Origin of the sequence: Paraburkholderia podalyriae (genome assembly GCF_014397785.1) — a bacterium.
In the GTDB taxonomy this organism is placed as follows: domain Bacteria; phylum Pseudomonadota; class Gammaproteobacteria; order Burkholderiales; family Burkholderiaceae; genus Paraburkholderia; species Paraburkholderia podalyriae.
The window spans coordinates 57,672-113,624 of record NZ_VZQQ01000001.1 but is presented as its reverse complement, the minus strand read 5'-3'; the positions used below and the strand labels follow the sequence as shown (position 1 = coordinate 113,624).

Here is a 55,953-nt window from a genome sequence, read left to right as displayed (position 1 = left end):
GTAAAGTGCAAGCGAAAGCGGCGCGTGGTGACGCGCGGCGTCAGTCGCGTGAGCCGTTGCGTTTCTTGGCGCGCGGATGCGCGCTGTCGTAGACGTGGGCGAGGTGCTGGAAATCGAGGCCCGTATAAACCTGCGTCGCGGTGATGCTCGCGTGGCCGAGCAGTTCCTGCACGGCGCGCAGATCGCCGCTCGACTGCAGCACGTGCGTCGCGAACGAATGGCGCAGCACGTGCGGATGCACGTTGGCCGGAATGCCGGCCGCGAGCGCCGCGCGCTTCACGCGCTCGCGCACGACGTTCGGCGACAAGCGGTTGCCGCGCGTCGACAGGAACAGCGGATGCGGATCGTGGCGGACCATCCGTTCGCGCACCGGGAGCCATGCGTTCAGCGCAGCGACCGCCTTGCTGCCCACCGGCACGACGCGGCGCCGGTTGCCTTTGCCGAGCACCTCGACTTCGCCGGAATCGAGCTTCAGCCAGCCGGCCGAGCGATAGCCGTCGACGTCGGCGAAACGCACGTCGAGGCCGACCAGCTCGGCGAGGCGCAGGCCCGACGAGTAGAACAGCTCGAGTATCGCGTGATCGCGCAGAGCTTCGGGCGAGTCGGCGGGCGGGTTGTCCATCAGGCGCGCGGTGTCGTCGACAGAAAGCGCCTTCGGCAGCGTTTTCGCCTGCTTTGGCGCGCGCACCGCGGCGACCGGATTGGCCAGCAGCTCGACGTGGCCCGCGAGCCAGCGATAAAACGCGCGCCATGCCGATAGCCGATGGCCGATCGACCGCGCGGTGAGGCCGCCCGCATGCGCGCGCGCGACGGCGCCGCGAATGTCGACGGCGGTGAGACTTTCGAGCGATCGACCTTTGGCGAGCTGCTTGAGCTCCGCCAGCTCATGCGTGTAACCGCGCAGCGTGTGCGCCGACAGCCGCCGCTCATGCTCGAGATGCGACAGGTAGGCGGCGATCGGGTCGGCGGCGGTCACGGAGGCGGTGAGGTTGCGTGGCGAGGCTTAGCGCGGCAGCAGGCGGCTCAGCGCGGCGCTCGCGAGCGCGCCGATCTGCGTCAGGAAATCGGTGGCCATGCCTTCGTGGAAGCGTCGCGGGTCGGATGAGCCCATCACGAGCAGGCCGAACGTCGGCGCGTCTTCGCCACCTTCGGGGTCGCGCAGCGCGAGCAGCGCGATCGATTCGGTGGTTTGCACCGTCTCGCTCGACGCGGCGTCGCCGGTCGCGCTCGTTGCCGCGCTGGTCGCCGGGTTAGCCGCCCCGTTGGACGCGCCCGCCGCATGCGCGAGCCACTGCGCGGCCTCGAAGCCGGTGTTCGCGCCGCAGTATGGCGTGCTCAGGCTGCCCGCGAAAATCCGCACTTCCTCGCTCACGTGGCGCGCGAAGTCCGCTTGTGCATACGGCTCAGCGACGTCCCACACGCGCAGCGCCGCTTGCGGCACATCGAAGATGTCGCGCAGACCGCCGGCGATCGTGCGAGGCAGCGCGTGCGGATCGCGCCCGGCCATCACGCGGATGGTCCAGCGGTTGAATTTCGACGCGATGCTGTCGTTCTCGTGGCCGTAGCGCAGCAGCTCGGCGAGACGCCGTTCGAGATGCTTGTTCTTGTCGCGTAGCATCTCCATCTGCCGCTCCTGCAGCGACACGGCGGCTTTGCCGTGCGGGTTCGCGAGCCGGATCGTCGCGAGCGTTTCCGCGTGTTCGACGAAGAATTCGGGATTGGCGAGCAGGTATTCGGCGACTTCGCGATCGTTCATGGTTTCGGCTAGAGGACGACGGGACGACCGCCTCACGGCGGCGCGTCGGTCAATGAGTTAAACGGAGGGCGCCACGGCGGCCGGGCTGGACGGATTGCGATGCGACGAGTCTGGGGATGCGCTCGACGCTTCGTCGGCCAACTCGATCTCCCCTTCGAAGACGGTGGCGGCGGGGCCGGCCATCAGCAGCGGCGCGCCTGGCTGCGCGCTGTCCCACGTGATGGTCAGGTCGCCGCCGTGGGTGTGCACGAGCACCGGCGAATCCAGCAGCCCGCGCCGGATCCCGGCCGCGACCGCCGCGCACGCGCCGGTGCCGCACGCGAGCGTTTCGCCCGCGCCGCGTTCATACACGCGCAGTCTGATCTCGTTGCGGTTGACGATCTGCATGAAGCCCGCGTTGACCCGCTGCGGAAAGCGCGTGTGCCGCTCGATAGCCTGACCTTCGACGAGCACCGGGAACGCCTCGGCATCGTCGACGACCTGCACCGCGTGAGGATTGCCCATTGACACCACCGACATCCAGCGCGTCGTGCCGTTCACGTCGAGCGGCCAGGGCGTGTCCGCGCCTTCGCGGCGGCCTTGCAGGCCCTTGGTCGCAAAAGGGACGAGTTCGGGATCGAAAACGGGCGTGCCCATGTCGACGATCACTTCACCGTTGTCCTGCATCGTCAGCGTGATCGTGCCTTTCTGGACTTGCACGCGCACGCTGCGCTGGTCGGTGAGGCCGCGCTCGCGCACGAACTTGACGAAGCAGCGCGCGCCGTTGCCGCAGTGCTCGACCTCGCCGCCGTCGCAATTGAAGATGCGATATCTGAAATCGACGCCTTCGACGGTCGGCTTTTCGACCAGCAGCAACTGGTCGGCGCCGACGCCGAAATGGCGGTTCGCGAGCGCGCGAACCTGAGCCGTGGTCAGGTTGACCGGGTGGGTGTAGCCGTCGAGCACGACGAAGTCGTTGCCCGCGCCCTGCATTTTGGTGAATTTGAGCTTCACGTTTTCCGTGTATCCGTTGCTGCGTAGGGCTTCGCGCGTGCGGGCGAAGCCGAAAATCCGGCCTCACCGGCTCTCGGGCGAGTCACCCGTTCGAGCCGTGCTGGACCAATAGCAGATGATACACGTTGGCACATCCGAAACGGTATGGCGGGCAAGGGTCTCAGCGCCACCGTCAATACACGCCCGGCACCCCCGGCGGCCGCGTCTTGAACCGCTTGTGTACCCAGTAATACTGCTCGGGCATTAGCGGAATCTGCTGTTCGAGAAACTCATTCATGCGTCGTGCATCGATGTCATCGTCGCCGGTTGGATAGTTGTCCCACGGTTTGAAGACCTTGAGCCGGTAGCCCTTGTAATTCGGCAGCACTTCGCCGATGAACGGCACGACCTGTGCGTGCCCGACCTTCGCAAGACGGCCGACGGCAGTCAGCGTGCAGGTCGGCACGCCGAAGAACGGCACGAACGTCGAATTGCGCGCGCCGTAGTCCATGTCCGCGCCGAGCATCACCGGTTTGCGTTCACGCAGCCAGCGCAGCACGATGCGCGCGCTGTCGGCGCGGCTCGCCATGTCCGCGCCGAAACGCGCGCGCGCCGCTTTCGCGACTTGCTCGAACTGCTGGTTCGACATCGGCTGATAGAGCGAGCCGCACTGGCGCTTGAGCGAGTAGTTCAGAAAGATCGAACCGGCCTCGATGCCGACAAAATGAAAGCCGAGAAACAATGTGGGCGGCAGATTCGGGTCGGTCAGGTCGATCGCGCTGTCGAGCTGGATCAGCTTCTCGAGCTTCTTCGCCGAGCCGAACCACTGCACGCTGCGCTCGAGATAGCTGCGGATCGCGTGACGGAAGTGCTTCTGCGCGACGTCCTCGCGGCGCTCGTCGCTCCAGTCGGGGAAGCACAGCTTCAGATTCGTATGAACGATGCGCCTGCGGCGGCTCGGGATCTGGTAGAGCAACCAGCCGAGCCCGTCGCCGAGACGGGCGACGGATCCATACGGCAACAGCGCAAAGAGTTTGAGCAGCCCGATCGCGAGCTTCGCGCCGTAGCGGCTCAGCATGCAACCTCCACGTGGGCGGCGCTGCAGGGGGCGAAATGGTGGACAACGGAAAAATTGACGTGATGCCGCACGCGTTGAACTCTGTGACATTCAAGGGAAGTCGCTATAATAAGTGCTTCGCCGAGTTAATAGACAACTTGCGGGGCGAAGCCGGCGGGTGCTGTCCATGGTTTCCATGGTGATGCGTCCATCGGTCAGGTAATCCGCTAAAGCGTCGCCGCTTCAGACTCCCGAAGTCGGCTACGTGGAACGCAACCGTAACCACTAAATAGGAGTCTGCAACGTGGCAAACGACTATCTCTTCACTTCCGAATCCGTTTCCGAAGGCCATCCCGACAAGGTCGCGGACCAGATCTCGGACGCGATCCTCGACGCCATCCTCGCTCAAGACAAGTACTCGCGTGTCGCGGCCGAAACGCTGTGCAACACGGGTCTCGTCGTGCTGGCCGGTGAAATCACCACCACCGCGAACGTCGACTACATCCAGATCGCGCGCAACACGATCAAGCGCATCGGCTACGACAACACCGACTACGGCATCGACTACCGCGGCTGCGCGGTGCTCGTCGCCTATGACAAGCAGTCGCCGGACATCGCCCAGGGCGTGGACCGCGCGCACGACAACAACCTCGATCAAGGCGCGGGCGACCAGGGCCTGATGTTCGGTTACGCGTGCGAGGAAACGCCGGAACTGATGCCGCTGCCGATCCACCTGTCGCACCGTCTGGTCGAGCGTCAGGCAAATCTGCGCCGCGACGGTCGCCTTCCCTGGCTGCGTCCGGATGCGAAATCGCAGGTCACCGTGCGCTACGTCGACGGCAAGCCGCATTCGATCGACACCGTCGTGCTGTCCACCCAGCATTCGCCGGACATCGAGCTCGACACGCTGCGCGAAGCGGTGATCGAGGAAGTGATCAAGCCGACGCTGCCGGCCGAGCTGATCAAGGGTGACATCAAGTTCCTCGTCAACCCGACCGGTCGCTTCGTGATCGGCGGTCCGCAGGGCGATTGCGGTCTGACGGGCCGCAAGATCATCGTCGATACGTACGGCGGCGCGGCACCGCACGGCGGTGGCGCGTTCTCGGGCAAGGACCCGTCGAAGGTCGACCGCTCGGCGGCTTACGCTGGCCGTTACGTCGCCAAGAACGTCGTGGCCGCGGGTCTCGCGTCGCGCTGCCTGATCCAGGTGTCGTACGCGATCGGCGTCGCCCAGCCGACCTCGGTGATGGTCAACACGTTCGGCACGGGCCGCGTGTCCGATGCGACGATCACGGAACTCGTGCGTCAGCACTTCGACCTGCGTCCGAAGGGCATCATCCAGATGCTCGACCTGCTGCGCCCGGTCTACGAGAAGAGCGCCGCGTATGGTCACTTCGGCCGCGAAGAGCCGGAATTCACGTGGGAAGCCACCGACAAGGCGCTCGCACTCGCCGAAGCGGCAGGCACGGAGCCGGTCGCGGCGCTCGCCGAATAAGCGCGAGCTGATTGCTGCCTGATTGCAAAAAACCCCGCCGGCGTGAGCCGGGCGGGGTTTTTTCTTTGTCTGAAGGCGCAACGACGCGCGCTGCGCGCGCACCTTCGAGGGAGGCGGTGTGCGCGAGGACTTACGGTTCGCGAACTCGGCCGTGCGGTAAACCGCCAGCCGGCAGCAGTTCAGCGGCTTGGCCGCTCCCCGCGCAACTCACGTTCAGCGACTTCACCGGCTCGCGAACACAAACGCGAACCATCCGCTACTGCTCGTCGACAGCCGACGCGGCCGACGGCTCGTGGGCGTGCGCACCGCCGGCGCGCGTTTCGCGACCGCGAGGTGCAACGGTGTCGGTTTGCGCAGCAGCGTACGCAGCGACAGACGGCGCGTGCCGCTCTGCTGGCGCAGCGCCGAGAAGAACGTATGGAACCAGGTGCGGAAGCCTTCGACGGCCTTCGCGTCGCGCCACTGCTCGCCGAGCGCGCGAGTGCGCGCGGCATGGTGGCGCAGCGCTCGCATCATATGGCGGCGCGCGGGACGCGCCGCTTTCAGCGCGGCGCGGGTAAGACGGGTGCTCAAAAGAGTATGCATGGCTTCACAATTAGGCAATGTACCGCACGTCGGCGCGTGCACCGGATGGGCACGGACAAAAAGCACCATATGTGCCAATGACGGGGTTGCAATGAACGGCCTGAAAGCCGGCAGTTCGGCGCGGATCATGGCGCGGCGGATCGCGACGCGAAACACGGCGCACAACGCAGCGAACGTACAACGTGGAGAATCGTTGGGAATGGGCTCTCTCGGCCCGCGCCCTGAAGAAAAGTGCATCAGCGACGATCGACATGCGTGAAGGCTACAGGGGAATCGTGACGTCAGAAAGTCCGTTATTACCCTGCGAACTGGGTTTTCCCTCGGTCGCATCGTCGCGGATGCCATCCCGCGCGCTCCGCGAAACAACGCACCCCGATCGCGCCCGTTTTACAATCGAACATCAGTTAGTCGACAGTAACGGAGCACCATGTCACTCCATTCGAAGAAAGAGCAGATTCAAGCGTTGCGGGAGCAGGGTTTTGTCGTCGTGCCAGGACTCGTGTCGCCCGAGCGTTGCGACGAGTTTAAGCAAATCGCGCAGCAGCAGCTGCAGGAAACGGCGGCACCGATCGAATTCGAAGCGGATCTGCAGTATCCGGGCGCGCCGTCATCGAAGGATGCGCCGGGTGGACACACGGTGCGGCGTCTCCTCGACGCGTACGGTCGTCACCCGGCATTCGCGCAATGGGCGACCGCGCCGGAAATCCGCGGCTGGATGGAGCTGTATTTCGGCGAGGAGCCGCGACTGTCGCGCGCGCATCACAACTGCATGATGACCAAGCACCCCGCGTACGGCAGCCTGACCGGCTGGCATCGCGACGCGCGCTACTGGTCGTTCGAGCGCGACGATCTGGTGTCGGTGTGGCTCGCGGTCGGCCCTGAAACCGTCGATAACGGCGCGCTATGGTTCGTGCCGCAATCGCACAGCGCCGCCTTCACGTCCGAGCGTTTCGACGAAGCGAAATTTTTCCGCACGGATCTCTCGGAGAACGAGGCCGCGATCCGCACCGCGGTGTCGCCCGAGTTGAAGGCCGGCGACGTCGTGTTCTTCCATTGCAACACGCTGCACTCGGCCGGCAAGAATCTGAGCGACCAGGTGAAGTTCTCTCTGGTGTTCACCTATCACGGCGTCAGCAATGTGCCGCTGCCCGGCACGCGCTCGGCGGCGAAGCCCGAGATCGCGTTCTAGGTTCTTTCGTCGCGGGCCTCGCGCTAACGCTCAGCGCTTGCGCCCCGACAATGCGATTCCCGTCAGTCCGGCGAGCGTCGCCACCACACCCGCGACGATCAGCATGATCGCCTTGTTGCTCGGCGAACCGGTAAAGAAGCGCGACACGTCGCTGCTCACCGAATTGAACGCCTGCCCGCCGAAATACAGCAGCACGATACCGCCGACAATCAGCGCGATCGAAATCGCTTTCGTCATCTGCACCTCCCATCAACTTGACCGGCCAGAGTGTAGGTGAGCCGTGCGCGCTCGTCCATCCTGCATACTGGGTGCCTGCAAGCGCCGCGTCGTTTGGCTAACATAGCGGTCTGGCCGCACCGCAACGACACTACGACAATCCATCTCCCAAGCAGTACGCCTCTCACAACGCGCGAATCCTCACGCCCGCAATCGTCGGGCGATCTCATCGACAAGGACACTAGCAATGGCTTACGAAGCAGCTTCAGAACGCTATTCGGACATGCAATACCGCGTCTGCGGCAAATCGGGTCTCAAACTGCCGGCGCTGTCGCTAGGCCTATGGCACAACTTCGGCGACACCACGCCGATCTCGACGCAGCGCGACATCCTGCGCACCGCGTTCGACCTCGGCATCACCCACTTCGATCTGGCCAACAACTACGGGCCGCCGTATGGCAGCGCGGAAACCAATTTCGGCCGTCTGTTCAAGGACGATTTCAAACCGTATCGCGACGAACTGCTGATTTCGTCGAAGGCGGGCTGGGACATGTGGCCGGGTCCGTACGGACAGGGCGGCGGCTCGCGCAAGTACGTGCTGGCGAGTCTCGATCAGAGCCTGAAGCGCATGGGCCTCGATTACGTCGACATCTTTTATTCGCATCGCTTCGACGCGCACACGCCGCTCGAGGAAACCGCGGGCGCGCTCGCGAGCGCGGTGCAGCAGGGCAAGGCGCTGTATATCGGCATCTCGTCGTACTCGTCGGCGAAGACGCGCGAAATGACGAAGCTGCTCGCCGAATACAAGGTGCCGCTCCTGATCCACCAACCGTCGTACAACATGCTGAACCGCTGGATCGAACACGACCTGCTCGGTACGCTCGACGAACTCGGCGCGGGCGCGATCGCATTTACGCCGCTCGCGCAGGGGCTGTTGACCGGCAAGTACCTGAACGGCGTGCCGGCCGATGCGCGCGTCAACAAGCCGGGCGGCGGTTCGCTGAAAGACGAGCATCTGAACCCGCAGAACATCGAGCACGTGAGGAAGCTCAACGACATCGCGCAGCGGCGTGGTCAGAGTCTCGCGCAGATGGCGCTCGCGTGGGCGTTGCGCGATGCGCGAGTGACTTCGGTGCTGATCGGCGCGAGCCGCGCGGAGCAGGTGCGTGAGAACGTCGGCGCGCTGAAGAATCTCGCTTTCCCGGCCGACGAACTCGCCGAGATCGATCGTTATGCGACCGAAGGCGGGATCAACCTGTGGGAGAAGCCGTCGACGGATCAGGCGATCTGATCGCGTGACGGAGCGTCCGCGCAACAGGCGGACGGAAAAAGGCAAAACGAAGCCGCACGCGTCGCGTGCGGCTTTTCAATTGGTGCTTCGCCGCGCCGCTACACGAGCGCCGGCAGACCCTCGACCAGCGCCACCGCGCACATCACACCGATCAGCGCGCCCAGCACACGCAGCCCGTTATGTCGCAACTCGGTCTTGCAGGGCAGCGCGCCGACGAATAGCGCGCCCGCCAGCGCCATCGGAATGATCAGAATGAAATCGCCGATCGTAAAGTACGTCATTTTTTGTCTCCTCCCATGCAGGATGGTTGCTATGTCGTTCCAGCAGAGGCCGCGCCTTCAAATAATGCGGCGTCCGTGCGCCAATCGAGTATAGGAGACCGATGACGGAGCGCGACGCCGCGAGCTTGCGCGTCGGCGCTTATTCGCAAGCTGCTGAACCCCCGCGCCGCGGGCCGTGCGGCGGTTGGCGCGGCGCAACAAAACATGGCGAAATAGATGAAACGATCGCTTACGCACGCCTTTCGTTTTGCCGCCGATCCATGCGCAGCGGGTGATTGCGTGCGGCTCCCCGTCATTGAACCGCGCAGCGCGACAGACCCCTTTCGCTATTCGCGTCCGCGCAGGCGTGTCGCCGCGAACAGCCCGATCACGAGCAACGCAGCGACCAACCCGACGACCCCGTTCCAGCCATGAGCGGCCCACGCGTGGCCGCCATACGAGCCGACCAGGCTCGAGCCGATGTAGTACGCAAGCAGATACAGCGCCGCGGCTTGGCCTTTCGCGTCTTTTGCCAGACGCCCGACCCAGCCGCTCGCGACCGAGTGCCCGGCAAAGAATCCGAACGTCACGCATGCGATCCCGGTCGCAATGGCCGCGAGCGGATGCAGCATCGTCAGCGCGAGGCCGAACACCATCAACAGCAGGCTCGCGATCAGCACGCGCGCGCGGCCGAACGTGTCGGCCATGCGGCCGGACCACGGCGACGCGACCACGCCAGTCAGATAGACGATGAAAATCGCGCCGACCTCGGTCTGATTCAGCCGATACGGCGGCGCGAGCAGCCGGTAGCCGATGTAGTTGTACAGCGTGACGAAGCTGCCCATCAGCACGAAGCCGAGCAGGAACAGCAACGGCAGGCCCGGTCGGGTAAATTGCCGCAGCAGCAACGTGCGGTGATGCACGAAGCCGAGCCCGCGACGCGGCACGAAATGGCGCGACGGCGGCAGCAGCCCGCGGAATGCGAGCATCGACAGCAGGCCGAGCACGCCGATCGTGCCGATCGCGACACGCCACGAAAACAGATCCGCGACCACGCCGGTGATCACCCGCCCGGCCATGCCGCCGATCGCCGTGCCGCCCACGTAGAGGCCCATCGCGAGGCCGAGGCCGTCGGGATGCACTTCCTCGGCGAGATAAGCCATCGCGACGGCCGGCACGCCGCCGAGCGCGAGCCCTTCGAGCGTGCGCAACACGAGCAGCTGATGCCAGTGCGGCGCGACCGATACGCCGATCGTCAGCACCGCCGACACCGTCAGCGACAGCGTCATCAGCTTGTGCCGGCTCCAACCCTCGGAGACGAACCCGGCGACGAAGATCGCGAGCGCGAGCGCGGCGGTCGACAGCGACAGCGACAGACTGCTTTGTGCCGGTGTCACGTTGAACGCTTCGGAGAACGACGGCAGCAGCGGCTGCACGCAATAGAGCAACGAGAATGTCGCGTAGCCGGCGAACAGCAGCGCGACGCTCGCACGCCAGTACGCGCGCGAGCCGCGTTCGAGATAGGGGATGTCCGACACGGCGGTGATGGAAACGCTCAAAGTGTTAAGAATACGCTGAAAACCCGGCGCGTCACGCGCAGCAGCATGCCGCGCGCCCTTCTCGCGCTAGCCGCGAACCGCGCCTTCGCTGATCGGCGCCGGCGCGGAGCCCGAAGTCGACGTCGACGGATGCGAGAGCGCATCGCAGAAACATCGGCACGAACACGATACAGATCGCCAGCGTCGACACGAGCGTCGGAATCGCGATCTGACGCGCGCCGTCGTGAATCGCGTGCTCGAGCTAATGGCTGATGTTTTCGATGGCGACGGTCGCATCGTCGACAAGAATCCCGACCGCGAGCACGAGCCCGCCGAGCGTCATGATGTTGATCGTCTGGCCTAGCGCGGACAACGCGATGATCGACGTGATCATCGACAACGGAATCGATACCGCGATGATCAGCGTCGCGCGCCAGTTGCCGAGGGACAGCAGGAACAGCGGGTTCTTCAGGCCCGTCGGGCACGCGGCGATCAGCGCTTCACGCAATACGCCCTACACCGATGCGCGCACATCATCGTTTTGATGCGATCGACGATATCGAGCGTGAACGCGTTGCCGCTTTTTGCTGCGCGGCGCCCGGATCCGGCAGATCGTTCTGGCAATGCACGTTTTTGATGTCTCCCCCCGCAGGGTTTATGATGATCTTCATTACGGCGTCTGACGCCGAGATCATCGGCCATGCGCAACGTAATGGGGATAGCGCCAAACGACTGGTGAAAGCTTTTCGTGCGCGCTTCCCAAAGCCCCGCAATGCGGGAACAATGACTCGAACCTCTCATGCGCCACGCGCGCGGCAGATCAGGTGCGCACGCAACGCCAAGCGAAGCGGCGTTTTTATCATCACCTCGACCGGCGTGAAGTCATAAAGCCGGCTAAGGGAAGCGGGGAAATATCATGGAAGTCGGTTCCATCGTCCGATCGGTACATATCGCCGTGCCGCAAGGCGCGCGCGGAATCGTCATGCGCATCCTTGGCGACATGGCGATGGTGGCGTGGTACGCCGGCGAGCCCGGCGCATCGCCGCAGCTCAACACTGAACCCTTTTTCCTCGAAGATCTGATCGATACCGGCGACCTGATACGTCCGGCCGGCGCGCAGACGCATTGAGCGACAGGCCGACTGGTTGCTCATTCCCGTTGTTTGACACGCAAGTGCGGGCTGTAGCGATGCTGTGAGGTAAGGCCGACTCGCCAGCATCGTGCCGGTCGATGCGCGCGTCGATCCACTGCGCGCGTCGCCAATCAGTGCACGTTTCTAACGATGCAACCACGCATTGCGAGTCGTCGCCCTCGTCTTTACCCGCGGCGCGGCGCACAATGCGGGGCATGAACGACACCATTCCCGACAATTTCGATCCCGAGGCTGGCGCCGATGGCGCCGTGCCGTTTGCGCGGCTTACGCCGGAAACCGTGCTGGATGCGCTCGACGGCGTGCTCGCGACGACCGGCGTGCGCACCGACGGCCGCCTGCTGCCGCTCAACAGCTACGAAAACCGCGTGTATCAGGTCGGCGTCGAAGACGGTCCGCCCGTGGTCGCGAAGTTCTATCGTCCCGAGCGCTGGAGCGATGCCGCGATTCTCGAAGAGCACGCGTTCGTCGCCGAGCTTGCCGCGCGCGAGATTCCGGCCGTGCCCGCGCGCTTGCTCGACGGCCGCACACTGCATACGTTCGACGGTTTCCGCTTCTCGGTCTTCGAGCGGCGCGGCGGTCGCGCGCCGGATCTCGACCGGCGCGACACGCTCGAATGGCTGGGGCGTTTCATCGGACGCATTCATGCGATCGGGCAGACGCAGGACTACGCGGAACGTCCCACGCTTGACATCGACACGTTCGGCTACGAGCCGCGCGACTTCCTGCTCGCGCACCGTTTCGTGCCAGACGACGTGCGCACCGCGTGGGAAACCGTGATGAATCTCGCGCTCGAAGGCGTCGCGCGCGCGTTCGAGCGGGCCGGCGAGATTCGCACGCTTCGTGTGCACGGCGACTGTCATCCGAGCAACGTGCTGTGGACCGACGCGGGCCCGCATTTCGTCGATTTCGACGACAGCCGCATGGCTCCCGCGATTCAGGATCTGTGGCTGCTGCTGCCGGGCGAGCGCGCGGAGGCGTCGCGCGCGCTGGCCGATCTGCTCGCCGGTTACGAGGATTTCTGCGACTTCGAGCCGCGTGAGCTGTATCTGGTCGAAGCGCTGCGCACGTTGCGGCTGATTCACTATCAGGCATGGCTCGCGCGCCGCTGGAGCGACCCGGCGTTTCCGGCCGCGTTTCCGTGGTTCAACACGCAGCGCTACTGGGAGGAGCGCATCCTCGAGATGCGCGAGCAGATCGGCGCGATGCAGGAAGGGCCGCTGTGGCCGGTTTGACGTTCAAGGCGCCTGCGACGCCATATTCGACGACTCCACCAACGTCGATCTGACGATGACCTCCGCGCGCACGTCCCGCCCGATTGCTTCGATCGCGGGACGCATGCGCGTGAAGTCATCGGGCGTGCACACGTCGCTGTCGAAATGGGTGGCGCCGTCGCGCGTCATCGTGACCACGTTGCTGTGCGGATCGAACGCGTATTGCGACGTGAAATCGACGAAGCGGTCCTGGGTGCGCTGCGCCTCCGGCATGTCGAGCAGGCGGAAATTGGCGGGCAGCTCGATGCGCGCGTGTTCGTGGATCGCGAGGTTGTGGCACACGAACGGCTGCGTGCGCTTGCGTTCGCCGAGCCAGTAGCGCGTGTCGGCCTCGACGCCGCCGCCGAGGCTCGTCAGCGCCGGAATCGACGCCGTCATGCCGGTCACCACGAGACTTTCGAGCGTGCCTTTCATCGTCAGCGTGAGCGGGCCGTCGGCCGCGTTGAGGTCGCTCGTCGTCAGCGTCGCGGTGCCGCGCAGATTCGCGTTGCGCAGCTCGGCCTGGATCGATTCCTCGCGCTGCGCGGGCGTTTGCCTGCGCAGCCGCGCGCGGGCCTGCTCGGCGTGCGGTCCCGCATCCTGCAGCCGATACGTGAAGCTGGCCGAGCCATCCGGTTCGATCTTGATCGCGAGGTCGGTGCTGCGTGACATCTGCGCGGTGGCGGGAGTTTGCGCGAGCATGCCGTCGCCGATCAGCACGGTCGGACGGTCCATGTCGGACGATGGCAGAAAACCGAATTCGACGTTCGATGCGGTCGAATCCGCGTACATCTGCAAATCGGGCAGCCACGTGATCGCATGATTGATGACGCCGTAGCCGGGCACACTCGGCAGCGTGTAGATCGTGCCGCTGCTGATCAACGCCGGCTCGCTGCGCACGCCGACCGCGTCGAGCAGCGCGCCGTAGAGCGCGACATGGTCCTTGCAATCGCCATAGCGGTTCGCGAGGATCGCGCTGGTGCTGTGCGGCACGACGGAGCCGCGTCCGACGTAGATCGCGACATAGCGGATAGTGCGGCGAACCCAGTCGTACAGCGTTTTGGCTTTGTCGTGCGGTGTGCGATCGTGCGCGGTCAGCTGTTGCGCGAGCTGGGCGATCGCGGCGTCGTGGGTGCCCGGGTCCGCCGCGGAGCCGCGATAGGACGCGGCGAACGCGGCATAGCTCGCGAAGGTCGACACCATCAGCCGATCACCGTACGACACGTACGCGACCGAGCCGCGTTCGAGCCGCTCGAAATGCGCCTTGTCGTAGCGGAATTCGTAGCGCGTGCGGCCGTCGCGCGTCACCGGCGTGACCGCGCTGAAGCCGCGCGCGTCCGTGTACAGCGGCTTGTCGGCGGGCAGGTCGTAGATCACGCGGAAGTTGCGCGTCGGTGCGAGATCGGGCGGCGTGAAGTCGCTGAATTCGCCCGGCACGATCGGTTGACGCTGCGTCTTGCGGTACGTCAGATGCACGCGCGCGCCCGGTTCGACTGCGGGGAACACGATCACCTTCTCCTCGATGTCCTGGAACATTGGTGCGTCGAATGAGCGGGCTTCCTGCACGTCGCGGATCTGCTCTGCCGCTACGTCGTGACGCTTGCCGTCGACGGTGAGGGTATAGGCCTCGAGGATCTGCACGTCGGCCATGTCGCGGTTGAACCAGACGTACTGCTGCGCGACCCGCTCGACGCCGGCTTCGTTGTTGACGCGCAGCGTCATCGAATCGAGCTTCACATACGAGCCGTCCGCGTTGACGGTGAAGGTCTGCGTTTCACCTTCGTTGGTGTATGGGTCGTCCAGTCTGACCGGCGCGCTCGCGCTTGCGGCGTGAATGGCGGCCAGCCAGCAGGCGGAGGCTAGGACCACGACGGAGAGGCGCATGACGGGCGGTATCCGGACGACGACGTTGACGGCATCGCCCGCTAGCGTCGTTTCCCGCCGGGCGGATGTCAAGCGGCTGGCGCGCATTGAGAAGCGCTCCCCGGATTGCCGGATGGGTTTGCGCGGCGCGCCGGCGCCAGGCTACGCGCTGCAAGCGGCGCCACCCGACGCCGCAATTTCCCGCGCAGCCTTCGCGCCTTCGACCTGCAATAGCGTCGGCAGCGACACGCCATTTTTCGCCGCCGTCACCTCGGCCAGAATCGACACCGCGATTTCAGGCGGCGTCCTGCTGCCGATATAGATGCCGACAGGTCCATGCAAACGGGCCAGTTCGGCTTCGTTCAGATCGAACTCCTTCAAGCGCTCGCGCCGCGCCTGATTGTTCCGGCGCGAGCCGAGCGCGCCGACATAGAACGCCGGCGTCTTCAAGGCTTCCATCAGCGCGAGATCGTCGAGCTTCGGATCGTGCGTCAGCGCGATGACCGCGCAGCGCTCGTCGAGCTTCATGTCGATCACGGTGTCGTCCGGCATCGTGCGGACGATCTTCGTGCCGGGCACATCCCATTCCTCTGTATATTCCTCACGCGGATCGCAGACCGTCACCTGATAATCGAGCCCCACCGCGATATGGCACAGGTAGCGCGACAACTGCCCGGCGCCGATCACCAGCATCCGGTAGCGCGGACCGTGGATCGTCAACAGACGCTCATCGTCGAAATGCACGCCGTCGGTCGCCTCCGCGTTGTCGAGCCGTGCTTCGCCCGTCGTCATGTCGAGTTCGCGCGCGACGAGCCGGCCAGTTTCGACCGCGTGACACAGCTCGGCGATGCCGCTTTGCCGCGTCAACGGTTCGAGCACGAGCTGGATCGTACCGCCGCACGGCAACCCGAAGCGATGCGCTTCCTCGGCGGTGATGCCGTACTTCACCGCTTCCGGGTGCGTCTGCTCGATACCCCGTTGCCGTACGCGATCGATCAGATCGTCCTCGATGCAGCCGCCCGACACCGAGCCCACCACGAGGCCGTCATCGCGCACCGCGAGCATCGCGCCCTCGGGACGCGGCGACGAGCCCCACGTCTTCACGACCGTCACGAGGAGCGCGCGATGTCCGTCCTCCAGCCAGCGGGCGCTGGTTTTCAGAACTTCGAGATCCACGCTTTCCATGATTTCTTCCCTTTCTTTGCTTCGCCGCCGGACTCTGCGTCCGCGGCCTCGTTCGATTCTGTTTGCGTAGACGCGGACGCGGCTTCGGCTTCGGCTGCGGCTGCGGTTTCGGCCGAGGCGTCGCCGTCCGCCGCTTGATCGACGCTATTGTCGCCCGAGAGCTGGGCGCTCAAGCGCCTGAAAAATTCCCCGGCAATCTTGCGCGCCGCACCGTCGACGAGCCGCGAGCCGATCTGCGCGAGCTTGCCGCCGACCAGCGCGTTGGCGGTATAGGAGAGCTTCGTCGCGGCGTCGCCGTCGGCTTCGAGCGTGACCTGCGTATTGCCCTTGGCAAAACCCGCGGCGCCGCCCTGGCCTTCGAACACGATCGTGTAGGTGTTGGGCGCGTCGATATCGGTCAGTTGCATACGCCCCTTGAAGCGTGCCTTGACCGGTCCGACCGCCGCGCTCAGCGTGACCAGGTACGCGTTTTCGCCGTCGGGGTCGATGCTTTCGCAACCGGGGATGCAGGCGCGCAGAATCTCGGTGTCGTTCAACGCGTCCCACGTTTGCTGCTGCGCGACCGGCAGCGTATGAATTTCGCTCAATTCCATGAGGTTGCTCCTGCGAGTGTCGTCGCGGTGATGGTGCGGCGAGGCGCGCGCGTCAGCTGCGCGAGATCTCGGCCGAACGCTGCGAGACTGTCTAGATTATGAACCGGACGGTGCGCGTCGACATACGGCAGGATCGCCTGCACGCCGCGCGCTTTCGGAGTGAAGCCGCTGAACCGCAGCAGCGGGTTGAGCCACACGATGCGATGCGCGAAGCGTGCGAGCCGCGCCATTTCGGTTTCGAGCACGTCGATCGCTTCGTGATCGAGACCGTCGGTGACGAGCAGCACCGTCGCACGACCGGTGAGCACGCGACGCGCCCAGCGTCGGTTGAACTCGGCGAGCGCCGCGCCGATGCGCGTGCCGCCCGACCAGTCGGCCACCTGATCGCTGAGCGTCGCGATCGCGACGTCCGGGTCGCGTTCGCGCAGTGCGCGCGTCGCGTTCGTGAGCCGCGTGCCGAACAGAAACACCTGCAGACGTTCGCGCGACTGCAACAACGCGTGGCAAAAGTAGAGCACCGCGCGCGAGTAGTTGCTCATCGAGCCGGAAATGTCGAGCAGCAGCACGAGCGGCGGCTTGCGCTCCACCCTCGCGCGATACTTCCACACGGTCCAGTCGCCACCGGCGCGCACCGCATGCCGCGCGCTCGCGCGCAAGTCCGCATGCGTGCCGTGCGATGCCGCCTTCAGGCGCCGCGTCGATTCGGTTGCGAGCGGCAGCCGCTGGCCGCGAATCAGATGCCGCAGCGTGCGCCATTCGTCGGCGCTCAGTGTATCGAAATCGCGATGACGTAGCCGCTCCTCCGCGCTGAACGTCAGTTGCGCGTGCAGCTCGTGCTGCTCGGTTTCCTGCGGCGTATTCAGATGCGGCGACGCCGGCATGCGCACCGCGAGCGCATCGGCGAGACGGTTGTTGCGCTTCGGCGGTGGCAGCCCGTCGCGCACTTTCGGCAGCATGAGCGCACGCAGCTTGCCTTCCCAATCGGGGTCGCGCCAGAACAGATCGAATGCGGCATCGAAGAGCTCGCGTTCGTCGGGCGCGGTGACGAGCAGCGCGGCAAGCGCGGCGCGCACATCGTCGCGGCGGCCGAGGTCGATCCACTGCAACGCGGCGAGCGCGTCGACTGCCTGCGCGGGCGACATCGGCAGGCCAGCGCCGCGCAGCACGCGCACGAAATGAACGACGTTGCGCGCGAGCACGGGCGCAGCGTGTCGGTTCGTGTCGTCGTGCGTGCCTGAGCCGGTTTCGTTCGTCACGTCAACGAACCTCACACGGACAGACACTGCGCGATCTGCGCGGCATCCACGCGCGCCAGATCGTCCTGATACTTGAGCAGCACGCCGAGCGTGTTCCGCACCGATTGCGGATCGAGTTCCGTGACCGACAACGCTTCGAGCGCGCGGCACCAGTCGATCGTCTCGGCGATGCCGGGCGCCTTGAACAGATCCATGCCGCGCAGCCGATGCACGAAGTCGACCGCGCGCCGCTGCAATTGCGCCGACGTATGCGGCGCGCGGGCGGCGACGATCTCCAGTTCGCGCTCGCGGTCCGGATAGCCGATCCATTGATACAGACAGCGGCGCTTCAACGCGTCATGCACTTCGCGCGTGCGGTTCGACGTCATGATGACGAGCGGCGGCTGCGTCGCATGCACGGTGCCGTATTCGGGAATCGATACCTGAAAGTCGGACAGGAGTTCGAGCAGGAACGCCTCGAACGGTTCGTCGGCGCGGTCGATTTCGTCGATCAGTAGCACGCGCCGCGCGCCGGGATGGTTTTCGTCGGGCATCAGCGCCTGCAGAAGCGGACGCTTCAGCAGGAATTCGCCACGATATAGCGTGTCGTTGTCGGGGCGCTCGCCGCTCGCTTCGGCAAGCCGCAGCGCCATGATCTGGCGCGGGTAGTCCCATTCGTAAAGCGCGCTCGCGGTGTCGAGGCCTTCATAGCATTGCAGGCGCAACAGCGTGGTGCCGAGCATGCCCGCCGCCGCTTTCGCGAGCTCGGTTTTGCCGACGCCCGGCTCGCCTTCGACGAACAGCGGCCGCTCCATGCGTAGCGCGAGATACAGCGCGGTCGCGAGCTCGCGGCTCGCGAAATAGCGTTGGGCGGCGAGTTGGGCGAGGGTGTCGTCGATCGAAGCCGGTTGCATGGTGCTCCTGAATCTGCGCGACAGGCCGTGGCGAAAGCGTAGCGCGAGTGAAGAACGGATCGGACGCGAGGCTGACGTCAAACGCTCGCGCCGGCTCGCGAAGTGAGCGAAGCCGGCTTGCGCGCGCCGTGGTGTGCGCGCGGCAAGCCGGGCGGCTCAGCGCGAATCGCTAGGCATTTGCCTTCGTGACCGCGCGCGCGGCCAGCACTGGAATCAGATGCGCGCGATACGCGGCGCTCGCGTGCATGTCGTCGTTCAGCTGGTCGGGCGACACGCTGACCGCGCGTGCCGCGTCGGGGGTGAAGTTCGCCGACAGCGCGCTTTCGAGCTCGGGAACGCGAAATACCGATGACGCCGCCCCCGTTACCGCGACGCGCACGCCGCTCGCGACCTTCGCGACGAACACGCCGACCAGCGCAAAGTGCGAAGCCGGATTGCGGAATTTCTCGTACGCGGCGCGCTCGGGCACTGGAAACTCGACGGCGACGATCAGTTCGTCGGGCGCGAGCGCGGTCTCGTACATGCCGACGAAGAAATCGGCCGAAGGGATGCGCCGCCGGTCCGTGACGATCGTCGCATCGAGGCCCATCGCCGCGGCCGGGTAGCACGCGGCCGGGTCGTTGTTCGCGAGCGAGCCGCCGATCGTGCCGAGCGCGCGCACCTGGCGATCGCCGATATTCGCGGCCAGCTCCGCGAGCACGGGCAACACGCGTCGCACTTGCGCGTGCTCGGCGACGTCCGCGTGACAGACGGCCGCGCCGATCGTCACCGTGTTGGCGTCGACGGTGACGGTCTTGAGCGCAGGAATGCGCGTCACGTCGATCAGTTGCGACGGCTGCGCGAGACGCAGGCGCATCGTCGGCAGAAGGCTCTGGCCGCCGGCAAGGAACTTCGCTTCGCTGTCGGCGGTGAGGGCTGCGGCGGCCGCTTGCGGATCCGTCGCGCGTTGATACTCGAATGAATACATGTCGAATGCTCCGCTCAGGATCGTTGGGTCAGACTTGCTTCGCCGCTTGAATCGCGGACCACACGCGATGCGGCGTGGCCGGCATCTGCAGAGCGGTCACACCGAGCGGCGCGAGCGCGTCGATGATCGCGTTGATCACGGCCGGCGGCGAGCCGATCGCGCCCGCTTCGCCGCAGCCTTTGACGCCGAGCGGATTGTGCGTGCACGGCGTACCCTTCGAAGTCTCCACCGTGAAGTCGGGCAGGTCGGACGCATACGGCATCGCGTAGTCCATGTACGAGCCGGACAGCAGCTGGCCGCTGTCGTTGTCGTACACGCAGCGTTCGAGCATCGCCTGGCCGATGCCTTGCGCGAGCCCGCCATGCACCTGGCCTTCGACGATCATCGGATTGATCACGTTGCCGAAATCGTCGACCGCGGTGAACTGCTGGATGCGGGAGACGCCGGTGTCCGGATCGACCTCGATCTCGCAGATATACGCACCCGACGGATACGTGAAGTTGGTCGGATCGTAAAAGGCGCTTTCCTCGAGCCCCGGTTCGAGCACGTCGAGCGGATAGTTGTGCGGCACGTACGCCGCGAGCGAGATTTCCGCGAACGCCTTCGTGCGGTCGGTGCCTGTGACGCGGAACACGCCGTTCTTGAACTCGATGTCTTCAGCCGACGCTTCGAGCAGATGCGCGGCGATCTTCTTCGCCTTTGCTTCGATCTTGTCGAGAGCCTTCGAGATGGCCGAGCCGCCGACCGCGATCGAACGCGAACCATACGTGCCCATGCCGAACGCGATGCGGCCGGTGTCGCCGTGCACGATCTCGACGCTTTCGAGCGGAATGCCGAGGCGATCCGCGACCACCTGCGCGAAGGTCGTCTCATGGCCCTGGCCGTGGCTATGCGAGCCCGTGAACACGGTGACCGAACCGGTCGGGTGCACGCGAATCTGGCCGACTTCGAACAGGCCCGCGCGCGCGCCGAGCGCGCCCGCGATGTTCGACGGCGCGAGACCGCATGCCTCGATGTAGCACGAGTAGCCGAGGCCGCGTCGCTTGCCGTTCTTTTCGGATTCCTGCCGGCGTGCGGCGAAGCCCTCGACGTCGGCGAGCGTGAGCGCGCGCGACAGGATCGCGTTGTAGTCGCCGGTGTCGTAGGTGAGGCCGACCGGCGTCGCGTACGGGAATTGCGTGATGAAATTGCGGCGGCGGATTTCCGCGGGGTCTAGTTTCATCTCGCGCGCCGCGGCTTCGACCAGACGCTCGACGACGAACGTCGCTTCCGGCCGGCCCGCGCCGCGATACGCATCGACGGGAACGGTGTTGGTGAAGACCGCCTTCACTTCCGCGTAGATCGCGGGCGTTGCGTATTGCCCGGCGAGCAGCGTCGCGTACAGGATCGTCGGCACGCTCGACGCGAACGTCGACAGATACGCGCCCATGTTCGCGATTGTATGCACGCGCATGGCGAGGAACTTGCCGTCGGCGTCCAGCGCAAGCTCGGCTTTGGTCACGTGATCGCGGCCGTGCGCGTCGGAGAGGAAGGCCTCGGAGCGCTCGGCGGTCCATTTGACCGGCCGGCCGATCTTCTTCGATGCCCACGTGAGCGCGACGTCTTCCGCGTATAGAAAGATCTTCGAGCCGAAGCCGCCACCGACGTCCGGCGCAATCACGCGCAGCTTCGATTCCGGCAGCGACAGCACGAACGCGGCCATCAGCAGCCGCTCGACGTGCGGATTCTGATTGGCGACATACAGCGTGTAGCTGTCGTCCTGCGCCGAATAGTTCGCGTTGACCGCGCGCGGTTCGATCGCGTTCGGCACGAGGCGGTTGTTGACGATGTCGAGCGTGGTCACGTGCGCGGCTTTCGCGAACGCGGCATCGGTCGCGGCCTTGTCGCCGTGGCCCCAGTTGTAGCAGACGTTGTCGGGCACTTCGTCGTGCACCGCCGCTTGACCTGGGTCGGCCGCATGCGCGGTATCGACGACGGCCGGCAGCACGTCGTAGTCGACGTCGATCAACTCGGCCGCATCTTTCGCGGCCTTGATCGAGTCGGCGATCACGAGCGCGACCTGATCGCCCACGTGCCGCGCTTTCGTATGCGCGATCACCGGATGCGGCGGCTCGTTCATCGGCTTGCCATCAGTGCTGTGGATCAGCCAGCCGCACGGCAGTCCGCCGACGTTGTCGGCGGCGAGATCCGCGCCGGTGAAGATCGCGACCACGCCCGGCGACTGTTTGGCCGCGCTCGTGTCGATGCTTCTGATCTTCGCGTGCGCGTGCGGCGAGCGCAGGAACACGGCGTAGGTTTGCTGCGGCAGCACGATGTCGTCGGTGTACTGGCCTTTGCCGGTCAGGAAGCGATAGTCTTCCTTGCGTTCGACGGCGGCGCCGATCAGGCTCGGGGTATCGGGTGCGTTCATCGTCGGCTCCTCAGGCGGCGGTGGCGCCGGCGGCATTCGCGCCGGCAGATGCGTTCGATGCGGCGGACTTCATACCCGCGGCGCCTTCGAGCACGGCCTTGACGATGTTGTGATAGCCCGTACAGCGGCACAGATTGCCGTCGAGCTGCTCGCGCACGTCGTCGCCGGTCAGATCGGGTTGACGCTGCACCAACGACACCGCGCTCATCACCATGCCAGGCGTGCAGAAGCCGCATTGCAGACCGTGGCAGTGCTTGAACGCGGCCTGCATCGGATGCAGCGCGCCGTTGTGCGCGAGCCCTTCGATGGTCGTGACTTCGGCGCCGTCGGCTTGCGCGGCGAGGATGTTGCAGGACTTGATCGCGCGGCCGTTCAGATGCACGGTGCAGGCGCCGCATTGCGCCGTATCGCAGCCGACGTGGGTGCCGGTCAGACGGAGTTGGTCGCGCAGGAACTGGACAAGCAAGGTGCCAGGGTCGACTGAGGCGCTCACGGGCGCGCCATTGACCGTCAGACTGATGCTGATCGCCATGAAGCTGTCTCCTTAATTGATCGGAGCGGGCGCTTCGGCGTATCGATCCCCGCCTCGGCGCAGACCACGATCCCATGCAAGATAGTTGCTGTGGGTGAGACCGGACCTGTGATTGATGTTGCCCCTGCTTTGCTTCGACTGCGTGCTGACTGCGATTCGCGAGGTCCGACGAGGGTGCTGCGGGTCTTATAGGTCTGCCGAAAAGTAAAGCACAAATCGCGTGAGCGCGCTATGAGGGGAAGTGTGTCCGGCGCGCGCGAACGCACGAAGACAAAACTCGCGGCCACGCAATGGGCCGCCGCAACGACATGCGCCCCGTCTGCAGAGCATGACGGGGCGCATCGATAGATCAGCGGAAAGCGAGGCCGTGCTCGCGAGCATTCAGCGCGTTGGCGTGGCCTCGTCGAAACGGCGCATTACTTTGCCAGTTTCGAGTGACGGCGCGAGTAGCCGAAATAGACGACCATGCCGATCAGCAGCCAGATCACGAACGCGGCCCACGTGATGCCTTGCAGGTTCAGCATCAGGAACAGGCACGATGCGACCGCGAGCACCGGCACGACTGGCACGCCCGGGCAACGGAACGCGCGCGGCAGCTCGGGGTGCGTCTTGCGCAGCACGAGCACCGCGATCGACACCATCGAGAACGCCGCGAGCGTGCCGATATTGATCAGTTCAGCCAACACATTGAGCGGCACCAGCGCGCCGATCAGGCCGAAGAAGAGACCGACGAGCCACGTCGTGAAAAACGGCGTCGCGAAACGCGGATGGACTTTCGACAGCTTCGCGGGCAGCAGGCCGTCGCGCGACATCGCGAAGATCACGCGCGTCTGACCATAGGCCATCACGAGAATCACGGTCAGCATGCCGAGTACGGCGCCGAGATCGATGAAGCCCGCGACCCAGTTCTGCCCCGCGAGCTGCAGCGCGTACGACACCGGATGCGAAATGCCCATGAACTTCTCCGACGGCACGATGCCGGTGACGACAGCGGCCACTGCCACATACAGCACCCCGCACACGCCGAGCGACGCGATGATGCCGATCGGCAGATCGCGCTTCGGGTTTTTCACTTCTTCCGCCGCCGACGACACCGAGTCGAAGCCGATGAACGCGAAGAACATCACCGCGGCGGCGCCGAACACGCCGCTCCAGCCGTGAGGCATGAACGGGTGCCAGTTGGCCGGCGTGACGTGAAACACGCCGACGACGATCACGAGCAGCACGACGACCACCTTGATCGCGACCATGATGTTGTTGATCCGCGCGGACTCGCGCACGCCGAGCGACAGCAGCATGGTGATGGCCATCATGACCAGGAAGGCGGGCAGGTTGAACAGCGTTTCGTGTCCCGGGATGGCGCCGGGGGCCGCGCTCAGCGCCATCGGCAGCGACACGCCGAAGCCCGACAGCAGCGACTGCAGATACCCGGACCAGCCGACCGACACCGCCGAGGTCGCGAGCCCGTACTCGAGCATCAGGTCCCAGCCGATGATCCACGCGGCCAGCTCGCCGAGCGTCGCGTACGAGTACGTGTAGATCGAACCGGCGACCGGAATCGTCGACGCGAATTCGGCGTAAGCGAGCGCGGCGAAGCCGCAGGCGATCGCCGCGATCACGAACGAGATCATCAACGCGGGGCCGGCCTGCACGGCGCCCGTGCCGGTCAGCACGAAGATACCGGTGCCGATGATGGCGCCGACGCCGAGGAAGGTCAGGTCGAGCGCGCCGAGCGCCTTTTTCAGGTCGGCGGTCTGAGCGCTCGCCGCGAGCATGTGCTCGACGCTCTTTTTGCGAAACAGGGACATTGGCGTGGGTCTCCAGTGGTGCACGCGTGTTGCGCGCCGAATGTCGGGAAAACCCGCAATTCTAGCGGATGCGTGCCACCGGGCTGGTTCGCGGCGGCGCTTCGCGGGCCAAGGCGATGGCCGGAAACTCCCGCCCGGACGGGGCTTCCTGGTGGTCTTGCGGTGCCGGGGGCGGTGCGGAAGTCAAGCTTTTACCGGATGAGCGACAAACGGGGACGGACTCTCTCCGTTCGCGTGCGCCACGGTTCGAGGTTTGCTGGCCTAGCCCGCCATCGCGGGATTCAGATCGACGAGGCGGTTGCTCATCACATAAAACGTCAGCTCGGCGTTGTTGCGCAGCTTCATCTTGTCGAGCAGCCGCGTGCGGTACACGCTGACCGTCTTCACCGACAGCGACAGCGCGGCCGCGATATCGGTGAGCCGTTTGCCCGACGCGAGCATGCACAGCGTCTGGTATTCGCGATCGGACAGCTTTTCGTGCGGCAACTGCTCGCCGTCGAACGACACATAGTCGGCGAGCGCCTCGGCCATCTCGGGGCTGACGTACTTGCGGCCAGCGGCGACCTGCTGGATCGCGCCGATCATCTGCGCGGCGTCGACCGTCTTCGACAGATAGCCGGACGCGCCGGCTTTCAGCGCGCGCACCGCGTACTGGTCCTCGCGGAACATCGAGAACATCAGCACCGCCGCACGCGGCGCCTTGCGCTTCAGGCGCTTGAGCACCTCGACACCATTCATGTCGGGCAGCGAGATGTCGAGCAGCACGACGTCGAAGTTCTGATGGACGACCGAATCGAGCGCTTCGGAGCCGTTTTGCGCCTCGGCGACCTCGCGCGCGACGCCGCGATCGAGCAGCAACTGGCGAACGCCCTGGCGGACCACCGCGTGATCTTCGACGATCAGGATGCGCAGGCTCATGGTCGCGGGCTCACGATTGCAGTGCGCGCCGGGCGGCGCGCGGCGCGGCGGTGGCCGCCAGCAGCGCATGCCACGTAAAGCGAGCCTGGATCAGCGTGCCGCGCCAGGCGGTGGCGCCTTGGCTGCCACTGCCGCTGGCCTCGACAGCACCAACGCTCGCGCGCCTGGCGCTGACTCGCAGCGTGCCTTCGAATGCGACGCAGCGCGCGTGCATGCCGGCGAGGCCGAAATGGCCGCCTGATTTTTTCTGGCCACCGCGTTCGCGCGTGCCGCGCGGCAGGCCGATGCCATCGTCGCCGATCAATAGTGTGAGATGACGCGCGCCCGTTTCGATGCGTACGTCGGCGCACGTCGCGCGTGCGTGCTTGGCGACGTTATTCAGCGCTTCCTGCGCAACGCGGAATACGGCGAGCGCCGCGTCGGCGGGCAGGCGCGCGAGCCGCGCGTCGTCGCTGCATGTGACGGTGGTGCGCAAGCCGGTGCGCGCGGAGAAGTCGCGCACCCAGCACTTCAGCGCGCCCGCGACGCCCGTCTCGAACGACGGCGCGTGCAGTTGCGCGACGGCCTCGCGGCTCGCCGCGCACACGGCGTCGAGCGAACGGTTCGCGAGCGCGAGCGCCGCCGCGCATTGCGACGGCGCGTCGGCGGGCAGCCAGGTTTCGATGCCGGCGAGCGCGAAGCGCGTCGCGGTCAGCTCGGCGCCGACGCCGTCGTGCAACTCGCGCGCGACGTGACGGCGCACGCTCTCCTGCGCGTCGACCAGCTCGGCCGACAGCTCGCGCACCCGCGCGCGCAGCCGCTCGATCTCGCGTGCGGCGTGCAACGGCATGTCGAAGCCATCACGCTGCGCTGACGAGGCCAGCGCAGCGTTGAACGGGACGGCAGTCGACGTATCCATGAATTTCCCTCTCAGGAAGCGGAGCGGAAAGCGAAGCGGGCGCACACAGGCGGCACGAAAACCTGCGAATCACGAGGTTTTGCGCCTCGCCGTCGAGCGCGCGGGGCGACGGGCGAAAACACGATGGCCCAAGGTAACGAAATTTACATTCAGTAACAAGTCCGCTTGATGACGATTGATGCACTGATTCGTCTGATCTCGCCGCGCGATCATATCTCAAAAAGACAAAAAAAGCAGTTGCACCAAGGGTTAGCGCAGGATGCTCAGAGATTACATGATATTTACATCAGATCGTTCTGTCAGAAGAATCCTGACAGCGGGAGTCCTGTAACCGGCTCCGATTTGTAACGAAGCAACAAAAAAGGAGCCCGGAGGCTCCTTTTTGGAATTCGCGGCGTGAGGGCCGCGAAGCGGGAATGCCGGCTTAGCCGACGAAGGCCTTTTCGACCACGTAATGACCCGGCTCGTTGTTGCTGCCTTCCTTGAAACCCGCGTCTTCGAGCAGCTTGCGCGTGTCGCGCAGCATGTGCGGGCTGCCGCACAGCATGACCCGGTCGTCCTCGAGCGAGAAACCCGGCACGCCGAGGTCGGCGAACAGCTTTTCGGTTTCGATCAACTCGGTGATGCGGCCACGGTTCTGGAACGCTTCGCGCGTGACGGTCGGGTAGTACAGCAGCTTTTCCTGCACCAACTCGCCGAGGTGTTCATGCGCCGGCAGGTGGTCGGTGATGTATTCCTTGTACGCGAGTTCGTCGACGAAGCGGCAGGTGTGCGTGAGGACCACACGCTCGTAGCGGTCGTAGACCTCCGGATCCTTGATGATCGACATGAACGGCGCGAGACCCGTGCCAGTGGACAGCAGCCACAGCGTCTTGCCCGGCAGCAGGTTGTCGGCCACCAGCGTGCCCACCGGCTTCTTGCCGATCAGCACTTCGTCGCCGACCTTCAGGTGCTGCAGACGCGACGTGAGCGGGCCGTCCTGCACCTTGATGCTCAGGAATTCGAGATGCTCTTCGTAGTTCGCACTGGCGAGGCTGTATGCGCGCAGCAGCGGCTTGCCCTCGACCTGCAGGCCCACCATCGTGAACTGGCCGTTTTCGAAGCGGAACGACGGATCGCGCGTGCAGGTGAAGCTGAAAAGCGTATCGGTCCAGTGATGGACGCTCAGGACGGTTTGTGAATTCAGGTTGCTCATGGCTTCTTGGATAGTGCGAAAACAAAGGCGGCCAGTCGTCTGAGCCGGCCGGCACGGCAAGGGCGATGCTGCGGTGATCCGTGGTCGGGACTTCCGCGCAATCCGCTATTTTAGCGTGTCCGCCGGAGCGGGGCCGCAGCGCGGCGGTCGAGCCTGGTCAAGCGGGTCGCCGGACCGGCAGCGGCGGCACCGGCTTGCTGGCGCCGCGCAGTACGTTGGCGTGAGTGCGGCCGTGTTTCAGCGGGGTACGGCGATTCGGCGAACGCCGCGCAGAGTGGCTGCCATTGACTGTCCGGCAGGCGCGAAAGCGACGCGCCGCGCGGGCAACAATTTCAGGATGATACCGAAAGGCGGCGTGCGCTGCAGCATTGACCCTGCAGAGAAAACTGGCAAATGGGGCGCAACCTGGCCGGCGCCATTGGGATAGTTCGCGTGCGACATTGGTTCGACATCGTTCACACCGCGCGATTTTTTTGGGAATACGCCAGACGTTGCCTCGTTTACGCAGGACGCGAGTCGCGCGAAACCAGGCAGTGCGGTGGCTGCGCGACTCGTCCTGGCGGCTACGGCCGCCCATGCGAGTAGGGGGTGTCAAATGGAAGCTTCTCGTGCGATATCTGCATTCGGTTCATACACTGGCGTCGACGGGTTGGTGATACGGGCACGCGCATCGCGCTGCGTGCGTCGTGCGGTGTGTCGAGCCGGTCTGCTGGCTTTATCGTTGGGGACTGTCGGGGCCGAGGCTCAGGAGGCGATTCTGCCGCCGCAGTCGGTAACCTCATCGACCGTTCCCGCCAACGGCGATGTCAATCCGTACGGCATGGCGTTCGTGCCGACCGGCGTGCCGTCCTGGAGCACGCTCAAACCGGGCGATGTGGTGGTGTCGAATTTCAATGCGAAGTTGAATCTGCAGGGAACCGGTACGACGATCGTCAAGCTCGTGTCCAATAGCGATCCGGTGACTTTCTTCCAGGGACACAATCTCGGTCTCACGACGGCGCTCGCCGTGCTAAGAAGCGGCTTCGTGCTAGTGGGCAATGTGCCAACCACGGATGGCAAGCACGTCGTCGCGCCGGGCTCGTTGCTCGTCATCAACCCTCAGGGCGGGCTCGTCAAGGAGCTGAAAGATCCCAACCTGCTGGACGGCCCCTGGGATCTCACCGTGATCGACGGGGGGCGATTCGTCCGGGTCTTCGTCTCGGATGTGTTGAACGGAAAGGTCGCGCGGATCGATCTTGCCATCGGCGAGGATGGCGTTCAGATGCTGCCTGGTTCGACCATCATCGCGTCAGGCTATGTGCACCGCACCGATCCGGCGGCGCTCGTGGTCGGCCCGACAGGGTTGGCTTACGACCCATCGCATGACGTGCTTTACGTCGCCTCGACCGGTGACAACGCGGTGTTCGCCATTTACGGCGCTGCGGCCGCGAAACACGACGGCGGCATCGGCCGGATGATTTACCAGGACAACAAGCACCTCCACGGTCCACTTGCGCTGGCGCTCGCACCCAACGGGCATCTCGTTACCGCGAACGGCGACGCGGTCAACCCCGACCCGGAACATCCCAGCGAACTCGTCGAGTTCACCGTTGACGGCCAATTCGTCGCCCAAATGTCAGTCGACGCTGCGCCGGGCTCCGCATTTGGCCTCGCTTTCGGCCTCGATAGCAAGCGTCGCTTGCAGTTCACCGCGGTAGACGACAACACGAATACGGCGACAGTCTGGACGTTGCGCGAAGACAGTCAATAAGCGAAAACAGGACGAAGATCGGGAACGCCGTGACGCTCGCTGCGACGCGTCACGGTTTTCGCTCGCGAGCGTGCGGCGGGCTGTCTTTCCAACCGACGTATGCCGATTACGATGCGCGCCGACGCGCCGTTCGACCACATGGTCGTGTTCGCGCCGGCCAACGATCCGCAGCTCTGCGTGGAGCCGGTCACGAATACGACGGATTGCTTCAGCGCGGTCGGTCTGCGGGAGCAGGCCGGTGGTTGCGTGTTGCAGCCGGGGGAACAGATCGAAGCGGCGTCGAGCTGGACGCCGCATCGACAGTGACGGCGTAGTTAGCGTGAGAGCGCGCACGCACCTTGCGCTGGGGACAGCGCACGAACAGAAGCAGAAGCGCTCATTCCACCCGCAACTTCGCCATGTACGGCAAATGATCGGACAGCCACGCGGTCTCCTGGGTCGGCTGAATCCACTCGACGGGCTGCATGCCGCGCACGAACATCTTGTCGAGCGACAGCGCCGGCGAGAACGCCGGAAACGTGCGCGCCGGTTCGCCGAGCAGCGTCGCGACTTCCTGCAAGCCGTGCTCGCGAAAGAGCGGCACCGAGTCGTTGCGCCAATCGTTGAAATCGCCGGCTAGCACCAGCGGACCGTCGGGCGCTTCCTTCGCGATCCAGTGCGCGATCCAGTTCATCTGCCGCAACCGCGCCGGGCGCGTCAGCGCAAGATGCGCGCACAGCAGCGTGACGAGCCGTCCGCCGAACGTCGCACGCGCGACCAGCAGGCCGCGCTTTTCGAAGCGATGCGCGGAGATGTCCCAGCGGCCGCCGAGATCGAGCGGATGCGGCGACAGGATCGCGTTGCCGTGCCGCCACGACGGCTTGAACACGTTCGGGCCGAGCGCGACTTCGAGCTCGAGCGAGCGCGCGATCTCGGTCGCCTGACAATGCCACACGTCGGTCAGCGGATCATCGATCGGCGCGCCGAAACTGCTCGCCAATACCGGGGCCGGCATGCGCCGCGCCATTGCTTCCTGCAGAAAGTACGCGTCCGCGTGGGTCGATTGAACCCAGCGCTGCATTGCCTGCCAGGCCTGAAAGCCGAGCGGCGTGCGGCCCTTGTGCAGGTTCCAGCTCACCGCGACGAAATCGTTTGGTGCGAGGTTCTCGCGGATCAATTCTTCTGGGTTTCGCATGCCGCGGTATCCCCGTGTTCTGTTTGAGCGCGTCGGTAGGGCGCGTTGTTCCTGCTAGTTCGGATTGCTGCTGCCGGTCGCGGCGCCATTGCCGCTGATACCGCCAGTCGTGCCGTTGCTGTTCGCACCGTTGCTCACCACGGTCGCATGCACGCGGTACACGAGGTTCGGATTGTGATCGACGATCGTCCAGTTCGCCCATTGATCGGGCGGCACGACGAGACCCGGGTGGCTCGCGCTCACCTGGCGCGGCTGCGGCGGCAGCTTGCAGCCGATGTCGGTGCGCCGCGCGTTGTCGTCCTCGAGCGTTTCCTGCGTGTCGATGGAAAACATCACGCCCTCGGAATCGACGCGCAGTGGCGACACCGTGATCGTGCGCGACAGATCGATGCTGCCGGCCGGCTGGTCCTTGCAGCCGACGTCGTGTTGCACGACCTGGTGATGGGTATCCGTGCGCGTCTGGCCGACGGTGGTGGTGGCGTCGAACGAATCGATCTGCTGACCATCTTTCACTACCTGCAACTGCCATTGCACGACCTGCTGCGCTGGCCGTTGTTGCGCGTGGGCGAGCAACGAAGCGCCAAGCAGCATGGCCACGATACTGGTTTTCCACATGGAAGGATCTCCGCTTACGCGTCGGTTGCGTGGTTGCCCCGGCGTAACAATTAGAGAGCCATCTTACCCCCGATGGCCGCAACGATTTCTGACACGGTCAGCGCGCGCCGGTTCAGCAACAATACATTCCAGAAAAGGACGGGAATGCCAGCGGTTGTTAGCAGCAGAGCCGCACGACTGCTGGCTTGCACGCGTTGACGTCCTCGCTACACTGGACTCGAACCGGTGCCCACAAGGCGCCGCCGCAGGTCAGCCAGACGGGGTGAGCGATGACGACAGCAATGGTCAAACAGGAAATCGCGGTGGCCTCGTTCAGCCGGGTGTATGACCTCGACGAGGTCGAAACCGCGCTGAACGGTCTCGGCGAGGGCGCCAACGACGCGTTGCGCGCGACTTACGAAAAGATGCTGAAAACCGGCAATCTGCGCTTCTGCGTGAAGCCGAACCGGATGCCGTCGATCGACGATCTGATCGACGCGCTGCCCAATTTTTCAGCACCGCTCGACGACATCCGCAAGCAGGTCGCCCTTTGCCTCGAAACCGAGGACCGACTCGAGTTGATGCCGATCCTGCTGCTCGGCGAGCCCGGCATCGGCAAGACGCATTTCGCGAAGCAGTTGGCGCGCCTGCTCGGCACCGCGTACCAATACGTCGCGATGAGTTCGCTGACGGCGGGCTGGATTCTGTCGGGCGCGTCGTCGCAATGGAAGAACGCGAAACCGGGCAAGGTGTTCGATGCGCTGGTGAACGGCAGCTACGCGAACCCGGTGATCGCCGTCGACGAAATCGACAAGGCGAGCGGCGATTCGCAATACGATCCGCTCGGCGCGCTCTATTCGCTGCTCGAACACGACACCGCCGAGAGCTTCATCGACGAGTTCGCCGAGATTCCGATCAACGCGGGCAACGTGATCTGGATCGCGACCGCCAACGACGAATGCGCGATCCCCGAGCCGATCCTCAACCGCATGAACGTCTACGAGATCCCGCCGCCGGACCACGCAGGCGCGCGTCGCATCGCGCAGTGTATCTACGATGAGATTCGCGGCGCGCACAACTGGGGTCTGCGCTTTCCCGAGACGCTCGGCGATGCGACGCTCGATGCGCTCAAGCGTGCGTCGCCGCGCCAGATGCGCCGCGCGATCCTGAACGGTTTCGGCGCGGCACGCATCGCGGGACGCGACCGGATCGAACCGGCCGACATCCGCGTCGATTACGGAAATCGGCGAAAAGCGATCGGTTTCTAAGGTTTTTGGCCATTTTTTTGCGTCAAACCCCGCTTTTCTGCGATTTAGACGGTTCGGATCGGCAATTCGTATCGTGCGTACGGTGAATGCCGGGGCAATTGTTTCTGTTTTCGGCAGGGGATCGCGAAATCGAGCGAGCTTGCATCGCCATCGCCTGGCCGGCGCGAACGACTGTTTGTCACCTCCGCCTGTACCGGGTCGTACAATCTTCCTTCCATCGGCTGAACGAGGCAGCGCGCGGCGCAATGGGCCGCGTCAACGGATATGGATCAGATCGAATGTGTAGTGATCGGCGCCGGCGTGATCGGCCTCGCGACGGCGCGGGCACTGGCGGCGCGCGGGCGCGAGGTGATCGTGCTGGAGGCCGCCGACGCGATCGGCGTGGGCACGAGTTCACGCAACAGCGAAGTGATCCACGCGGGCATCTATTATCCGCGCGGATCGCTGAAGGCCGCGCTGTGCGTGCGCGGTCGCGAAATGCTGTATGACTACTGCGCCGAGCGCAACGTGCCGCATTCGCGCTGCGGCAAACTGCTTGTCGCGACGTCGCGCAATCAGATTCCGCAGCTCGAAAGCATCATGACCAAAGGACGCGACAACGGCGTGCTCGACCTGATGCGCGTCACCGGCGATCAGGCGCAGGCGCTCGAACCGGCGCTCGAATGCGTGGAGGCGGTGTTTTCGCCGCAGACCGGGATCGTCGATAGTCATCAGTACATGCTCGCGCTTCAAGGCGATGCCGAGCGCGACGGCGCCGTGTGCGCATTCCATGCACCGGTCGAGGCGATCGAGGCGCGCAACGGCCGCTTCGCCGTCACAGTCGGCGGCGCGGCGCCGAGCACGATCAGCGCCGCCTGCGTGATCAACAGCGCCGGTCTGCATGCGAACGCGCTCGCGCGCAAGATTCGCGGACTCGACGCCCGCCACGTGCCGCCGCTTTACTTCGCGCGCGGCAATTACTTCAGCATCTCAGGACGCGCGCCGTTTAGCCGCCTGATCTATCCGATGCCGAACGAAGCCGGCCTCGGCGTGCATCTGACGATCGATCTGGGCGGTCAGGCGCGCTTCGGTCCCGACGTCGAGTGGGTCGACACGATCAATTACGACGTCGATCCGCGTCGCGCGGAGTCGTTTTATGCGGCGATTCGCGCGTACTGGCCGGCGTTGCCGGATGACGCATTGCAGCCCGCGTACGCCGGCATTCGTCCGAAGCTGTCGGGTCCCGGCGAGCCCGCCGCGGACTTCGTGATTCAGGGGCCGGCCGCGCATGGCGTGCGCGGGCTCGTCAATCTGTTTGGCATCGAGTCGCCGGGGCTGACGGCATCGCTTGCGATCGCGCAGCGGGTCTGCGAACTGGCCGGGCGCGCGTGAGGTCGCGGTTGCATCGTGCCAATGCGCTTATCTCTACCATTTCGATGCTCACGGGGGACGGCTTCGTTGCTATGCTTGGCGAACGCTGTCGTCAGAACGGCGTTGATTTCAATATAAATGGAGTGAGTCCCCATGAGATCGTCCCGTCGTACGTTTTTGATCACCAGCATCGGTGTGGCATCGACGTTCGCGCTGTCGCGCCAGGCGTTCGCCGACGCGCCGAAACTCTCCGAAACCGATCCGACCGCGCAGGCGCTTGGCTACAAGTCGGACGCGAGCAAGGTCGATAAGGCGAAATTCGCCAAATACACGCCTGGCGAGCAATGCAGCAACTGCAGCTTCTTTCAGGGCAAGGCGGGCGACGCCTACGGCCCCTGCCCGATGTTCGCGGGCAAGCAGGTCGCGGCCGCGGGGTGGTGCAGCGCCTATAACAAGAAGGCCTGATCAAACCTGCCTGAGTCGTGCTGGCAGGCTCTCCGCGGGATGCGCGGTGACATCGCGGCGCATCCCGTGACGGCGCGCATCGTGGCGTTCTGCGCCGCATGCGGCGCACGTCGCGAAGCGCAAGCCGGGCTGGATTTTCAACACTTCATTGCAGCGGGCCGCTGGATTGTTAGCGCCGCGCATTCATCAACGGTGGACGCTTGTTGAACCACGGCCGTGCCGCCTCGAGTTGCGCGGCGAGTCTGAATAGCGTCGCCTCGCCGCCGCTACGCGCCGCAAACTGCACGCCGATCGGCAGCCCGCGCGCGTTCCAGTACAAGGGCACCGACATCGCTGGCTGGCCGCTCAGGTTGAACAGCTCCGTGCAGCCGGCCCACGCGAACGCCTTATTCGACGCTTCGAACAGCAATTTCTTCATCAACGGTTCTAGCGGCATCGTCGTCACCGCGCGCATTTGCATGCGCTCGACGGAGCTCGGCCGCATCTCGCCGATCTTGATCGGCGCGGACGCGAGGGTCGCGCACAACAGCACGTCGTAGCGGTTCAGCAGATCGGTCAGACGTTCGGTGATGCGGCGCTGTTCGTCGAGTGCGGCCGGTAAGCCCTGCTCGCCGATCTTGCGGCCGACATGCGCCATCGCCCACGTCGAAATCTCGAACTCGCTGCGTGTGGGCTTGTGGCCGGTGATGCGTTCCGCGTTCAGCACGAGGTCTTCGGCGGTCACCGACCACAGCGTCAGGAACGCGTGACGGACCGCCGCGAAATCGACGCCGAGCGACACCGGCTCCAGACGATGGCCGAGCGAGCTCGCGAGTTGCGCGGCGTCGTCGAGCGCGGCGCGCGCATCGGCCGATAGCGAGGGCGCGAGCATCGGCTCGGTCACGTATGCGATGTTCAGCGGCTTGCACGGCTCGCGCGTCGCGCCGAGAAAGGTGCCGGGCGCGCCGGCTGGCCGCTCGGCGTTGCCGGCCAGCAGATCGAGCAGCAACGCGCTGTCGCGCACGCTGCGCGACACGGCGTGATCGATGCCGAGCTCACCGGCGCCGGGTGGCGCCGCGCGCGGCACACGACCGCGCGAGGGCTTCAGACCGAACAGTCCGCAGCACGATGCCGGAATGCGGATCGAGCCGCCGCCATCCGATGCATGCGCGAGCGGCACGATGCCCGCCGCGACTGCCGCCGCCGCACCGCCGCTCGATCCGCCCGGCGTGTGATCGAGGTTCCACGGATTGCGGCACGCGCCAAATAGTTCGGGCTCCGTATAAGGCATCTGGCCGAGTTCGGACGTGCTGGTCTTCGCGAAGATATTCAGACCCGCCGCTTTCGCGAGCGCGACGACCGGCGCGTCCTGCGTCGGAATGAAGTGGCGGTAGTGGCGGCTGCCCATCGCCATGCGCAGTCCCGCAACGGGAGCGCCGAGATCCTTGATCAGGAAGGGCACGCCGGTGAGCGCCGCATGGGCGGCGGAGCCGTCCGTTCCGTTCACGCCGTTGACGGTATTCGCGCGATTCGCGTCGTCGCGCGACGCGCGCTGGCGTGCCGCATCGTAGTCCTTCAGAACGACCGCGTTGATCGCGGGATTGACGGCCTCGGTGCGCGAGATCGCGACGTCGATCAGTTCGCGCGCGCTGACCTGGCGCGTGCGCACGAGTTCGGCCAGGCCGATGGCGTCATGAGCGAGATAGTCGGATTGCACGTCGGTTGAGCCCTCGCGGTCGGTTGGCATGCTGCGTCGAACTCGTGGTGCGATCACATGAGCAACGCGGCGGGTCCGGCTGGGTGCCGGACCCGCGAATTACATCCGCTCGCCGAGGAACGTCAGCGTACGGCCATGCGCCAACGCGGACGCGCGCTGGTTGTACGACGCACGCTCCGAGCAGTTGAAGCCGTGTTCCGCGTTCGGGTAGATGTTGAACTGCACGTCGGCGCGACCCGCGAAGCGCTCCTGAATCTGGCCGATGTCCGACGGCGGGATATGCGCGTCGAGCTCGCCGTAATGGAACTGCATCGGTACCTTGACGTTCGCGGCTTGGTCGAGATGATTGTGGATGCCGCCGCCGTAATAGGCGACAGCGGCGTCGACCGAACCGGCCGCCGCGGTCAGGTAGGCGAGACGGCCGCCGAAGCAGTAGCCGATCGCCGCGATCTTGCCGGTGACTTCCGGCAGCGCGCGCAAGGCGGCCGCGGCGGCGCCGATGTCGGCGACCGCGTCGTCGAGCCTGGTCTTCTGCATCAGCTCGATGCCCTTTTCGCGATCCTTGCCGTCATACGTCAATTCGACGCGCGGCTGCACGCGCCAGAACACGTCCGGGGCGAGCGCGACATAGCCGTCCTGCGCGTACTGGTCCGCGACCGAGCGGATATGGCTGTTCACGCCGAAGATTTCCTGAATGATGATGACGGCCGGTCCCTTGCCGCCCTTCGGCAGCGCGAGGTAGCCGCCGAAACTGTCGTTGCCGGCGGGGATGTCGATCCATCGGGAAGTCGTGCTCATGCTGTTCTCCATTGACTTGCGCGAACCCCGCGCGAGGTCGGTGTGTACGAAACGCCCAAGGCCGCCAGGCCCTGCAACGGGCGGTTAGTTTGCCATCAAAAGAAACGGCTTGCAGCGAGGCGGGACGGGGCCTCGCGGTTGATGCGGCGCGGTTCGATTCCCGTAAGGCGATTGAAACGATCTCGACGATTCATTTCTCCGTGATGGGCGTATGGATACAGTCAGCGTGTGATGATTCGCGCATGTCGGCGCATCTCGCGACCACGTTGGCGAGCGCATCGCGTCCCGCGTTTGCACGCGGCCGGCCACCGTGCGGAGCGCCGCGTTCAAGCGTTGATTGCCGGGCCGATTTAAACTCGATTCAGAAGTTTTTGGCGTACTCACAATCCTGTGCGGTACGCCACCTTTTCGAGTTGAAAAACCCTTCGAATCACACGGGACATAAGTCGGAAAAAGGCTGAATCCGCGTCTGCGGAGATACTTCCTGATTAGCGGAAACCCGCATGGGACGGGGCTTTGCGGCCCGATCCGCCAAGCCGCGAGTGGCTCGCGCGGAAACTGCGCTATTAGTGTTGTTCCCACTTTCTCAAAAAATTCCCCCAAATTAATTTGATGGCCTACACTTGCGCGCAAGTACGGTTTGCCAACTGCCACAAACAGTCCGGTAAACGTACTGGCCAAGTGCATGAACGATGCAACCGGCGTGGTCGTCCACGGGACTGAGCGACACGTGTAGGGGAAGCGGGGCACAGGGCGATTACGTTGTTTTGACCGAAACTGGAGACTCACATGAACATCAAAATTCAAAAGCTGTTGCCGATCAGCGCTGCGGCGTTGCTGTTCGCGACGTTGGCAACATCGGCCGCGGCCGACACGGTCGTCAAGATCGGTCACGTCGCGCCGTTGACTGGCGGTATCGCTCACCTGGGTAAGGACAACGAAAACGGCGCGCGCCTCGCCGTCGAGGAAATCAACGCGAAGGGTCTCACGATCGGCGGCGAGAAGGTCACGCTGCAACTCGACGCGCAGGACGACGCGGCCGACCCCCGCACGGCTACGCAGGTTGCGCAGAAGCTCGTCGACGACAAGGTCGTCGCCGTGGTCGGCCACCTGAACTCGGGCACCTCGATCCCGGCATCGAAGATTTATAGCGATGCGGGCATCGTGCAGATCTCGCCGTCGGCAACGAATCCGGCCTACACGCAGCAGGGCTTCAAGACGACCTATCGCGTGGTCGCGACCGACGCGCAGCAAGGCCCGGCACTCGCGAACTACGCGGCGAAGGGTATGAAGGTGAAGAGCGTCGCGATCGTCGACGATTCGACCGCTTACGGCCAGGGTCTCGCGAACGAGTTCGAGAAGACGGCGAAGGCGCTCGGTCTGAAGGTCGTATCGCATGACGCGACGAACGACAAGGCCGTCGACTTCCGCGCGATTCTGACGAAGATCAAGGGCGAAAACCCTGACGCGATCATGTACGGCGGCATGGACGCAACCGGCGGCCCGTTCGCGAAGCAGGCGAAGCAGCTCGGCCTGCGCGCGAAGGTGCTGGCAGGCGACGGCGTGTGTACCGACAAGCTGTCGGATCTGGCCGGCGACGCAACCGACAACATCGTCTGCTCGGAAGCCGGCATGGCGCTCGAAAAGATGGCGGGCGGCAAGGCGTTCGAAACGAAGTACGAGAAGCGTTTCGGTCAGCCGATCCAGATCTACGCGCCGTTCACGTATGACGCGGTGTACATCGTCGTCGACGCAATGAAGCGCGCTAACTCGACCGATCCGGCCAAGATCCTGGCAGCGATGCCGACGACCGACTACAAGGGCGTGATCGGCGAAACGACGTTCGATTCGAAGGGCGACCTGCAGCACGGCGTGATCTCGCTGTACAGCTACAAGCAAGGCAAGAAGACGCTGCTCGACGTCGTGAAGATGTAAATTCGTTGTGGTCGAAGGCGGCGTGGCGCCGTACTTCGATTTGCCGCTAAAGAGGCACGTAGGCCGTGAGGCTTGCGTGCCTTTTCTTTTGGGCGTTGCGTTTGCGTCAGATCTTCAAACGCCGCAGCACCCTCGGTCCGACGAGCGCGATCATCGCGGCGCAGACGGCGACGACAGACAGTCCGATCGTCAGATTGGTCACCTGCGCTACCGCGCCGATGATTACTGGACCGAGCAGCAACCCGAAGTAGGCGAGCCCCGCGACGTGCGCGAGCCCCTCGGCCGCGTGAATGCCCTTCACGCTCGCCGCCGCCGCGAACAGCACCGGCATCATGTTCGCGAGGCCCAGGCCGATCAGCGCGAAGCCGGCGAGCGCGGCCACCGGATTCGGCAGCAGCAGCGCATCGACCATCCCCGCGCAGGCCAGCGCGGCGCTGATCATCACGAGCTGCGGCGCGCCGAAGCGGGCGCGCACCGCGTCGCCGGCAAAACGCGCGGCCGCCATGCCGCCCGAAAACGCCGCGTAGGCGGCACTCGAGAGCGCGGGCGTCGCCAGCACGACATCGCGCATATAAACAGTGGCCCAGTCGTACATCGCACCTTCGGCGATCAGCGCGACCAGTGCCATCGTGCCGAGCGCCCACAGCGCCGGTGAGCGCCAGCGGCTCGCGCGCGGCGTCGCGGCATCGGGATGCTCGGCATGCGGCACGTGCGGCAGCACCGACGGGCACGCGAGCATCAGCACGAGCGCGCTGACCGCCGCGGCGAGCGCGAGATGCAGCGCCGGCGCCATGCCGCGCGACAGCAGCGCTCCGCCGACCGCCGCGCCGAACATGCCGCCAAGGCTGAACATCCCGTGCAGCGACGACATGATCGGCTTGCCGAGGGCCTTTTGGACGGCGCTCGCTTCGGCGTTCATCGCGACGTCGAGCGTGGCCATGCCCGCGCCGAAGACGGCCAGTACGACCAGCAGGATCCAGTACGCCGGCACGACGAGAATCAGCGCGGCACAGGCGGCCATCGCGAGGCCGCCACTCAGGCAGGCGCGGCGGGTGCCGACCCGCGCGATCCACGACGCATTGGTCACCATCGCGCCGATCGATCCGCCCGCCACCGCGAACAACGCGAACGACAGCATCGCCGGATTCAGATGAAAGCGGTCGCGCACGGTCGGCACGTGCACGCCCCACGACGCGTACATCATGCCGGCGATGAAGAACAGCGCCATCGTGGCGATGCGTGCGCGTTGCCGTGCAGTGACGGACAGATTGCGATGCGCGGCGGGCAGAACGGCGAATTCGGAGGCTTGGTGATCGGGCACGGAGGTCTCGAGGCGGAGTGCGCGAGAAAGCGCATTGAAAGCGGATCTTCGATTCTATCGAAGCGTGGAGGCTTATGCTTGGAGCCGCGGGCTCCGGCGCATACGATCGAATGGATGCGGCTGCGACCAGGCAGCGTTGCCGAACGCATGCGTCGGGGCGGCGGCGTTGGCTTTTGCACTGCCGCGTGCGGCGGCCGTTCTGCCACTCACGACTCATCGCTAATCACCGAGGAACGCTCAGTTGAACATTCCCGCTCACGCTCCGCTTCATCTGCTGCACACGGCCGCGGTCGGCACGCTCGCCACGCACGCGCGCCGGCCCGAGGGCTTTCCGTATCCGTCGGTGTTGCCATTCGCGCCGGACGCGCGGCATCGTCCGACGATCCTTGTCAGCCGGCTCGCGGAGCACACGCACAACCTGCAAGCCGATCCGCGCGCCGGCTTTCTGGCCGTCGACGCGCCCGACGGCGACGTGCTGGGTGGCCAGCGCGTCACGCTGCTCGGCCGCTTCGAGCCGGTCGATTCGAGTCCGGACCTGGTGCGGCGCTATCTGCGCTATCACCCGGACGCGGAGCGCTACCTGGTGCTGGGCGATTTCACCTTCTGGATCATGAATCTGGAGCGGCTGCGCTACATCGGCGGCTTTGGCGCGATGGGCTGGCTCGACGGCGCCGAACTCGATCGATTGCCGCCGCTTGCAGCCAGCGAGGAGGACGCGCTGATCGCGGAGTTCGGTCGCCGGCTAAGTGGCGCGGGGGGCGTCGAATTGCTGGGCGTCGACCGCTACGGCGCTGATCTGAAACGCAACGGCGCGCGCCACCGTTTCGCATTCGATGGCGCGCGGTCCGATACCGGGACATTGCACGCCGCGCTCGAAGTCTGCATCGAGCGGCATACGAATTAAGCATTTATCGTTTATCGGGAAACGCGCATGGGCCAGTCGCAATGCGCGGGCTCCTGTCTCAATAGTGCGCTTATCGTGGACGAAGCTTTCATGCGGTGAAATGTTTGTTGAGCAATAGACGTCCGAAGTCTCATTTTCTGATAGTTAAATCGTATAAATATGCATGCAGATGGATTTTTTTCAGCTACATGCGAATCAGCTAATTGGAAGGCCGCAGCCCCGACACAGAAGCAGCTCTGGAAATTTTTTGAAACGAATTTAAACTAAATTTTCCCCGGTGCTTTTCCAAGCTTTCTATTTTGTGTTAATCTCGCCATCAAATTCCGAGGCATGAAACCTTCAAAGGCAAGTCGGCATAAGACTGGCGTTCATTTTATCCATACCACAAGGGAACCTATGTCTTCTTACAAGGAACTGCTCGCGCAGCGCGAGAAGCTCGAAAAGCAGATTGAAGAAGCGAAGTCGCGCGAATACGCGGAAGTCTTGAATGAAATCAAGCAGAAAATGGCGGACTACGGCATTTCGCTGAGCGAACTCGGCGGCGGTCGTGCATCGAAGGGCGCTAAGGCGAGCCGCCCGCGCGCAGGCGTCGCGCCTAAATACCGCGACCCGGAAAGCGGCAGCACGTGGTCCGGGCGCGGCAAGCCGCCGCGGTGGATCGCGGGTCTTGATCGCGAAAAGTTTCTGATCCAGAAGTAATGACCATCCGGCGGGTGGTAAGCGTTGCCTGCGCGTAATACGAATACGGGCAATCCGCCGCGTTTATAGCCTGCTGCAGAATCTCAAAAAACCGCGCACCGTTCAGGGCGCGGTTTTTGTCATTTGCGACGCCGGGTTTTTGTCGCAAGCACTCAGATAGCTGGAACGCGAATGCTTTTCGTTTAGATAAGCGACTGATTTAAAACGTTTTTTTGCGCCTCACCTGCGCGTTCGATTCGCGGCGGCTACAATAGCATCAATCGACCTTTCCGCCATTTCAGCATGCAGTCCGCCTCGATCGCCCAAACCACAGAGAAGCAGCGCGTTGCGCGCAAAAGTACCCTTGCGAGTATTGCGCTCAATACCGTGTTGATGACGCTGCAAATCGTCATCGGCACGATCGCGCACTCACAGGCGTTAGTTGCCGATGGTGTCCATTCCCTTGCGGATCTTATTTCCGATTTCGTCGTGCTGATTGCCAATCGGCATAGCGGGGCAAAGCCCGACGCGGATCACAATTACGGGCATAGCCGTTACGAGACGGTGGTGTCGTTATTTCTCGGCGCGCTGCTGATCTCGGTCGGCGTCGGCATGTTGTGGCGCGCCGGTACGCGGCTCGCCGATCTGCAAAATATTCCGGCCGTGCACCTAAGCGCGCTCGCGGTCGCGGCGCTCGTGCTCGTTTGCAAGGAAGCGCTGTTTCGCTACATGCTGCGCGAGGCGAAGCGTGTGCGTTCCGCGATGCTGATCGCGAACGCATGGCACGCGCGCTCGGACGCGGCGTCTTCGTTGGTGGTGGGGATCGGCGTGATCGGCAGTCTCGCCGGCTTGCGACTGCTCGACCCGATCGCGGCGGCCATCGTCGGCTTCATGGTCGCGCGCATGGGCTGGACCTTCGGCTGGGACGCGCTGCAGGACCTGTCGGATCGCGCGCTGGACGAAGCCGCCGCCGCCGACATGCGCGCGCTGCTGATGTCCACCCCCGGCGTGCGTGACGTGCACGAAATGCGTACGCGCAAGATGGGCGATTTCGCGCTCGTCGACGCCCACATCCTGGTCGATCCGATGATCTCTGTGTCGGAAGGGCATTACATCGCGGAGTCGGCGCGTCTGCGCGTGCTCCGCGACAAGCGCGTGCTCGACGCGCTGATCCACGTCGATCCGGAAAACGATGCGCTCGCGCATCCACCCGTCGATCTGCCGCCGCGCGAGCGGGTGACCGCCGAAGTCGACGCGGCGCTGGCGGCAGGCGGCTTGCGGGCCGCAGCGGTGAATCTGCATTACCTGAGCACCGGGCTCGACGTGGAGGTGGTGTTGCCGGCGGCGGCATCCGGTGAAGGGGGGGCTGCGGGCGGCGCCGAGGCCGCGCGTCTGCTGGAAAGCGAGGCGCAGTCGCTCGGCCGCGTCGATCTGGCGGCGCTCAAGCGTCGTCTCGGCGCGCGCAAGCTCGACGTGCTGCTGCAACGGGATATTTCGGCCGCGCAAGGCGGTTCGGCGGCGGATCCCGCGACCGGCGTCGCGCGCCCCGGTCGGTCGACCGCCACGGAGCCTCACAGCGCCGCCTGAGTTCGATGAGTTTCGGACACCCGACGTCGCGAACCTCCATGCAGGCCGCGGCGGCAGCACCCGTCACAACGGCAACTGCGTATCGAACTTGATTTCGCGCAGCACCACACTCGTGCGCACCTGCGCGACGGCTGGAATCTTGAAAATGCGTTCATGCAGGAAGCTGTCATACGCCTTGATATCCGGCGCGACGATCTTCAGGATGTAATCGGATTCACCGGTCGTGCTGTAGCACTCGGTCACTTCGGGACAGGTGGCGATTTCCCGCTCGAACTGCTCGACGCCGCCTTCGGTGTGACGCGTCAGATGGATATGCGCGAGGGCGCACACGTGCAAGCCGAGCTTTTCGCGATCGAGCAGCGCCGTGTAGCGCTGGATCACCCCCGACTGTTCCATGTCCTTGATGCGCCGCCAGCACGGCGTGCTCGACAACCCGACCTGGTCGGAAATTTCCTGCACGGAACGGCGTGCGTCGAGCTGCAGCAGGCGCAGGATCTTCTGTGAGAACGTATCGAGTGTCAACTGCGCCTCCGTTAGCGTCGCCGTATCAACGCATGGTAGAGGGCGCGAAAACGAAACGCAATGTAAAACGGCTCCCGCGAGCGAGATTGCCTAATTTACCGGGTCGGGAGCGGCGTTTTGCCCTGAGCCGTCCCCATCATCCTTGCCGTCGGCCGGCAGCTCGGGCTGACGCGCGCGCAAGTCCTTCAGCATGTTGCAAAAGAGGGCGCCCTGCTCGATCGCGTCGTCGAGCGCGACGTGCGTATGCGGATGATCGTCGAACCAGTGCTTCGGAAAGCGCGGCTTGATGTTCTTGCGGTACGGCAGGCCGGTCATCGCGAACGCGAGCGTCTTGATGTCGAGCGCCGACCACGAGAACGGGCAGCGGTCGACGAAGCGCATCATGTACCAGAACATGTAGGTGAAATCGAAGCCGGCCGGCATCGCGACGAACACCGGCTTGCCCGGCAGCGCCTCGACCCATTCGACATAGGCGGTCATTGCGGCTTCGGGCTTCTGCAAGTCCTGGCGGCAGGCCGCCCACGCTTGCGGCTGGGTCTTCCACCACGCCGCCTGCACCGGATGCGGCGCCGCGCCTTCGAGTAGTTCGAGATTCGCCGAGAACGTCGCGATCAGCTGCTTGTCTTCGGTGTATGCGGCGGATGCAAAGCTCAGCATCGAATGCGGGCCGGGGATCGGGCCATCCGCTTCGACGTCGGTACTCACATAGATTTCGCTGCTCATGCGCCCACTCCGTCTGCGACGTAGGGATTCGTGCGGCGCTCGGCGCCGAACGTCGAGGTCGGGCCGTGGCCCGGCACGAACGTGACGTCGTCGCCGAGCGGCCAGAGCTTGTCGCGGATCGAGCGGATCAGGTCCGCATGGTTGCCGCGCGGGAAATCCGTGCGGCCGATCGAGCCGGCGAACAGCACGTCGCCAACCAGCGCAAGCCGGTGCGCGCGGCTGAAGAAAACCACGTGGCCCGGTGTGTGACCGGGGCAGTGGTAGACCTCGAAGGTTTCGTCGCCGAATTGCGCGGTATCGCCGTCTTGTAGCCAGCGGTCCGGCTCGAAGGCGTCGGCGGCCGGGAAGCCGAAGCGCGTGCTCTGGTCCGGCAGCTTGTCGAGCCAGAAGCGTTCGTCCGGATGCGGACCTTCGATCGGCACGCCGTAGTGGGTGGCGAGTGTCTTCGCGCCGGCGCAATGATCGATATGGCCGTGAGTCAACAAGACCTTCTCGACGGTCACGTTCTGCCGTGCGATCTCGCGCTGGATCATGTCGAGGTCGCCGCCCGGATCGACGACGGCCGCGCGCCCGGTGGCCTCGCAAACGAGCAGCGAGCAGTTCTGCTGGAACGGCGTGACGGGGATCAGGGTGACTTTCATGGCTGGACGACACGCTGGGAAAACGTTGATTGTACCGGGCCTCGCGACCGTCTCCGCCGGCCGTGCGACGGGGTCGGCTCACAGCCCGTCTCAGTCTTTTCGTATGCCCATTTTTGCGATAAATGTGAAGATTGGTCAAGTTTTTGAGCAGCTTGCCATCCTAAAAAAAAGTTTTGGGTATAATGGACTCCAAGCACTAGGAATTGTGCTGCCACAAGGCGATGCGTTCCCACAAAAAGGGAATGCCGCTCGCCGTTCAAGTAAGGGCTGTCGGAATGCCGACGGCCATCCAGTATCGATGCGTTCGATGCACACGTCTTGCCCAGCCAGGCGCCGCGCGCCTGCTACGGATTAACCTCCGGGACGCTGGGTGGGGCCTACGCCGCCGTTCCTGCGCGCTGAGTTGCGCGCGCAAGAACGTGTCATTGCCACGTTCAGTTGGCGGCATGTGGGGTCTGGTCAGGCTGCCGGGGACAGGTTGCGCCAGACGTGAAAATTAACCGTGCGGTAGCGGCTGAGTGAGCCGTATCCGGGCTTTGACGTACTGCGCTTTTTCGCGCGGCGCGTTGTCGTCCCTGCCGCCGGAGCCGCAAGCAACATATCCAGCAGTTTTGCGGGTGACGCGGCTCGACAATGTGATTGCACGTCTTATGAAAACTCGGCTAACCCGTGGTCTAGGGACTCTTTTTGCCTTTTTTGTACTGGCCGGCTGTGCCACGCCTCCGGGCGCGCGCGATACGTCCGCGAACGACACGCCGCAAAGTACAAAGAACACGCACCTGAGCTCTTTCGGACCGCAATCGTTCGGTAGCGCGCCGGCCTCGAGCCCGAGCGCGTCGAACGCGCCCGCGTCGCCGCTGGCTGACGCGCAGCCGCTTACCGACGACGGCGTCGACGTCGCGGACTTCCATCAGATCGGACGCGCGTCGTGGTACGGACGCTTCTTTCACGGCCGCCGCACCGCCAATGGCGAGCGTTACGACATGCATGCCCTGACCGCCGCGCATCGCACGCTGCCGCTCGGCTCGTACGTGCGCGTGACCAATCCGGCCAATTCGCGCTCGGTGATCGTACGGATCAACGACCGCGGCCCGTACGCCCGCGGCCGCGTGATCGACCTGTCGATGGCGGCCGCCGCCATGCTCGACATGCGCCACACCGGCACCGCGCGGGTCAAGATCGAAGGGCTCACGCAGCAGGAGGCGCGCGCCGAGCTGAACGAGACGCTCGCGTCGAACTCGGATTCGAACAAGTGATGTGACGTTACGTGGCGGCGATGCCGCGTAGGCTGAACCAACTGTCTGCAGAAAATCGGAGGGCCGCGACATGCGGCCCTTTTCTATTGCCGTCAGCCTTTTATCCGCCGGGCTCGACCCTCACGTTTCAGGCTTGTCTTCCTTCAGTGCCAGCGCGCGCGCATACAACACGTTGCGCGATGCGCCCGTGAGCGCCGCCGCGACCTTAGCCGCGCTGCTCACCGTCAATTCTTCCAGCAGGATGCCGAGCAGCGCGTCGTGATCTTGCTCGTCGGCCGCTTCGGGCGCCGCGCCTTCGACCACCAGCACGAATTCGCCACGCTGCCGGTTCGCGTCGGCAGCGAGCCACGTTGGCCCTTCGGCCAGGGTGCCCTGATGCAGCGCTTCGTGTAACTTCGTCAGTTCCCGCGCGATCAGCAGACGGCGGATGCCGCCAAACGCATCGGCGAGCGCCTGCACGGTCTCGACGATTCGGTGCGGCGCCTCGTAGAACACCATCGCGTGAGGATGTTGCGCGAGCGCCTGCAAAGCGGCGGCGCGCGCCTTCGGTTTCGGCGGAAGGAAGCCGAGGAACGAGAAAGTCGCGACCCAGTCGCCGGTCGCGCTGAGCGCGGTTGCGAGCGCGCTCGCACCGGGCAGCGGGACCACCACGAAGCCGGCCTCGCGCACGGCATCGACGAGCTTGGCGCCGGGGTCCGAGATACCCGGCGTACCCGCGTCGGACACGTAGGCCACGCGCTCGCCGGCCCGCAGATACTCGACCACGCGCTGCGCCGCGGCGCGCTCGTTGTGTTGATGCACGGCGACGAGCGGCTTCGAGATGCCGTAGCGCGCGAGCAGCTGACCGGTGTTGCGGGTGTCCTCGGCGGCGATGCGGTCCGCAAGTCCGAGCACGTGCAGCGCGCGCAGCGTGATGTCGGCGATGTTGCCGATCGGCGTTGCCACCACATACAGCGCGGCGGCGGGGTACTGCTGCCCTTGCGCGAGTTCGGAGAGAGGAGTCATGACACGGAAGACACAAACAGACGGAACGAGGCCGACATTGTGCCATGTGGGCTTGCGCGAGCAGGCCGTGCCGAAGACTGCGCAAAAGATGCCCCGACACGCCAGCCCGAAAACCGCCCACAACTTTTCCGCCGCTCACCAGTCCAAATCCGTCGGCGCGGCCTTCGAGGCACGCGCACAAGAATTTTTGCAGCGCCAACGTCTGCGCTTCGTCGCGCGCAACGTGTGCTGTCGGGGCGGGGAGATCGATCTCGTGATGAGCGATCGCGATGGCGCGCTGGTGTTCGTCGAAGTGCGCGCGCGTGCGCAGCGGCATTACGGCGGTGCCGCCGCGAGCATCGGTTGGCAGAAGAGGCAGCGCATCGTGCGAGCGGCGCGGCACTATCTCGCGACGCACGCCGCGACGAACCGCCACCCGCGCGACGAGCCCACGTGCCGTTTCGACGTAGTCGCATTCGAGAGCGGCAGGCTCATGTGGCTGCGCGATGCGTTTCGCGCCGACGAAGTCTGACGGACCGCGCGGACAACGCGCGTGAGTGCGATAAACTTGCGCTCGCGTGCCGCGCGAGCTCATCGGCGAGCACGGCCTGGCAATATGACTTCACAACACGGCCGCGTAGTGCGGTCCATTCGCGGTAGAAGATAGAGACTCGATGTCAGTCGAACGCATCCAACAACACTTCCGCGACAGCGCGGCAGTCAAACTCGAAGCCCTCGAAACCCTGTCGATGCCGATCGCCGTCGCGATCGACACGATGTTCGCCGCGCTCGCCAATGGCAATCGCATCCTCGCGTGCGGCAACGGCGGTTCGGCCGCCGACGCGCAGCATTTCGCGGCCGAGCTGATCGGCCGCTTCGAGCGCGAGCGGCCAGGTCTGCCGGCCATTGCGCTCAGCACCGACACCTCCGTGCTCACCGCGATCGCCAACGACTATTCGTTCGAACAGATTTACGCGAAGCAGGTCTGGGCGCTCGGCCAGCCCGGCGACGTGCTGCTCGCAATCACGACATCCGGCAATTCCGCGAACGTGCTCGCTGCGATCGAAGCGGCGCACGAGCGCGAAATGATCGTCGTCGCGCTGACTGGCAAGGGCGGTGGACGCGCGCAGCAAGTGCTGAGCGACACCGACATCCAGGTATGCGTGCCGTCCGACCGCACGGCGCGCATCCAGGAAGTGCACCTGCTGACCATCCATTGCCTGTGCGACGGCATCGATGCCATGTTGCTCGGCGAAGACTGACACTGATTTCGAAGGAGAGCTAGTTGATGAGCGTTTTCCGCATCAAGAAGACACTGGTGAGAACCGTGCTCGTGGTCGGCTTCGCGGCGGGGCTGTCGGCCACGCTGCAAGGCTGCTTTCTCGCGGTCGGGGCCGCTGCGGGCGGCGGCGCGCTGATGGCGACGGACCGCCGCACGCTCGGCGCGCAGACCGAAGACCGCGAGATCCAGGTGAAGGCGCTGTCGCAGATCAGCCAGAATCTGCCGGACTCCGCGCACGTCAACGTCACGGTGTTCAACCGCCGCGTGCTGCTGACCGGCGAGGTCGCGGGCGATGCGTCCAGGCAGCGCGCCGAGAGCATCGTGCGGAACATGAACAACGTGAATACGATCGTCAATGAACTGGTGATCACGCCGGCGAGCTCGTTCTCGTCGCGCACCAACGACACCTACCTCGAAACGCGCGTGAAGACCGCGCTGATCGCCGAGAAGAACATTTCGGCGAACAACTTCAAGGTCGTGGCTGAGCGCGGCAACGTCTATCTGATGGGCCTCGTCACGATGGACGAAGGCAATCGCGGCGCCGACGTCACGAGCCGCGTGCCGGGCGTCGTGAAGGTCGTCAAGGTGTTCCAGTATATTCAGCCGCAGGAAGCGGAGGTTGCTGCTGCCGCTGCTGCGACGGCGCCAGTGGCCGCCTCGCAGCCCGAGGTTGGTGAGCCGACGGTCGGCGCGATCCCCGATTCGTCGGTGAGCGCGCGGCCGCTCGATCAACAGGCGCCCGCGCCGGTCAGCTCGTCGACCTCGGTGCGGCCTGGCAATCCCAAGGCGGTGCCTTGATACGCGGTATGACGCGCGGGGGTGTTGTGTTCGCGTTGGTGGTTGGCACGCTGGCCTGCACGCTGACGTCGGTTGCTCACGCGGCCGAGGCGCCGCGCGGCCAGCAGGTCGCCACCGCGAATGCGTGCATGGGCTGTCACGCGGTGGATCGCAAACTGGTCGGTCCGTCGTTCCAGCAGATCGCCGCGAAGTACAAGGGCGACGCGCAGGCGCCGGCCAGACTCGCGCGCAAGGTGAAGGACGGCGGCTCCGGCGTATGGGGCATGATTCCGATGCCGGCCCATCAATCGATGAGCGATGCGGACATTCGCGCGGTGGTCGACTGGGTGCTCGCGGGCGCGCCGTCCAGATGAGGTTTTCCCGAGGCTGGACGCTTGGCAAAACGGAAAATGGCTGTGCTAGAATTATTTTCGTGTTGGGGGGGGTAGCTCAGCTGGGAGAGCGTCGCGTTCGCAATGCGAAGGTCGGGAGTTCGATCCTCCTCCTCTCCACCAACCAGATTCCAAGCAACACCAAAGTTTCACCAGAAAACCCCGTCAGGCCTAGCCTCACGGGGTTTTTTGTTGCAAACTTCTTCAAGGTTCCACCAACCGCTACAACCCCCATACTGGGGTAATTTTGGTGGTCGCTCCGAGGCGTCGCAGACCTGTTACCCCAACTATGGCCAAAACCGACCGGACTCCCTTGTCAGACGCGGCGGTGCGCGCCGCCGCCCCGCTCGAGAAGATCCGGAAGATGTACGACAGCTTGGGGCTGCTCATCGAAATCCATCCGTCAGGCGGTAAGTACTGGCGGTTCAAGTACCGGTTCGCGGGCAGGGAAAAGCGTCTCGCGCTGGGCGTGTTTCCCGACGTAAATGTGCGCGACGCGCGCAAGCTCCGCGACGAGGCCCGTCAGTTGCTGGCCGCCGGGATCGATCCGGGCGAGGTACGCAAGGAAGAGCGCATCACACAGCGTGAGGAACAGGACCGGCGCGAGGCGGCGATGCGCTACATGCTGGATAGCGACGGAGCCCTGTCGTTCAGGCTGGGCAAGCGCTGTCTGAACCTGACTGCCGCAGAAACAGTTGAGCTTCGTGTCTTTCTGGATGCGACGCGTGCCGTCATTCCCAAAGGTTAATCATGGCGCTTACTGATCTGAAGATCCGCAACGCAAAGCCCACCGACAAGCAGCAGAAGCTGTTTGACGAGCGTGGGCTGTATCTGCTCGTTACTCCCGCCGGGGGTAAGTGGTGGCGACTCAAGTACAGGTTTGGGGGTAAGGAGAAGAGTTTATCCATGGGCGTGTTTCCTGACGTCACTCTGAAGCAAGCGCGCGAACGCCGCGACGCTGCCCGCAAGCTGCTCGCCAACGGGGTCGATCCGGGCATCGAGCGCAAGGTGCAACGAGCTGGAGCGGCGGAACGCGCAGCCAACAGCTTTGAATCCGTTGCCCGTGAATGGTTTGCGAAGCAGGCACCGGGATGGGCAGCGACTCACGCCGACAAGATCATGGGGCGTCTCGAAAAGGACGCGTTTCCGTGGCTCGGGGGTCGGCCCATAGCGGAGATCACCGCCCCAGAAGTGCTGGCGGTACTGCGCCGGGTCGAAGCCCGCGGGGCGCTCGATACCGCACACCGAGTTCACCAGAATTGCGGCCAAGTTTTCCGATACGCCATTGCTACCGGGCGGGCCGAGCGCGACGTCAGCGCGGATCTACGCGGTGCGCTGCCAGCGGCGCGTCATACCCACTTCCCGTCCGTTACCCAGCCGTCCGAGGTGGCAGGGCTACTGCGCGCGCTCGATGCTTTTCAGGGTACGTTCGTCGTTCAGTGTGCGTTGCGTCTCGCGCCGCTCTTGTTCGTCCGGCCCGGAGAACTGCGCACGGCACAGTGGTCGCAGTTTGACCTCGACAAGGCGCAGTGGCGCTATACGGTCTCTAAGACCAAGACAGAGCATCTCGTACCGCTCGCCTCGCAGGTGGTCGCAATCCTGCGCGAGCTGCACGCGCTTACAGGTCAACGCACGTACGTTTTCCCGGGGAGGGACGTCAAAAAGCCGATGAGTGGTGCCGCGGTGAACGCGGCGTTGCGGCGAATGGGATTCGACACGAAGACCGAGATCACGGGCCACGGGTTCCGGGCGATGGCGCGCACAATCTTGCATGAGCATCTGCGGTTTCCGGGCGAAGTCATCGAGCACCAGCTCGCACACAAGGTTCCGGACGCGCTCGGAGCTGCCTACAACCGGACGAAGTTTATTGATGACCGTGTCCGGATGATGCAGGCGTGGGCGGACTGTCTGGATAAGCTGAAAGCAGGTGCGCACATTATTCCGATCAGGGGCGGCACAGACCCAGCATTGAACTAGGCGGGCGTTGATTGCCAGGGGCGCCGATCATTTTGCCCCGACTCGTACGATGGCACGAAAAGCCGAATATCTTCAACGGCATAGAACGAATTCTTTTTCTATGCCACTGACTTGATGGACTAGACATGAAAGATGACAGGCTCAATGGCGCGCTTTCCGCCCGCCGTGCCGAGATCGAAGCAGAGCAGCTGTCGCTCGATGAACTGTTGGACATGTGCGCGGGTTTGAGCGTGTTAATGGATGAATTGGAAAGAGTGGCGGGCGACGCGGTGCACAAAGTGACAGTTCTAAGGGACGCACTGCGCCTTGCCGGTCAAGAGCACGACGAGGCGATCGAGGCGAACGGCACTATGCTCAGCAGGATAGCAATCGAGGCGCTGAAAGCTACTGAACGTCTCCGAGATGCCCAAACTGAAGCGAGAAGGGCGACAGCGCGCAAAGCGGCTGATTCTCGTCACACGGAAACTCGTGCAATAAAAGCTGATGTGTTTGCATGGTGCGAGGAGAATCTTGGCGGTAAGTCTATTGATAGTGCAGCAGAAGCGATCGCGGGCAAGCACTTCCCAATTAAATTCACCACGGCGCGTAAATACATTTCGGAATATCGGAAATCAATGCAGTCTGCTCGCACAGCATAGTTCCTGCATGCGGGCCGTACAGCGTGCGAGCTGACGGGCTTATCGCAATTTCGCGGATCACAATAATAAGAAGCCATGTTCAACAACCTTTAGCGAGGTTCACAGCATGGCAGCTACAAGCACAGACCCAACCAGCAGCGCGTCTCTCCCCACACCGGAAGTATTGCCGGCGGACGGCTTTTCCCGCTGGAACGACCTACGGTCCTTTGTACCGTTCAGCCGCGAAACCTTGCGCAAGCGCGAACTGGAGGGCCGGTTTCCGCGCCGCCGGCATCTCTCGCAACGCTGCGCTGTGTGGTCAAACCGTGAGTTGCATCGGTGGTTTGTCGACCCGGTAAACTATCGCGCCGAGGCCGAGTGATGGACCAAAACAGTAGGGCTGCCTCGCACCCCGAAAGAGACCGACACAACTCGACGACGACCGCCGAACGGGCTACTAACCGGGCTGGCGTCTATTTCCTGAGCCCGGTCGTGGAGGGGGCATGAACGTAAATCTCCAACCGTGGGAGCGCGTCATGAATGAGGCGCCGCAGCCGGGATGCGGCAATCTCTCGGGGCTCTGGCGCGACAAACTGCTACCAGCCGGACCGCGCCGGCTGGACGCAGACGCCGAGCGCGAGCGCGCGCTGTCGGCGCTGCAATCGCTTGATTCCGGTTGCCCCCGTGAAGAATGGGTGCGCGTAGGCATGGCCGCGAAAGCGGCTCGCCTGACCGAAGAGGAGTTCCTCGCGTGGTCCGAGCCCGCCGGCAATTTCAAGAGCGAGCGTGACGTGCGCGACGCGTGGCGCAGCTTCGAGAATGGTCGCGGTGTCAGCGCCGCCACCCTTTTTCACATGGCTCGCGCGGCTGGCTGGTACGATGCACAGCACACCCGCGCGAGTCACCTGCGTGATGGCGGCCAATCTCGCTCGAGCCAATCTACCTGTCTGCCGCAACCGAAGCCGAAGGCGGGCTGGACGCCGCCACCTACCCCGAGCATTGCCGAGAAGTTCGCGCGCTACGCACCCGCCAGCAGCGACCACCCATATATCGTGGCCAAGCGTGGCAGTCCCGATGGTTTGCGCGTTGTCCCCGCAGATGACGAGCAGACGATCCACGGTGTGCGCGTGGCCGGCTCCTTGGCCGTGCCCGTCCGCTCGATGGGCGGCGAGCTGCAGACGGTCCAGTACATTCCGGAGCCCGGCGTCGGCCAGAAGATGAACACTCCGGGTGCTTCGTTCGGCGATGGACTGTTTGTAATAGGCGATATCGGGAACGTCATAAAGATTTACGTTTGCGAGGGTCTCGGGCAGGCATGGTCCTGCAATAAGGCCGACCCTGACTCCGCCGCGGTGGTTACTTTCGGTGCCGGTCGAACCGAAAAGGTGGCGGAGCTGCTGCGCGCACGTTACGCGGCCGGGTTCATCGTGATCGTGGCCGACCGCGGGCAGGAGGAAAAGGGTGAGACGATCGCACAGGCGGTAGGTGGCACGATGGTGATGATGCCGGCCGACAAGCCAAAAAACTACGATGCCAACGACTACGAGGCCGACCACGGTATTGAGGCGCTGGCTGCGCTTCTACACGCCGTCGTTCCCACGCCGCTGCGCTATCAGTTGCGCTCCGCCCACGATCTGATGAACGCGCCGCCGCAGCGCTGGCTCGTGCGCGGCGTCATCCCCGAGACAGGCTTTGCCGCAGTGTACGGCCAGCCCGGTTCCGGCAAGTCGTTCCTCGTCCTCGATCTCTGCATTGCTGTTGCCAGCGGTTCCGAATGGTTCGGGCGGCGCGTTATGGCCGCACCCGTAACGTATCTGTGCCTCGAAGGAGATGGCGGAATCGGCAAGCGGTTGAAAGCGTGGAGCATGCATCATGAACAAGCATTGCCTGGACGGTTGGAGTTCATCACGCAACCATTCAATCTGCGCAACCTCGAAGACTTGGACGATCTGTGTACGGCGGTGCTCGCAGCTGGCGGCCAAGGGGCCATGACCGTAATCGACACGCTCAACCGGGCCGCGCCTGGGGCCGACGAGAACAGCAGCCAGGACATGGGAAATCTGATCGGTGCCTGTCAGGAGATCCAGCGACGCATCGGCGGCGTTGTTCTGATCGTTCACCACACCACAAAACTCTCGACGGGCCTTCGCGGCCATAGCTCGCTACACGGCGCACTCGACGCCGAAATCGAGGTGAAACGCGATGGCGACCGACGCGAGTGGGTCGTAGCCAAGAACAAGGACGGAGACGACGGGGAAGCAACTCCCTTCCGGCTGCATCTCGTCGATCTGGACGAGGACGAATACGGCGATCCGGTCACGTCGTGCGTTCTGGAGCGCTCGGAGAGCAAGCTTACGGCGGCGCGTCCCAGGCCGCGCGGAGCGACACAGGAGATCGTGTACGAGGCGCTCGGAGCGCTTCTGCGGGAATCGAAGGACTTCGGAAAGGCCGGAGCCCCGACTGGCAGACCGTGCGTGGAGATCGAAGCGATCGTGCAGGTCATCGCAGGTTGCCTGCCCTGCCGTCCTGATCAACGTCAGTACCAGGTGCGCCGGGCCATTACGGCGATGACGGGAGATAAAAAAATCTACCAGGTAAACGATGGTTGGCTTTGGGCTAACTAACCAGCGCGCAAACCGCACATGTGCGCACATCGTGCGGACAGTGCGCACAGCACACACACCACCCTTTAGGGGTGGTGTTGCGTGTGCGTGACGGTGCGCCAAAGTAAGCGTCTGAATGAAATTTCAATTTTTCCTTACGTCAAACCACGGGATTTTCTGATGCACAAAGAGTTCACTCATGATTGTGTCTTGGCCGCGATGGTCCCGGGATGGGGCCTTGATATTAGCGAGATCGAAGACGCGGTTTTTGGAGGCACGACGGACATTGAGACTTTGAACTGCCTGTTTCTCAGTCTCCAACATCTGGCCAATCGCAGCGACATCTCTGTCTCCTTTGATCAAAAGGGCGAACTGATTTACGAAACCCCCCTCTTCACGCGCGGCTGGCACGGCAAGAGCAACGACCGTCTGCCAACGCACTTGAGGCGCGGAAGCACTGCCCGTGAATCACCCGCGGTTGCCAGAACATCCGCCGAGAGGCATCCGCAAAGCGAGGCGGAACGGACGAAGTGGACGAGCCGGTATGACAGACTGCGTCCGGTGGGCAAGCCGCTTTCATACAGCAATTTGCTCGGCGAGATGGAGGTGGGGCGGCTCTATTGCCCGGCCTATTTCGAAGCAATCTTTAAAGCGCACCACACGGATGTCCGCATGCTGGCTGAGAAGGCGATCAAACGTGGCGATGTGATCCCCATGATCGATGATTGCGGCCGCCTGTGGTACTGCCGTCCGGCGAGCACGCGCGTGCTCGGCTAGCGGGTCACGAAATTGCCCAGTTCCTAGTTGCGCCAATCACGACTTGCGTAGTCGGATCGAATACTAGTGTCAATTCCATAATCGGGACATTCGTCGCTGACGAAGACAAACGCGCCGCCAGCGACATCAATTCCCATTTCCGTTCCCGGATCAAAGTTATGGCACTGGCTCAGGACTGTTATGGCACGTTCAACATTGGGAGTCACGATTCGAACAGATGCGCAGTGCGCGGACAGCTTTGCGAGAAGCGGCGCATATCTCTCCGAGCTCGCGCCCTAGCAGCAGTCAACCGCTCGAACGTGTGGCAGTCCGCCCAGCAAATCGCGAGTGACACCGGATTGACCTATCGCCAGACAATCGACGCACTGAACGCTCTCCACAACGACGCGCGTGTCGCTCGCCGGGGCCGCAAATTCACGGCCACGTGGGGATCAATTGTCCTAATCGAATCCGACCCCGCAGTTGCGGCTGCGCACGACTTGGCGAGATTCTTTCTGGGCATCAAGCATCATGAAACACACTCCAACTAGCATCGGCGCGATTGAGAGTGCGTCATACCTGCAGTCGACCTCGAGCGCAGCCGTATGCAAGCCACCGGACCA

The 55,953-nt window shown here is 64.4% G+C and carries 55 protein-coding genes, 1 tRNA gene and 2 pseudogenes; 28 read left to right on the top strand and 30 right to left on the bottom strand.

Going from position 1 to position 55,953, the window contains the following annotated elements; genetic code table 11:
• Positions 1-40 precede the first annotated feature (40 nt).
• From xerC to F6X42_RS00490, 4 genes are all read right to left on the bottom strand, one after another.
• Complete coding sequence (gene xerC / locus F6X42_RS00505; RefSeq protein WP_187632327.1) at positions 41-976, bottom strand: tyrosine recombinase XerC; 936 nt, start codon at positions 974-976, stop codon at positions 41-43.
• 27 nt (positions 977-1,003) lie between these two features.
• Complete coding sequence (locus tag F6X42_RS00500) at positions 1,004-1,756, bottom strand: DUF484 family protein (protein WP_187632326.1); 753 nt, start codon at positions 1,754-1,756, stop codon at positions 1,004-1,006.
• Between the two features lie 57 nt (positions 1,757-1,813).
• Positions 1,814-2,749 (bottom strand): diaminopimelate epimerase, encoded by a 936-nt coding sequence (dapF, locus tag F6X42_RS00495; protein ID WP_187632325.1) that lies wholly within the window; start codon positions 2,747-2,749, stop codon positions 1,814-1,816.
• A gap of 172 nt (positions 2,750-2,921) precedes the next feature.
• The gene (locus F6X42_RS00490; RefSeq protein ID WP_187632324.1) at positions 2,922-3,806 is read right to left on the bottom strand and encodes a lipid A biosynthesis lauroyl acyltransferase; all 885 of its coding nucleotides are present in this window, start codon (positions 3,804-3,806) and stop codon (positions 2,922-2,924) included.
• Positions 3,807-4,089: 283 nt separating this feature from the next.
• Here F6X42_RS00490 and metK point away from each other — a divergent pair, with 283 nt between their 5' ends.
• Positions 4,090-5,280: a methionine adenosyltransferase gene (metK, locus tag F6X42_RS00485; protein ID WP_187632323.1), complete on the top strand. Its 1,191-nt coding sequence runs from the start codon at positions 4,090-4,092 to the stop codon at positions 5,278-5,280.
• Between the two features lie 222 nt (positions 5,281-5,502).
• On the opposite strand, the gene F6X42_RS00480 is transcribed toward metK, so the two are convergent.
• Positions 5,503-5,865, bottom strand: coding sequence for a hypothetical protein (locus tag F6X42_RS00480; protein WP_187632322.1), 363 nt, complete (start codon positions 5,863-5,865; stop codon positions 5,503-5,505).
• 91 nt (positions 5,866-5,956) lie between these two features.
• Here F6X42_RS00480 and F6X42_RS00475 point away from each other — a divergent pair, with 91 nt between their 5' ends.
• Together F6X42_RS00475 and F6X42_RS00470 are read left to right on the top strand one after the other, a co-directional pair.
• A complete protein-coding gene (locus tag F6X42_RS00475) occupies positions 5,957-6,124 on the top strand; it encodes a hypothetical protein (RefSeq protein WP_187632321.1) in 168 nt (55 codons plus the stop codon).
• Between the two features lie 168 nt (positions 6,125-6,292).
• Positions 6,293-7,054, top strand: a complete 762-nt coding sequence (locus F6X42_RS00470) for a phytanoyl-CoA dioxygenase family protein (protein ID WP_187632320.1) — start codon at positions 6,293-6,295, stop codon at positions 7,052-7,054.
• A gap of 30 nt (positions 7,055-7,084) precedes the next feature.
• Here F6X42_RS00470 and F6X42_RS00465 read toward each other — a convergent pair whose 3' ends face one another.
• Complete coding sequence (locus tag F6X42_RS00465; protein WP_027199413.1) at positions 7,085-7,291, bottom strand: DUF3185 family protein; 207 nt, start codon at positions 7,289-7,291, stop codon at positions 7,085-7,087.
• Positions 7,292-7,517: 226 nt separating this feature from the next.
• On the opposite strand from F6X42_RS00465, the gene mgrA reads away from it, so the two are divergent.
• Positions 7,518-8,561 (top strand): L-glyceraldehyde 3-phosphate reductase, encoded by a 1,044-nt coding sequence (gene mgrA, locus F6X42_RS00460; RefSeq protein WP_187632319.1) that lies wholly within the window; start codon positions 7,518-7,520, stop codon positions 8,559-8,561.
• 98 nt (positions 8,562-8,659) lie between these two features.
• On the opposite strand, the gene F6X42_RS00455 is transcribed toward mgrA, so the two are convergent.
• From F6X42_RS00455 to F6X42_RS00445, 3 genes and pseudogenes are all read right to left on the bottom strand, one after another.
• Positions 8,660-8,842 carry a hypothetical protein gene (locus F6X42_RS00455; RefSeq protein ID WP_187632318.1) on the bottom strand — a complete coding sequence of 61 codons (183 nt, stop codon included), beginning with the start codon at positions 8,840-8,842 and terminating at the stop codon, positions 8,660-8,662.
• Between the two features lie 326 nt (positions 8,843-9,168).
• A complete protein-coding gene (locus F6X42_RS00450; RefSeq protein WP_222945433.1) occupies positions 9,169-10,380 on the bottom strand; it encodes an MFS transporter in 1,212 nt (403 codons plus the stop codon).
• Positions 10,381-10,510: 130 nt separating this feature from the next.
• Positions 10,511-10,962: pseudogene (locus tag F6X42_RS00445) on the bottom strand (efflux RND transporter permease subunit); the annotation flags it as partial.
• 54 nt (positions 10,963-11,016) lie between these two features.
• Here F6X42_RS00445 and F6X42_RS00440 point away from each other — a divergent pair.
• The 3 genes from F6X42_RS00440 to F6X42_RS00430 all read left to right on the top strand — a co-directional run bounded on the left by F6X42_RS00440 (position 11,017) and on the right by F6X42_RS00430 (position 12,744).
• A complete protein-coding gene (locus F6X42_RS00440; RefSeq protein WP_187632317.1) occupies positions 11,017-11,247 on the top strand; it encodes a hypothetical protein in 231 nt (76 codons plus the stop codon).
• A gap of 28 nt (positions 11,248-11,275) precedes the next feature.
• Positions 11,276-11,488 (top strand): hypothetical protein, encoded by a 213-nt coding sequence (locus tag F6X42_RS00435; protein WP_187632316.1) that lies wholly within the window; start codon positions 11,276-11,278, stop codon positions 11,486-11,488.
• Between the two features lie 209 nt (positions 11,489-11,697).
• Positions 11,698-12,744, top strand: coding sequence for a serine/threonine protein kinase (locus tag F6X42_RS00430; protein ID WP_376776248.1), 1,047 nt, complete (start codon positions 11,698-11,700; stop codon positions 12,742-12,744).
• A gap of 3 nt (positions 12,745-12,747) precedes the next feature.
• Here F6X42_RS00430 and F6X42_RS00425 read toward each other — a convergent pair whose 3' ends face one another.
• The 12 genes from F6X42_RS00425 to F6X42_RS00370 form a co-directional block, all read right to left on the bottom strand.
• Positions 12,748-14,646 carry a DUF3857 domain-containing transglutaminase family protein gene (locus tag F6X42_RS00425; RefSeq protein ID WP_187632314.1) on the bottom strand — a complete coding sequence of 633 codons (1,899 nt, stop codon included), beginning with the start codon at positions 14,644-14,646 and terminating at the stop codon, positions 12,748-12,750.
• A 141-nt stretch (positions 14,647-14,787) separates the two neighbouring features.
• Complete coding sequence (locus tag F6X42_RS00420) at positions 14,788-15,810, bottom strand: XdhC family protein (RefSeq protein ID WP_187632313.1); 1,023 nt, start codon at positions 15,808-15,810, stop codon at positions 14,788-14,790.
• The gene (locus F6X42_RS00415; protein WP_187632312.1) at positions 15,783-16,403 is read right to left on the bottom strand and encodes an SRPBCC family protein; all 621 of its coding nucleotides are present in this window, start codon (positions 16,401-16,403) and stop codon (positions 15,783-15,785) included. Before F6X42_RS00415 ends, F6X42_RS00420 begins: the two co-directional genes overlap by 28 nt.
• The gene (locus F6X42_RS00410; RefSeq protein WP_187632311.1) at positions 16,394-17,659 is read right to left on the bottom strand and encodes a vWA domain-containing protein; all 1,266 of its coding nucleotides are present in this window, start codon (positions 17,657-17,659) and stop codon (positions 16,394-16,396) included. The genes F6X42_RS00415 and F6X42_RS00410 overlap by 10 nt, the downstream gene beginning before the upstream one ends.
• 11 nt (positions 17,660-17,670) lie before the next feature.
• Positions 17,671-18,552, bottom strand: coding sequence for an AAA family ATPase (locus F6X42_RS00405; RefSeq protein WP_187632310.1), 882 nt, complete (start codon positions 18,550-18,552; stop codon positions 17,671-17,673).
• 169 nt (positions 18,553-18,721) lie between these two features.
• Complete coding sequence (locus F6X42_RS00400) at positions 18,722-19,519, bottom strand: FAD binding domain-containing protein (RefSeq protein WP_187632309.1); 798 nt, start codon at positions 19,517-19,519, stop codon at positions 18,722-18,724.
• Positions 19,520-19,547: 28 nt separating this feature from the next.
• A complete protein-coding gene (locus F6X42_RS00395) occupies positions 19,548-21,929 on the bottom strand; it encodes a xanthine dehydrogenase family protein molybdopterin-binding subunit (RefSeq protein WP_187632308.1) in 2,382 nt (793 codons plus the stop codon).
• A 10-nt stretch (positions 21,930-21,939) separates the two neighbouring features.
• Positions 21,940-22,461 (bottom strand): (2Fe-2S)-binding protein, encoded by a 522-nt coding sequence (locus tag F6X42_RS00390; protein WP_187632307.1) that lies wholly within the window; start codon positions 22,459-22,461, stop codon positions 21,940-21,942.
• Positions 22,462-22,877: 416 nt separating this feature from the next.
• Entirely contained in the window at positions 22,878-24,269 is a 1,392-nt protein-coding gene (gene bcaP / locus F6X42_RS00385; protein WP_187632306.1) for a branched-chain amino acid transporter BcaP, read from the bottom strand.
• A 261-nt stretch (positions 24,270-24,530) separates the two neighbouring features.
• On the bottom strand, positions 24,531-25,187 hold the full coding sequence (gene rqpR, locus F6X42_RS00380; protein WP_187632305.1) for a response regulator transcription factor RqpR: 657 nt from the start codon (positions 25,185-25,187) through the stop codon (positions 24,531-24,533).
• A gap of 10 nt (positions 25,188-25,197) precedes the next feature.
• Positions 25,198-26,085, bottom strand: a complete 888-nt coding sequence (locus F6X42_RS00375) for a sensor histidine kinase (protein WP_187632304.1) — start codon at positions 26,083-26,085, stop codon at positions 25,198-25,200.
• Between the two features lie 424 nt (positions 26,086-26,509).
• Positions 26,510-27,280 carry a ferredoxin--NADP reductase gene (locus tag F6X42_RS00370; protein WP_187632303.1) on the bottom strand — a complete coding sequence of 257 codons (771 nt, stop codon included), beginning with the start codon at positions 27,278-27,280 and terminating at the stop codon, positions 26,510-26,512.
• A 595-nt stretch (positions 27,281-27,875) separates the two neighbouring features.
• Here F6X42_RS00370 and F6X42_RS00365 point away from each other — a divergent pair.
• Both F6X42_RS00365 and F6X42_RS00360 read left to right on the top strand, forming a co-directional pair.
• The gene (locus tag F6X42_RS00365; protein ID WP_187632302.1) at positions 27,876-29,030 is read left to right on the top strand and encodes an NHL repeat-containing protein; all 1,155 of its coding nucleotides are present in this window, start codon (positions 27,876-27,878) and stop codon (positions 29,028-29,030) included.
• 105 nt (positions 29,031-29,135) lie between these two features.
• A pseudogene (locus F6X42_RS00360) lies at positions 29,136-29,336 on the top strand (aldose 1-epimerase); the annotation flags it as partial.
• A 70-nt stretch (positions 29,337-29,406) separates the two neighbouring features.
• On the opposite strand, the gene F6X42_RS00355 reads toward F6X42_RS00360, so the two are convergent.
• Positions 29,407-30,204: an endonuclease/exonuclease/phosphatase family protein gene (locus tag F6X42_RS00355; RefSeq protein WP_187632301.1), complete on the bottom strand. Its 798-nt coding sequence runs from the start codon at positions 30,202-30,204 to the stop codon at positions 29,407-29,409.
• Positions 30,205-30,258: 54 nt separating this feature from the next.
• Positions 30,259-30,819 (bottom strand): hypothetical protein, encoded by a 561-nt coding sequence (locus F6X42_RS00350; protein ID WP_187632300.1) that lies wholly within the window; start codon positions 30,817-30,819, stop codon positions 30,259-30,261.
• 269 nt (positions 30,820-31,088) lie between these two features.
• On the opposite strand from F6X42_RS00350, the gene F6X42_RS00345 reads away from it, so the two are divergent.
• From F6X42_RS00345 to F6X42_RS00335, 3 genes are all read left to right on the top strand, one after another.
• Positions 31,089-32,066 (top strand): AAA family ATPase, encoded by a 978-nt coding sequence (locus F6X42_RS00345; RefSeq protein WP_187632299.1) that lies wholly within the window; start codon positions 31,089-31,091, stop codon positions 32,064-32,066.
• A gap of 264 nt (positions 32,067-32,330) precedes the next feature.
• Positions 32,331-33,437, top strand: coding sequence for an NAD(P)/FAD-dependent oxidoreductase (locus F6X42_RS00340; protein WP_187632298.1), 1,107 nt, complete (start codon positions 32,331-32,333; stop codon positions 33,435-33,437).
• A 132-nt stretch (positions 33,438-33,569) separates the two neighbouring features.
• Positions 33,570-33,881: a high-potential iron-sulfur protein gene (locus F6X42_RS00335; RefSeq protein ID WP_187632297.1), complete on the top strand. Its 312-nt coding sequence runs from the start codon at positions 33,570-33,572 to the stop codon at positions 33,879-33,881.
• 169 nt (positions 33,882-34,050) lie between these two features.
• Here F6X42_RS00335 and F6X42_RS00330 read toward each other — a convergent pair whose 3' ends face one another.
• Both F6X42_RS00330 and F6X42_RS00325 read right to left on the bottom strand, forming a co-directional pair.
• Positions 34,051-35,607, bottom strand: a complete 1,557-nt coding sequence (locus F6X42_RS00330; RefSeq protein WP_187632296.1) for an amidase — start codon at positions 35,605-35,607, stop codon at positions 34,051-34,053.
• Between the two features lie 69 nt (positions 35,608-35,676).
• Positions 35,677-36,375 (bottom strand): dienelactone hydrolase family protein, encoded by a 699-nt coding sequence (locus F6X42_RS00325; RefSeq protein WP_187632295.1) that lies wholly within the window; start codon positions 36,373-36,375, stop codon positions 35,677-35,679.
• Positions 36,376-37,164: 789 nt separating this feature from the next.
• On the opposite strand from F6X42_RS00325, the gene F6X42_RS00320 reads away from it, so the two are divergent.
• Entirely contained in the window at positions 37,165-38,310 is a 1,146-nt protein-coding gene (locus F6X42_RS00320; protein ID WP_187632294.1) for a branched-chain amino acid ABC transporter substrate-binding protein, read from the top strand.
• Positions 38,311-38,416: 106 nt separating this feature from the next.
• Here the strand turns inward: F6X42_RS00320 and F6X42_RS00315 are convergent, their stop codons facing one another.
• Entirely contained in the window at positions 38,417-39,631 is a 1,215-nt protein-coding gene (locus tag F6X42_RS00315; protein WP_187632293.1) for an MFS transporter, read from the bottom strand.
• 241 nt (positions 39,632-39,872) lie between these two features.
• Here F6X42_RS00315 and F6X42_RS00310 point away from each other — a divergent pair, with 241 nt between their 5' ends.
• The 3 genes from F6X42_RS00310 to F6X42_RS00300 all read left to right on the top strand — a co-directional run bounded on the left by F6X42_RS00310 (position 39,873) and on the right by F6X42_RS00300 (position 42,800).
• The gene (locus tag F6X42_RS00310) at positions 39,873-40,535 is read left to right on the top strand and encodes a HugZ family pyridoxamine 5'-phosphate oxidase (RefSeq protein ID WP_187632292.1); all 663 of its coding nucleotides are present in this window, start codon (positions 39,873-39,875) and stop codon (positions 40,533-40,535) included.
• Positions 40,536-40,931: 396 nt separating this feature from the next.
• Positions 40,932-41,234, top strand: a complete 303-nt coding sequence (locus tag F6X42_RS00305) for an H-NS histone family protein (protein WP_187632291.1) — start codon at positions 40,932-40,934, stop codon at positions 41,232-41,234.
• A gap of 282 nt (positions 41,235-41,516) precedes the next feature.
• Entirely contained in the window at positions 41,517-42,800 is a 1,284-nt protein-coding gene (locus F6X42_RS00300) for a cation diffusion facilitator family transporter (protein ID WP_187632290.1), read from the top strand.
• 63 nt (positions 42,801-42,863) lie between these two features.
• Here F6X42_RS00300 and F6X42_RS00295 read toward each other — a convergent pair whose 3' ends face one another.
• From F6X42_RS00295 to F6X42_RS00285, 3 genes are all read right to left on the bottom strand, one after another.
• Entirely contained in the window at positions 42,864-43,322 is a 459-nt protein-coding gene (locus tag F6X42_RS00295) for an Lrp/AsnC family transcriptional regulator (protein WP_012431468.1), read from the bottom strand.
• 90 nt (positions 43,323-43,412) lie between these two features.
• On the bottom strand, positions 43,413-44,045 hold the full coding sequence (locus F6X42_RS00290; protein WP_187632289.1) for a 3'-5' exonuclease family protein: 633 nt from the start codon (positions 44,043-44,045) through the stop codon (positions 43,413-43,415).
• On the bottom strand, positions 44,042-44,686 hold the full coding sequence (locus tag F6X42_RS00285; RefSeq protein ID WP_187632288.1) for an MBL fold metallo-hydrolase: 645 nt from the start codon (positions 44,684-44,686) through the stop codon (positions 44,042-44,044). Before F6X42_RS00285 ends, F6X42_RS00290 begins: the two co-directional genes overlap by 4 nt.
• 650 nt (positions 44,687-45,336) lie before the next feature.
• Between F6X42_RS00285 and F6X42_RS00280 the strand changes: the two genes are divergently transcribed.
• Entirely contained in the window at positions 45,337-45,942 is a 606-nt protein-coding gene (locus F6X42_RS00280) for a septal ring lytic transglycosylase RlpA family protein (protein WP_187632287.1), read from the top strand.
• A gap of 120 nt (positions 45,943-46,062) precedes the next feature.
• On the opposite strand, the gene rsmI is transcribed toward F6X42_RS00280, so the two are convergent.
• On the bottom strand, positions 46,063-46,947 hold the full coding sequence (rsmI, locus tag F6X42_RS00275; protein WP_187632286.1) for a 16S rRNA (cytidine(1402)-2'-O)-methyltransferase: 885 nt from the start codon (positions 46,945-46,947) through the stop codon (positions 46,063-46,065).
• Positions 46,948-47,035: 88 nt separating this feature from the next.
• Here rsmI and F6X42_RS00270 point away from each other — a divergent pair, with 88 nt between their 5' ends.
• The 11 genes from F6X42_RS00270 (at position 47,036) to F6X42_RS00220 (ending at position 55,351) form a co-directional block, all read left to right on the top strand.
• Positions 47,036-47,458, top strand: a complete 423-nt coding sequence (locus tag F6X42_RS00270) for a YraN family protein (RefSeq protein WP_376776301.1) — start codon at positions 47,036-47,038, stop codon at positions 47,456-47,458.
• Between the two features lie 142 nt (positions 47,459-47,600).
• Positions 47,601-48,188 carry a phosphoheptose isomerase gene (locus F6X42_RS00265; protein WP_187632284.1) on the top strand — a complete coding sequence of 196 codons (588 nt, stop codon included), beginning with the start codon at positions 47,601-47,603 and terminating at the stop codon, positions 48,186-48,188.
• A 26-nt stretch (positions 48,189-48,214) separates the two neighbouring features.
• Positions 48,215-49,006, top strand: a complete 792-nt coding sequence (locus F6X42_RS00260; RefSeq protein WP_187632283.1) for a BON domain-containing protein — start codon at positions 48,215-48,217, stop codon at positions 49,004-49,006.
• A complete protein-coding gene (locus F6X42_RS00255) occupies positions 49,006-49,359 on the top strand; it encodes a c-type cytochrome (RefSeq protein WP_187632642.1) in 354 nt (117 codons plus the stop codon). Before F6X42_RS00260 ends, F6X42_RS00255 begins: the two co-directional genes overlap by 1 nt.
• 65 nt (positions 49,360-49,424) lie before the next feature.
• Positions 49,425-49,500 (top strand) — tRNA-Ala (locus F6X42_RS00250).
• A 166-nt stretch (positions 49,501-49,666) separates the two neighbouring features.
• On the top strand, positions 49,667-50,125 hold the full coding sequence (locus tag F6X42_RS00245; protein WP_187632282.1) for an Arm DNA-binding domain-containing protein: 459 nt from the start codon (positions 49,667-49,669) through the stop codon (positions 50,123-50,125).
• Positions 50,126-50,127: 2 nt separating this feature from the next.
• Positions 50,128-51,354, top strand: coding sequence for a tyrosine-type recombinase/integrase (locus tag F6X42_RS00240; RefSeq protein ID WP_187632281.1), 1,227 nt, complete (start codon positions 50,128-50,130; stop codon positions 51,352-51,354).
• Positions 51,355-51,479: 125 nt separating this feature from the next.
• A complete protein-coding gene (locus F6X42_RS00235; protein ID WP_187632280.1) occupies positions 51,480-51,992 on the top strand; it encodes a hypothetical protein in 513 nt (170 codons plus the stop codon).
• A 106-nt stretch (positions 51,993-52,098) separates the two neighbouring features.
• Positions 52,099-52,353, top strand: coding sequence for a helix-turn-helix transcriptional regulator (locus F6X42_RS00230; RefSeq protein ID WP_187632279.1), 255 nt, complete (start codon positions 52,099-52,101; stop codon positions 52,351-52,353).
• 121 nt (positions 52,354-52,474) lie between these two features.
• Positions 52,475-54,595, top strand: a complete 2,121-nt coding sequence (locus tag F6X42_RS00225; RefSeq protein WP_246529901.1) for an AAA family ATPase — start codon at positions 52,475-52,477, stop codon at positions 54,593-54,595.
• Positions 54,596-54,682: 87 nt separating this feature from the next.
• A complete protein-coding gene (locus tag F6X42_RS00220) occupies positions 54,683-55,351 on the top strand; it encodes a hypothetical protein (RefSeq protein ID WP_187632278.1) in 669 nt (222 codons plus the stop codon).
• Positions 55,352-55,953: the final 602 nt, after the last annotated feature.

Excerpts from the sequence above, each read along its gene's own strand:
- F6X42_RS00500 (WP_187632326.1), bottom strand. The coding sequence starts at position 1,756 with ATGAACGATCGCGAAGTCGCCGAATACCTGCTCGCCAATCCCGAATTC.
- F6X42_RS00490 (WP_187632324.1), bottom strand. The coding sequence starts at position 3,806 with ATGCTGAGCCGCTACGGCGCGAAGCTCGCGATCGGGCTGCTCAAACTC.
- F6X42_RS00480 (WP_187632322.1), bottom strand. The coding sequence starts at position 5,865 with ATGCATACTCTTTTGAGCACCCGTCTTACCCGCGCCGCGCTGAAAGCG.
- F6X42_RS00475 (WP_187632321.1), top strand. The coding sequence starts at position 5,957 with ATGAACGGCCTGAAAGCCGGCAGTTCGGCGCGGATCATGGCGCGGCGG.
- F6X42_RS00470 (WP_187632320.1), top strand. The coding sequence starts at position 6,293 with ATGTCACTCCATTCGAAGAAAGAGCAGATTCAAGCGTTGCGGGAGCAG.
- F6X42_RS00465 (WP_027199413.1), bottom strand. The coding sequence starts at position 7,291 with ATGACGAAAGCGATTTCGATCGCGCTGATTGTCGGCGGTATCGTGCTG.
- mgrA (WP_187632319.1), top strand. The coding sequence starts at position 7,518 with ATGGCTTACGAAGCAGCTTCAGAACGCTATTCGGACATGCAATACCGC.
- F6X42_RS00455 (WP_187632318.1), bottom strand. The coding sequence starts at position 8,842 with ATGACGTACTTTACGATCGGCGATTTCATTCTGATCATTCCGATGGCG.
- F6X42_RS00440 (WP_187632317.1), top strand. The coding sequence starts at position 11,017 with ATGATGATCTTCATTACGGCGTCTGACGCCGAGATCATCGGCCATGCG.
- F6X42_RS00435 (WP_187632316.1), top strand. The coding sequence starts at position 11,276 with ATGGAAGTCGGTTCCATCGTCCGATCGGTACATATCGCCGTGCCGCAA.
- F6X42_RS00430 (WP_376776248.1), top strand. The coding sequence starts at position 11,698 with ATGCGGGGCATGAACGACACCATTCCCGACAATTTCGATCCCGAGGCT.
- F6X42_RS00425 (WP_187632314.1), bottom strand. The coding sequence starts at position 14,646 with ATGCGCCTCTCCGTCGTGGTCCTAGCCTCCGCCTGCTGGCTGGCCGCC.
- F6X42_RS00420 (WP_187632313.1), bottom strand. The coding sequence starts at position 15,810 with ATGGAAAGCGTGGATCTCGAAGTTCTGAAAACCAGCGCCCGCTGGCTG.
- F6X42_RS00415 (WP_187632312.1), bottom strand. The coding sequence starts at position 16,403 with ATGGAATTGAGCGAAATTCATACGCTGCCGGTCGCGCAGCAGCAAACG.
- F6X42_RS00405 (WP_187632310.1), bottom strand. The coding sequence starts at position 18,552 with ATGCAACCGGCTTCGATCGACGACACCCTCGCCCAACTCGCCGCCCAA.
- F6X42_RS00400 (WP_187632309.1), bottom strand. The coding sequence starts at position 19,519 with ATGTATTCATTCGAGTATCAACGCGCGACGGATCCGCAAGCGGCCGCC.
- F6X42_RS00395 (WP_187632308.1), bottom strand. The coding sequence starts at position 21,929 with ATGAACGCACCCGATACCCCGAGCCTGATCGGCGCCGCCGTCGAACGC.
- F6X42_RS00390 (WP_187632307.1), bottom strand. The coding sequence starts at position 22,461 with ATGGCGATCAGCATCAGTCTGACGGTCAATGGCGCGCCCGTGAGCGCC.
- bcaP (WP_187632306.1), bottom strand. The coding sequence starts at position 24,269 with ATGTCCCTGTTTCGCAAAAAGAGCGTCGAGCACATGCTCGCGGCGAGC.
- rqpR (WP_187632305.1), bottom strand. The coding sequence starts at position 25,187 with ATGAGCCTGCGCATCCTGATCGTCGAAGATCACGCGGTGGTCCGCCAG.
- F6X42_RS00375 (WP_187632304.1), bottom strand. The coding sequence starts at position 26,085 with ATGGATACGTCGACTGCCGTCCCGTTCAACGCTGCGCTGGCCTCGTCA.
- F6X42_RS00370 (WP_187632303.1), bottom strand. The coding sequence starts at position 27,280 with ATGAGCAACCTGAATTCACAAACCGTCCTGAGCGTCCATCACTGGACC.
- F6X42_RS00365 (WP_187632302.1), top strand. The coding sequence starts at position 27,876 with ATGGAAGCTTCTCGTGCGATATCTGCATTCGGTTCATACACTGGCGTC.
- F6X42_RS00355 (WP_187632301.1), bottom strand. The coding sequence starts at position 30,204 with ATGCGAAACCCAGAAGAATTGATCCGCGAGAACCTCGCACCAAACGAT.
- F6X42_RS00350 (WP_187632300.1), bottom strand. The coding sequence starts at position 30,819 with ATGTGGAAAACCAGTATCGTGGCCATGCTGCTTGGCGCTTCGTTGCTC.
- F6X42_RS00345 (WP_187632299.1), top strand. The coding sequence starts at position 31,089 with ATGACGACAGCAATGGTCAAACAGGAAATCGCGGTGGCCTCGTTCAGC.
- F6X42_RS00340 (WP_187632298.1), top strand. The coding sequence starts at position 32,331 with ATGGATCAGATCGAATGTGTAGTGATCGGCGCCGGCGTGATCGGCCTC.
- F6X42_RS00335 (WP_187632297.1), top strand. The coding sequence starts at position 33,570 with ATGAGATCGTCCCGTCGTACGTTTTTGATCACCAGCATCGGTGTGGCA.
- F6X42_RS00330 (WP_187632296.1), bottom strand. The coding sequence starts at position 35,607 with ATGCCAACCGACCGCGAGGGCTCAACCGACGTGCAATCCGACTATCTC.
- F6X42_RS00325 (WP_187632295.1), bottom strand. The coding sequence starts at position 36,375 with ATGAGCACGACTTCCCGATGGATCGACATCCCCGCCGGCAACGACAGT.
- F6X42_RS00320 (WP_187632294.1), top strand. The coding sequence starts at position 37,165 with ATGAACATCAAAATTCAAAAGCTGTTGCCGATCAGCGCTGCGGCGTTG.
- F6X42_RS00305 (WP_187632291.1), top strand. The coding sequence starts at position 40,932 with ATGTCTTCTTACAAGGAACTGCTCGCGCAGCGCGAGAAGCTCGAAAAG.
- F6X42_RS00300 (WP_187632290.1), top strand. The coding sequence starts at position 41,517 with ATGCAGTCCGCCTCGATCGCCCAAACCACAGAGAAGCAGCGCGTTGCG.
- F6X42_RS00290 (WP_187632289.1), bottom strand. The coding sequence starts at position 44,045 with ATGAGCAGCGAAATCTATGTGAGTACCGACGTCGAAGCGGATGGCCCG.
- F6X42_RS00285 (WP_187632288.1), bottom strand. The coding sequence starts at position 44,686 with ATGAAAGTCACCCTGATCCCCGTCACGCCGTTCCAGCAGAACTGCTCG.
- F6X42_RS00280 (WP_187632287.1), top strand. The coding sequence starts at position 45,337 with ATGAAAACTCGGCTAACCCGTGGTCTAGGGACTCTTTTTGCCTTTTTT.
- rsmI (WP_187632286.1), bottom strand. The coding sequence starts at position 46,947 with ATGACTCCTCTCTCCGAACTCGCGCAAGGGCAGCAGTACCCCGCCGCC.
- F6X42_RS00270 (WP_376776301.1), top strand. The coding sequence starts at position 47,036 with ATGCCCCGACACGCCAGCCCGAAAACCGCCCACAACTTTTCCGCCGCT.
- F6X42_RS00265 (WP_187632284.1), top strand. The coding sequence starts at position 47,601 with ATGTCAGTCGAACGCATCCAACAACACTTCCGCGACAGCGCGGCAGTC.
- F6X42_RS00260 (WP_187632283.1), top strand. The coding sequence starts at position 48,215 with ATGAGCGTTTTCCGCATCAAGAAGACACTGGTGAGAACCGTGCTCGTG.
- F6X42_RS00245 (WP_187632282.1), top strand. The coding sequence starts at position 49,667 with ATGGCCAAAACCGACCGGACTCCCTTGTCAGACGCGGCGGTGCGCGCC.
- F6X42_RS00240 (WP_187632281.1), top strand. The coding sequence starts at position 50,128 with ATGGCGCTTACTGATCTGAAGATCCGCAACGCAAAGCCCACCGACAAG.
- F6X42_RS00235 (WP_187632280.1), top strand. The coding sequence starts at position 51,480 with ATGAAAGATGACAGGCTCAATGGCGCGCTTTCCGCCCGCCGTGCCGAG.
- F6X42_RS00230 (WP_187632279.1), top strand. The coding sequence starts at position 52,099 with ATGGCAGCTACAAGCACAGACCCAACCAGCAGCGCGTCTCTCCCCACA.
- F6X42_RS00225 (WP_246529901.1), top strand. The coding sequence starts at position 52,475 with ATGAACGTAAATCTCCAACCGTGGGAGCGCGTCATGAATGAGGCGCCG.